The organism is Shewanella atlantica, from assembly GCF_003966265.1.
GTDB lineage: Bacteria > Pseudomonadota > Gammaproteobacteria > Enterobacterales > Shewanellaceae > Shewanella > Shewanella atlantica.
The window spans coordinates 749,729-807,399 of sequence record NZ_RXNV01000001.1; the positions used below are offsets into that span (position 1 = coordinate 749,729).

Genomic DNA, 57,671 nt, shown 5'->3' on the forward strand with positions numbered 1-57,671 from the left:
CCCGTAAGCCCAGGTCGCGAATATCGCCCGCACGCTCCTTTAGATAAAGATCCTGCATCTGGGTAAACTGTTCTATGTATCTTAGCGAGACACGACTCACCGCCGATACAGCACACCAGCCATCACGAACCTCTTTAACGTACTCACCACCAAGGCTGGCGTTATCGAGTAGCTGTTGCAGTGCTGAAAATATGGAGACGACTTCGTTATCCTGCTCCTGATCGAAGCGTTGTGACAATGAAGTCAGGGTATCTTTACAAGCTTCGATCGCAGAATTTAATCTTGACTCTTCATGGCTAACATCAGAAGTTCGATTTTGTGGTTGCTCCAGTGCAATCTGGCCACCGAGTACCAAGGCGTGGGCAATGGCAACACCATTAGCCGCTGATGTACCGGTAAAGTGAAGAAGATCGGGGGAGCACTCCACCTCGGCTTTTATCCTCAAATGCCTTATCGCCATAGCGAGCTGCGCCGCCAAAGTCATAAGGAATGCCTCTTCACCTTCATCAAATTGCCGAGTATCGGCTTGCTGAACGACTAAGACCCCCACAACATTTTTTTGGTATATTATCGGGACTGCCAGAAAAGCCCTGAAGCTCTCCTCTTCGGCTTCAGCAAATTTTTTAAACCTCGGATGTTGATTAGCGTCGGCCAGATTGATAGGTTCTTCACGCTCCGCCACGAGACCAACCAAACCTTCTGAAAGGGACATTTTTACCTGGCCAACGGCATCGGGGTCTAAACCGTCCGTTGCAGATAATACGAGTTGCTGCCCCTCTAACAGATAGATAGAACAGCATTGGGTTGCCATCGCTGATTTAGTTTGAGAAACGAGTAACTCGAGCGAAGAATGGAGATCTTGAGCCGCCGCAACGGCCTGGGTAATATCTCTTAGCGTTTTCAGCACCGACTTAAACCTCCTATCACTTCACTTAATAACTACCCAGTATAGACTTTGTGGTTCTATAGCCTCATATTCGACGACTAACGTCGCCTGCCTCTCCTGCTATGATGATGTTCCCTCGTTTGAAATGGGAGTGCCGTAGGAGCGAACTCCTTCATCACCTTTCTATAAACATCTCGTTTAAATGACACAACCTGTCTTACCGGATACCAATAACTCACCCAACGCCAATCGTCAAACTCAGGATGACCACAAGCATTGAGATCAATCGCACTCTCATTACTATTAAGCTGTAACAAAAACCATTTTTGCTTCTGCCCAATACACACGGGTTTACTATCTTGCCTTATTAAACGTTTGGGTAATCTGTAACGCAACCAAGAGCGGGTAGAAGTTAATATCTGAACATGTTCAGGCCTTAATCCAACCTCTTCATACAACTCTCTAAACATCGCCTCTTCAGGTGTTTCGCCTTCATCGACCCCACCCTGAGGAAATTGCCAGGAATGTTGACCAAACCTTCTAGCCCACATAACCTGCCCAAAGCGATTACAGATAATGATGCCCACATTCGCGCGAAAGCCGTCACTATCAATCACATGGACTCCGTCAATTAACAATTTTAATCCAACGATTGTTTCACAAAGCACGCCCTGCGGCAAATACCGAATAACACAAGTTCCTTGGATAAAAAACTAAAACATCAACTTTTATCAACAGAACTAAAAATCAAATATCGATTATATCCACAAATTCTGTGGATATCTCTGTTCGAAACTTATTTATAGTGGTTGATATGATATTATTTCAACAGTTCCAAGTGTGTCATACCTTCTAACCAAAAAACAAAATATACATAAACAACAACACATTAAGTGCGAGAATCAATTACCATGGTAAACAAAGTCAACCTGTTGGTCAGTTTTTAATCAGTAAGTATTATTTGGATAACTCAGAAAATTAATTATTCAGGTTATTCACAGGTAAAGTCGAAATTTAACTGAATCGAGAAATAAATTGCTTAATTCTCTGTTTGACATCTCAATATTTTCGAGTTAGCACATAGATAAGTGTAAGTTATCCAAGGAATCTGTGGATAACTATGTTGGAAAAGCAGGGGGTAAAAAAATACAGAGAAGAAAAAGCCCTGAAATATTTATAACTGAATTGCTGTTAGTGTTTTTTATCAGTAACTTAAGCGAGTTCATTTAAAGCTTGTTATCAACAACAGAGGGCGCGATTGTTTTTTAACCACCAATTGATATCTCAAAATTCTCAGGTAAAATTGGTTTGATGAAAACGACACCAAAACCTCCCCACAGTATCGAAGAGTTAATGCTGCGAGCCAATAACATGGCAGGTCTGACATTGGGCCAACTCGCAGACTCACACGGCCTATCGACACCAGCAAATCTGAAAAGAGATAAAGGTTGGGTCGGCCAACTCATCGAACATGAGCTCGGCGCCATTGCCGGTTCGAAGCCAGAGCAGGACTTCCTGCATCTGGGTATAGAACTTAAAACAATTCCTGTCGATAGTAAGGGGAAGCCGATGGAAACGACCTACGTGACTGTCGCTCCCTTAGTCGACATTCAAGGGTTAACCTGGGAAAACAGCGTGGTGTGTCATAAACTCCAAACTGTTCTTTGGGTGCCTGTACAAGGTGAAAGAGAGATCCCTGTGGCAGACAGGCAGATAGGAACACCAATACTCTGGACGCCAAACTCAGATGAACTCGCTCTTTTAAAGCAAGACTGGGAAGAGATAATGGAATTTATCTCTTTAGGGCAGGTTCAACAACTCACCGCAAGGCATGGAGAAGTCCTTCAACTTAGGCCTAAAGGGGCAAACAGCCGCTCCGTCACACAAAGCATTGCTCAGGATGGTTCTACGACCATGACCAACCCGAGGGGATTCTATCTGAAAACCCAGTTTACACAGGCTATTCTCTCGCGTTTTTTTGGTTAACTCATCGCAGTTAACCGCTGATGGCATCACCTAAAAAGTGGTAGATGATAACAATTCAACTCACTGAACAAGACTTTTTCGTCTGCTCAGGCCTTACCTCTAAGTAGATAGAAACTAAAAAACACTTCATCTAGCCATCTACATGGCTCACATTTTGTATTTTAAGCTTGTTTATGTACATAACTCACTCTCATTTGACAAAGATCACAAATACTAGTGGAAATCATAGGGGCATTTTCTATAAACTACCGCATCCTGAATAAAGAACGAAGCATTAGGATACCCCTGATACAGTGAAAGCACGTATACAAGCAAAAAAACTAATTTTTGCGATTTTCGCTTGGGGAATTGCCATGGCGGCGTTTGTGTTTTTTCGATATGCACAAGCACCCGAGCTTCCACAGTGGGCAACCGGCAGTGTAGATCTCGCCACGTTAGCGATCTACATGGGAATTATCTTCGGTAGTTTACATTGGATGTCTAACCTTATTGCCGATTTTAGCGCGATAAACCGACTTCCCTACATATTCTCAGTTATCTTTAAAGGCCTTTTCCTTCTGCTTGGGGCGACCACACTCGCCTACATAACCCAATTCCTGAATATGTGGGCCATAGAAAATCACATGGCCACCTTGAGACAGATGTTGACGGCTCATATACTTTACAGTCCGTCATTTCAGGCGCTAATCATTTACTTAGTTGTTGTCAGAGTAGGTTTAGCCTTCATCGAACAGATGGCACTGTTAGTAGGACCTCGTGTATTACTCAATATTGGCCTTGGGAAGTACCATAAACCAAGATATGAGCAGAGACTCTTCCTCTACCTGGATATGGTTGCCTCAACGACCCATGCAGAATCATTAGGCGACTATCGATTCAGCCGTTTAATACAAGACAGCTTTAGTCTCCTTGCCGATACAGTGACAAATAATGAAGCCGAAATTTATCGTTATATGGGCGATGCGGTCTTAATACATTGGCCGCTCGAAGACGGGATCCTTAAAGATAGAAGTTTCAATATCTACTATGAATTCAGTCAACAGCTCAATTGGCAACGTCAGTATTTCGAAGAGCAGTATGGTTTTGTCCCTAAATTCAAGGCCGCAGCACATTGTGGTCAAGTGGTCGCGGCCGTAGTCGGAGTTCAGAAACAGGAGATTAGTTTCTTCAGTGACGTTCTCAACACCCTGGCAAGATTACAGGATCAATGCAACCCTCTTGGCCAGAGAATGCTTATCTCCGGAGCGTTAGAGTCCAGAATTGAGAAAGATAACAGCCAGTATATTCTGAACAACTTAGGTCCGATTAAGTTGAAGGGAAAACAACATTCTACCGATGTCTTTGGTGTTGCCCCCAGACACGGATAAAGGGTCATATTAAAATTGAAATAGGGCTATCAGTAGCGTGTTATCACTGACGGCCTTATCTCGATTGGTAATCTAATACCAATTGGTATAACTAGTCTTCTCTTCCTTCCAACAGATTTTGTATCGCTAAGCCTAAGGTCCTGAAGGTTAAAATACGGCTGGAAGTCTGACGCCAAACAAGACCAATATCCCTATAAGGCGCATCCCCAGGAGGCTGCATGACACTTAACTCTGTGTCATTTAATATTCCTGCATCGATTGCCATCTGTGGCAGAAAGGTCGTACCCAGCTTACTGTTTACCATCTGAACCAGAGTGTGCAGGCTTGTCGCCGCAAATGGGTTAACCTTGGCACTATCACCCAACTGACAGGCTGTTATAGCATGGCCGGTGATGCAGTGTTCAGCTTGAAGTAAAAAGATGCTCTCGTCCGGGAAAGATTTGAAATCTAAAGGCTCATGTAGCTCATCCGCTAACTCTTCATGTACCACAAGTTTAAACGGATCGATACCGACCTTCATGCTGTGATAACCACTCGTGTCGACGGGTAGGGCCAGAAGCAAAAGATCCAACTCCCCTTTTCCCAGGGCATCGAGCAGGCGTTCGGTCGTGTCCTCCTTTAAGAAAAGCGTCAGTTCCGGATAGCTCTTTTGACAATGCTTGACGACTCGACTCAATAGAAATGGTGCAATAGTGGGAATACAACCCAGACGGATATCTCCCGTCATCGGCTCTCCCTGATGTTTGACCAACTCCACAAGATCATCGACATCTGTGAGTAACTTTCTGGATCTCTGGACAACTTCTTCACCAATTGCTGTGAATATGAAGGACTTATGATCTCTTTCAATTAACTGGTGCCCTAGCTGCTCTTCCAGATTCTGAATGCCACTAGAGAGTGTCGATTGACTCACATGACAGATTTTAGCTGCCCGATTAAAGTTTTGTTCGTGATGTAAGTTAACCAAATAAAAGAGGTTTTTTAAGCTAGGTAAATGTTTCATAAAATCGATTACCAACAGTAATTGTCATCAAAATATCCTATTTAACTCTACCACAAAACGAGAAGGTTAGGATTCGATTATGAGTTGATAATGTGATGCCCGCCTAAATTAAATCGATCACCCATTGATGATGAGAGAAATGGTTTTGTACTTACTTTCAGTGATGAAGGCTGGCAGTAAGCGGTACGACGATGCCCTCCAGTGGGGATAGAGAGGCAATAAAAAAGCGCTAATGAAACTCTGTTTCATTAGCGCTTTATCACTTCTCTTTCTCTAGTAAAAATCTGCTAAGAAATACAGAAGAGAATATAGAGTCAGGCTTTAAACTTTAGATTCAAGATACTGCTTAAGTTCGGCCAAATCTTGATTCGCATTATCAACAATGGCTTGTAACCAAGTATCATGCTCGGTTGCCCAGGCAGCATCTTCGCCGTGTTGAAGAAGTTGAGCAAATTGTTGAATTCGCTTCAGACCAACAGAACCTGCGGCACCTTTAAACTTATGAGCCTCGGAGCATAAAGTATCTTTGTCTTGAGCTTCCTTAGCATTAACTAAGTTTCCTACATATTCCGGCATTAGCTGCTCAAATAAGACGACACTCTTTAGCAAAGTGCCCGCACCAATTGCACTGCAGTACTGCTCTAGTGTATTAAGATCCAATATTGATTCAATCTCAGCTGTGGCCATATTAAGGCACCTCTCAAAAATTCTGACTGTTTAAAGACTAATTTACCACATAATACCCGCTATAATTGCTGGCGCAACTAATTGAGCAATATGTCGGTGAAAACCATCATTTTTTAACCATCTTTTAACTAATGTTTAATCAAATCTGCTATTTAACTAGCCTAATTGAATACCTTATTCAACTTTTAGCTTAGAAATCAAATAGCTTCCTTGTTCCCCCTTGGCTTTCAGATCATTCACTATGGCTACAAGGCCATTCCAGCGAAATGCGCACCAATCGGGAGCAAGTAACATAGGTTTCTTTGCATAGGCTGTTACCCTATGAAAAATAATATCTTTTGGTGTGTTGCGAATCATCTCACCAACACTGTAGGCATACTCTTCCACCGTTAACAGTTTCATTCTGTCGTTGCGCCATGCTTTTGCCATGGTGCTGCCTTCGACAATATGCAGCGGATGTAGCTTTAACCCATCTACGCCAGCCGCCAAAACGGCATTTAAACTATTCAGGTAATCTTGATGCTCTTCGCCTGGTAGGCCAAGAATAAGATGAGTACAGACCTTAATACCACGTGCGCGAGCTCGCGTGACAGTATCAATATAATCAGCCATAAGATGGCCTCTATTAATACGTTTAAGTGTTTTGTCTTTCGCAGATTGCAGACCTAGCTCCAACCACACCTCTATGCCTTTGTCTTGATATGAAGCCAGTAACTCAATCACATCGTCGGAAACACAGTCCGGTCTGGTGCCAACACAAAGCCCTACGATGTCAGGATCTTTAATCGCTTCATCGTATTTGGTTTTCAATACTCGGTATTCATCGTAGGTACTGGTATAGGCTTGAAAATAAGCGATATATTTAGAAGAGCGCCCAGCAACTCTCTCTCGACCTTGATTAAGCTGTTCTTGAATTGATAGCTCGGTGCCATGTTCGTGGTTAAAAGAGGCCACATTACAATAAGTACAACCTCCCTTTCCCAAGGTGCCATCTCTGTTTGGACAGGTAAACTTGGCATCTATGGTTAACTTTCTTAGTCTTTCACCAAATTGATTTTTACAAAAAACACCAAATGTATATACGTACTGATCCAGACCCACGAAGCACTCACTCACACCATTGAATTACACTATTCTAATCTATTTGCCATTTGGATACCTCACGCCATATCAAAAATTGTGGATTATCTCACCTATACGCTAACCACAGGAGATAACGTGACCTATGACTCAAACACAATAAAAATCAAACAAAAATCACTTGCAACGCATAACTACTCACACGCTAAATCACAAAAACATTCACTGTACGTGCAATAAAAATCACTTTCCTAAAAATAAATTCCGCATCAAACTCGTTACAATTAAGCAAACTCACGCAGAAACGATTCCTAAAATTCTTTTTATTCATAACGTTATACAGCCTAATTTGCAGCTTACGTAAACGTAAAGAGGCAATATTGGCGTATTAAACGGCATAAACCACTCAAGTTTTATGCAATCTTTTGGTTTGACCTTTTCCCATTCTGGCGGTAATTTGGATCGTTCGGGTGAATATCTATACTAATTAACCCCGAGTAGTATTTAGTTTAAGTTTTAGGGAGTTTTTGTATGAGCTTATATCACCCCAGTTTCGAGCGGGATAATTGTGGTTTTGGTCTGATAGCCCAAATGGACGGTGAGCCAAGCCATAGAATCGTAAGAACGGCAATACATGGCCTGGATCGTATGAAGCATCGTGGTGGCATCGCCGCCGATGGGCGTACGGGTGACGGATGCGGTCTGCTTATGCAACTTCCGATAAAATTCTTCGAAGCCATTGCAGCCGAAAATGATTGGCATTTAAGCCGTAAATTTGCCGTCGGTATGTTCTTCCTCAGCCAGGATGAGCTGCTCGCCGATGAAGCTAAGCTCTTATTAGAACGTGAATTAGAAAAAGAGACTCTAAGTGTTGCAGGATGGAGAAAGGTCCCCGTTAATTCCGATGTATTGGGACCAATAGGTAAAGAGAGTCAGCCGCAGATCTTTCAGGTACTCATTAATGCTCCCATTGGCTGGCGAGAAAAAGATCTTGAACGTCGTCTCTATATGGCAAGGCGTCGCTTAGAACAACAACTCCCCCATGATAAAGACTTCTATGTAGCCAGTTTATCTGGTCAGGTCATCGTCTATAAAGGCTTGATGATGCCTGTCGATCTCCCGGAATTTTATCTGGATCTTGCCGATATCAGACTGCAGAGCTCTATCTGTCTTTTCCATCAAAGGTTTTCTACCAATACATCACCTAAATGGCCACTGGCACAACCATTCAGATATCTAGCCCATAATGGTGAAATAAACACAATTACCGGCAACAGGCAGTGGGCACGTGCTCGTGCATACAAGTTTACAGCCCCTCTGCTGCCAGATCTCCAGCAAGCCGCGCCTTTTGTCAACGAAAACGGCTCGGATTCCTCATCGCTCGATAACATGCTTGAAATGCTTTTGGCGGGCGGCATGGATCTATACCGAGCCATGCGCTTGCTGATACCACCAGCTTGGCAGAGTAACCCTGAGATGGATGAAGAGCTCAAAGCCTTCTACGATTTCAACTCCATGCATATGGAGCCATGGGATGGACCAGCCGGCATAGTGATGACAAACGGACGGCACGCGGCCTGCGCCGTCGACCGAAATGGTTTACGACCATCGCGCTATGTGATCACCAAAGACAGAATACTCACCCTGGCCTCCGAAGTGGGGATCTGGGATTATGCCCCCGATGAAGTGGTTGAGAAGGGCCGTGTTGGTCCCGGAGAGCTTCTGGTGCTCGACACCTTAAACGGTCAACTCTACTCCTCATTTGAGATTGATAACGATCTCAAACGCCGCCACCCTTACAAAGAGTGGATGGCCAAAAACAGCCGGACGTTAACCCCGGCCGAAGAGATGCCTAATGAGGACCAGGGAGTATGTGAATTCACCGACTCCCAACTGCTGCAATATCAGAAACATTTCGGATACTCCCGTGAAGAGCTCGAACAGGTTATCTGGGTACTGGCTCAAAAAGGTGAAGAGGCGACAGGCTCCATGGGTGATGATACCCCTATGGCCGTGCTATCAAAGAAATCCCGTACCATCTATGACTATTTCAGACAGAAATTTGCTCAGGTCACTAACCCGCCAATCGATCCACTCAGAGAGAAACATGTGATGTCTCTCTCGACCTGTGTCGGGCGCGAGCAGAATCTATTCAATGAGACAACGGGTCATGCATACCGGGTTATGTTTAACTCGCCGGTATTGCTTTTTAGCGACTTCAACCAGTTAATGGCTCTGGACTCGACCTACTATCGGGCGAATACGGTAGATCTTAACTATGACTTAGAAGAAGGGCTTGAAAATGCCGTAAAACGCATCTGTGATGAAGCCGAGAGACTTGCTCGCACCGGCACAACCCTGCTAATTTTATCAGACAGAGCCACGGCAGGCTCCAAGCAGGTAGTCCCTGCGGCTATGGCTGTTGGCGCTGTTCAACATGTTCTGGTCAATAAGAGCCTTCGCTGCGACACCAACATCATAGTTGAAACGGCTTCGGCTCGAGACCCTCATCATTTTGCTGTTTTATTGGGCTTCGGCGCCACGGCGATCTACCCCTACTTGGCCTATGAGTCCATCTCGGCACTCGCTAAACAAAATAATGTCTCACAAACGAGTCAACTGTTACTCAACTTCCGCCACGGTATCGACAAGGGCCTGAGAAAGATCATGTCCAAGATGGGGATCAGCACTATCGCTTCCTATCGATGCTCTCAACAATTTGAGGCTATCGGTTTGGCGTCAAATGTGGTCGATTTGTGTTTCAATGGTGTAGTGAGCCGTATTGAAGGTGCGAGCTTTGAATTACTCGAACAGGATCAGGTTTTGCTTCATAAGCACGCATTCAGGGCACATCAACCACTAAGTCAGGGCGGTTTACTGAAATATGTTGAGGGTGGTGAATACCACTGCTTTAATCCTGATGTCGTCAATACCCTGCAGGCTTGCCTGAAAGACAGAGATTACCCGGCCTATAAGCGATTTACTGAGCTGGTTGACAACAGACCCATTGCGACACTTCGGGATCTCATCGAGATAAACGGCAAGTTGGACGCGGTAGAAATTGATACCGTAGAGTCAGCCGACACGCTCTACCCCAGATTCGATAGCGCAGCTATGAGTATTGGCGCTCTCAGCCCCGAAGCCCATGAGGCCTTGGCTGTAGCCATGAACCGCCTGGGAGGTCGCTCCAATTCAGGCGAAGGCGGAGAAGATCCGGCCCGTTTCAACTCAGAACGAAACTCGGCGATTAAACAGATCGCATCAGGCAGATTCGGCGTTACCGCTCACTATCTGATGAACGCCGAAGTTCTGCAGATTAAGGTTGCACAAGGCGCAAAACCCGGTGAGGGCGGACAACTTCCGGGACATAAGGTCAGCGTTGAAATTGCAGCGCTGCGTAATGCACGTCCCGGGGTCACGCTGATCTCGCCGCCTCCACATCATGATATCTACTCGATTGAAGATCTGGCGCAGCTTATCTTCGACCTTAAACAGATAAACCCCAAGGCACTCATCTCGGTCAAACTGGTATCTGAACCGGGTGTCGGCACCATCGCAACCGGTGTAGCCAAGGCTTACGCCGACATGATAACCATCTCAGGTTATGATGGCGGTACAGGAGCAAGCCCGATAACGTCGGTAAAATATGCAGGTAGCCCTTGGGAACTGGGCCTTGCAGAGGTTCACCAATCTCTGGTTCAAAATGGCCTGCGCCATAAGATCCGACTTCAGGTGGATGGTGGTTTAAAAACCGGTCGAGACGTCATTAAGGCCGCACTGTTAGGTGCCGAAAGCTTTGGTTTCGGCACAGTTCCAATGATAGCCCTGGGTTGTAAATACCTGCGGATCTGTCACCTGAACAACTGTGCAACCGGTGTAGCGACTCAGAATGAAAAGCTCAGAAATGAGCACTATCATGGTCTGCCTGAGCGAGTCATGACCTATTTCGAATTCGTTGCCGAAGAGATCAGAGAGTGGATGGCCGCACTGGGTGTGACACAATTTGAAGACCTCGTGGGTCGAAGCGAATGGTTAGAGGCGCTCGACGGCGACACCCTTAAACAGCAGGGGTTGGATCTCAGCCCAATATTATACACTCCGAAGATCCCAGAAGGTTCTGCCCGCACCTGGCAGGAGACAAATCCTCCATCAGATCCCGGCTTGTTAAACATCAAGCTGCTTGAAAAAACCAGAGAGGCGGTAGAACAGGGCCTTCCTATTGATGCAAGGTTCGATATCAACAACACAGATCGCTCGGTTGGCGCCGCACTTTCTGGCTTTATCGCGAAAACGGTGGGCAAGGCAGGTGCTAAGGCTCCCATCAAGCTGAAGTTTAATGGTACAGCCGGACAAAGCTTCGGTGTATGGAACAGCCCCGGTCTCGACCTCACCCTCTGTGGTGATGGCAACGACTATGTCGGTAAAGGCATGTCTGGCGGTAAGATCACCATCCATCCCCCATTAGGCAGCACATTCCAGAGCGAACGCTCCTCTATTATCGGTAATACCTGCCTCTATGGCGCATCGGGCGGTAAGCTGTTCGCAGCCGGCATAGCCGGTGAGCGCTTTGGGGTCAGAAACTCGGGAGCAACGGCAGTTGTCGAAGGGCTCGGTGACAACGGCTGTGAATATATGACCGGTGGTATTGTCGTCGTTCTGGGTAAAACAGGCGTTAACTTTGGCGCAGGTATGACGGGTGGTTTTGCTTACGTATTCGACCGTTTCGGACGATTTAACCGCCGGGTGAATACTGAACTGGTGGATACTCAGAAATTAGTCTCCCCAATACATCAGCAACACCTGAAAGGCTTGATTGAGGAGCATGTTGCCGAAACCGGCAGCGAACATGCCAAGATGCTGTTAACCGATTTTGAAAATTGGCTCGACTGCTTCTTGTTGGTCAAACCTAAAAGCGTTCCAGTCTCAGATCTACTAAGACTCGAGCAATCACAACCTGAACTCAAAGTGATAGCGGGGTAAGTACTGATGAGTAATGATTTTCAATTTATCGAAGTCGATCGTAAAGATCCTGTAAAACACCCTGTTAAGAAGCGTGCCACGCAGTTTATTGAAATATACCAACCCTTTGCTCAGACTCAGGTCAATGAACAAGCGGACCGGTGTTTAGATTGTGGTAACCCATACTGTGAGTGGAAGTGCCCGCTACATAACTACATCCCCAACTGGTTAAAGCTCGCCCAACAGGGACGCATCTTAGAGGCTGCGGATTTGGTACATGAGACCAATACTCTACCGGAGATCTGTGGCAGGGTGTGTCCTCAGGACCGCCTGTGTGAAGGCGCCTGCACCTTAAACGATGAATTTGGTGCCGTCACCATAGGTAACGTCGAGAAATACATTACCGATACCGCCATCGCCCAGGGTTGGAAACCGGACCTCAGCCAGGTCACACCGAGAAAAGAGCGCGTCGCCATCATAGGTGCGGGCCCTGCCGGACTTGGCTGTGCCGACATTTTAGCGCGCAACGGCGTCAGCGCGGTGGTGTTCGATAAAAACCCACAGATAGGCGGACTACTCACCTATGGTATTCCCTCCTTTAAACTCGACAAGTCGGTGATGGCGACACGCCGAAGCGTCCTCGAAGGGATGGGAATAGAGTTCAGGTTAGGCACAACGATAGGTAAAGATCGTCCGTTCGATGATCTGCTTAACGAATACGATGCCGTTTTCCTCGGGATGGGAACCTATACAGCAATGAAGGCCAGATTACCCGGCGAAGATGCTCAAGGTGTCTATCAGGCCCTCCCCTACCTTATCGGTAATACCCATCACATCATGGGGACTACAGATGAAGAGTCACCTTATCTCAGCCTTAAAGATCAGAAAGTCGTGGTCTTAGGGGGTGGTGATACCGCTATGGACTGTGTTCGCACCGCCATACGTCAAGGCGCTAAAGAGGTCACGTGTGCCTACCGCCGCGACGAAGAAAATATGCCTGGTTCACGCCGCGAAGTACAAAATGCGAAAGAGGAAGGAGTTCAGTTTCTCTTTAACAGACAGCCGGTCGCGATTAAGACTCAAGACGGTCAAGTGAGCGGCATTGAGTGCGTAGAGACAAAGATGGGCGCTGCCGACGGTAGCGGGCGCCGTCGTGCGGAGGTTATCGAAGGCAGTGAAACCCTACTCGATGCCGACGCTATCATCATCGCATTCGGTTTCCAACCCAGCCCTGCGGCTTGGCTTAAAGACCATAATGTCGACTTAGATGAATGGGGACGCGTTATTGCCCCTAAAGCGAGTGATAACCCATTTCAAACCAGCAATCCAAAGATCTTCGCCGGTGGCGACATGGTAAGAGGATCTGATCTCGTGGTTACCGCCATCGCCGAAGGTCGCGATGCAGCACTTGGCATACTCAACTATTTCGAAGATTAGTTTCGAAGATTAGTTTCGAAGATTAGTTTCGAAGCTAAATTTAGCAGCTTAGTTTCGAAGCTTGATTTATAAGCTCAGCTTCAAGAATAGTTCTTCAACCCTTTTACTTGTGATTTTAGCGCATCGAACGATGCGCCTTTTTTTTGCCGATTGATATTAATATTACCAATCGGTATACATCAAACCGGCGACCAAGCCATAGCAGAACAGAAGAATATAGCTTGTATGTAAAAACGAACCAAGTGGTGCGTTTTACGTGCTAAGCTTTCATCTTAATCACAGCCTCAGCGAAACTCTACGCGTATATTCGATCCTATGAACAAACTAAGCCGAAATGAAAGACTGACAGTCATCTTAAAACTGCTCAGCGAACATAAAACCTTATCAAATGCACAATTAGCCAAGCTGCTTCAGGTGACACCAAAGACCATTCGTTGTGATCTGGTACATCTGGAACAGGAAAAGCAAGTGATAAGGACTCATGGCGGTGTACAAGGTTCTGCTGAATTCGATGCAGATAAATATTGTTTGGATAGCTTAATGTCTCAGTTAACTGCCAGCAGCTCTTTATCAGGTCTTATGACCCAGAACCTCATAAACAATGGGGTCAACACGATGAAAAAAAAGATTTTTATACTCGGTTCCTTTAACGTCGACATCGTCGCCAAACTGGAGCGCTTCCCACAAGCCGGCGAAACGCTGCATTCACTGAGTAACAATATCGGCGCCGGTGGCAAGGGAGCAAACCAAGCCTATGCGGCGGCGAAAGCCGGAGCCAACGTCACCTTCATGACCAAGATAGGCAAAGATCAATTCAGCCACTTTGCCAAAGAACACCTCGCGGGCACGGGAATTGATAATACGATTATCGTGGAATCTGAGACCTCTCCAACGGGAAATGCGCTTATCTATGTCTGTGAGCAGACAGGCGAAAATATGATTGCAGTGCATTCGGGTGCCAACACCGAAATAAACCATGAGGAGATCCTGCAAGCCGAGCAACATATTGTCGGCGCAAATCTGTTTCTGACTCAACTCGAGAACAATATCGATGCCATCAGGCAATCCATGATGATAGCCCGTAACCATGGGGTTAAAGTCGTTCTTAATCCAGCGCCTTATCATGAGGAGACACCGGAGCTGTTAGAGTTCGTGGATGTTATCACGCCAAACGAGACCGAAGCCTCTTTAATGACAGGAATTGAGGTCACCGACCTCAACAGCGCCAAACTTGCGGCAGAGAAGATCAACCAGATGGGCGTCGAAACAGTCGTCATCACTCGAGGTTCTCAAGGCGTCCTTCTATATGAAAATGAACGCTTCATAGAGGTCGGGGCCATAAAATGTGCAGTCACCGATACCACTGGTGCAGGTGATGCCTTTAACGGCGCCCTGGTCGCCCGGCTCGTCAAGGGTGAAACCCTGCTCGATGCGGCACAATACGCCAACGCATACGCATCATTGGCCGTCGAACGCGAAGGTGCGGCCAATATGCCCGATGCAGCACTGGTTGCCTCACGGCTGTAAGCCAGCCAAAGTTGACAACAGGCAGTGTTATAGGTCTTAGCTATAACGCTGCCTTACTCTCACCAACGACTTGGCTACTTGTCCGATAACAAGTTTCAAATATCTTTTTAGTGGTTTCATTGGGCTGAATGCCTATTGGGTTAGCTTTCTGAAGCCTTTTACTTCAGATTTTTCTATAGCCTGCGGCTCGCTGAATGTGCAGATACTTCTTCGGCACGCTGCAAGTACTTCCTTGTAAGCTCGACGGTGGCATCCATGCCACCAACGTCCTCAGCCGTATCTACACTTGAGTATTTATCTCTTCGATTTTGGGTGGCGGGTGCTTTGTAACTCACTTGTGGACAGAAGTGAGTCAGCTCCAAAACTCTAACTCACGAGGTTTTGGTTAGGAAAAGTATGGTAATCAAATATGCGGTAACGCCTCAAACACCGGATTGGTGAAGCTGGCGGCTTTTTTGGAACAAAAAAGGTGACAGTTTTACCAAGTCCGCGTGCTTTGACTTGTTAAGCGCGCTCACTGAACAGCCACCTTGGATATTTTTGTTGGGCTCTTTCTAATGCCTCTTTTTCAGAAATGCCTATTTCATTGTCAGTGATTGGCACACCCAGTAACCAATTAATTACTTGCCCTGTAGATAGCTTAAGGCTAAATATCGAAGGAACATAAGCTATGTGACGGTATGTGCTCCTAGCATTATGTTTAACGACATCTTCGCATACTAGCGGCCACTCACTGCACTCACGGCCACCTAACCAATAAATAGAGCTTGCAACGGAGTTGGGTAACCATTGATTTGTGCCAACGGCCGCAAATTCAAAGTTACCAGATGGCAACCGAAGCCCCATATCGAATGCCCCTATGGTTGAAAAGAAGTCTTTTCCAAATTGACCTATAGGTATTGGCCTCGAATTATTGTTATCACGGTAGGCTGAAACAGAGGGGGCGCCCTCAGTATTCTCCCTCAAAAAGTTAGCTATTTCTTTATGGTGACTTGGTGGCACTCGAATTCCTTTTGCGCTTAACAGCGTATTAGCGTGAATTCCGATAAACCCTTTGTAACGAACGGTGTTGAACAACAAGGAGTACAATTAATTCACTATAATTTTAGTAAGTTACCATCAAGGCTATTGTCAAACAATGGGCTGAAGGAGGGGAAAACCGAGAATTTATATAATCGAGAAACACTTTGGGTCGTTATGTAAACCACAAAAAGAACAAATCAATTACTTTTCAACACTATAGGTTTGTTCGATTGGTAAAGCCGAGAATTTTTTATTTTACATAACGAGAAGCAAAATCTGTATATTGCTGGAATCAAATTATAACTGTACAACCATAGCTGTTCGTCGTTATTGGTGGAACCTCATTCGAAGAGATAAACAACCCAGTGTAGATACTGCAGCGAGCTTCGGTTTCAAGGATGAAACCGCAGAGCGGCCAGGGATGGCTTCACAGCGTCTCGCTGAAGTATCTGCACATGAGCGAGCCGCAGGCTATAAGTCCCTATTGAAGGTATGACCTTCAAATAAGTTACCAATACCATCTAAGCCAGAAGCTAAATCAGAAAATGTAATCAGCCTTCATTCGAAGGCTAGCAAACTTTGGGGCAAAACTGAGTTGCCCTAACCAACAGCTGGACAATACTTTCTTACCAACACAGTTGTGATACCACTTTGAGATACTCTGCGTAGGCCTACTCGGGGGATTTTTGCGCAAAGGTAACAAGAAATGTGCACTAGTGCTAAGTTACGAATGGGGTGATAAGTAGGTGATACCGCAAGTGATACAATGTTGTTTCAACAAACCTATACAATAAAGTTGAGAGACAACATGACCGAATTCGAAAAGATGCTTGCGGGCGAAGACTTTGACGGCGGCGCAGAAAGTATTAATCATATCCGTCAAAATGCTTCGAACTTATTGCTGGCCATTAACCAAAATACAGATAACTCTCAACGTAGTGAACTGTTTCAACAGCTAATGGGCAATATTTCAACTTCTAGTATCGTCCGCTCTCCATTTTATTGTGAGTTCGGCAAGACGATTTCGATCGGAGAAAAAACCTTCATCAACATGAATGTAACCATGTTAGATGGCGCTAAAATTACTATTGGCAATAACGTGTTGATTGGCCCGAACACGCAGCTTTACTGTGCTAGCCACGACTTGAACTATCTCAAACGTCGTAACTGGGCAACCATCTGCGATCCTATTACCATTGAGGATGATGTGTGGATTGGTGGCAATGTTGTGATCAACAAAGGTGTGACCATTGGTGCGCGCTCTGTGATTGCGGCTAACTCAGTAGTTAATACAGATGTGCCGCCTGATTCTCTGTTTGGTGGGACGCCTGCTAAGTTAATCAGGATGATTCATGAAAATGAGCAGGGTCATGAGAACGAATAGGCTATAAGGGAACGGAGTTTTCCAAAATCTTATGTAGCGCCTACAGCCACAACATTCAATGGGCAGAAGTGAGTTACTAAGCCTGCAATAAAAAAGGCGCAGTGTTTTCAACTGCGCCTCAGGTAAGCTTCGAGACTTATTACATCAACTTTTATTGCGTACCCTTAACTCATTTTGCGACCGTAATCTATGATGCTCTGACGATATATCTCAAGCAGCTCGGCATCTTTCACGGCAACCCCTACACGCTGTGGCGTATGCTTCTCCCATTCATCATGGAGATACGTACGGCCATCAAACTTCTGAATTGTCATGCCTTCTGCGGGTCCATCGGTCACCACGCGTACAGGCCCTTCCCTGAGGGTAAACAGCTCAGGATCAATCACATAGGCGATAGCCGAGGGATCGTGCACATGGCAGGCATCCAAGCCAACTTTCTCTTTATAAAATTTAAGATAAAAACGGCTGACATCCCAGATAAATTGTCCGACTTCACCGGCGTCATCACGAAGCTTGTCCAGGTAATCTCCGGTGAAGAAACTCTGTTCGGTGACATCCAATCCAATGATAACCACTGGCCAGGAAGCACTGAATACGATGTCGGCCGCATGGGGATCGTCATGAATATTAGCCTCAGCATAAGGAGTAACATTACCACGGTGATCGTTCACCCCGAATGCACCGCCCATGATGACCACTTCTTTGACCAGGTTAACAATCTCCGGCTCGGCCTGTAGAGCTAACGCCAAATTAGTCAAAGGACCGATGGCCACCAGCGTGATCTCTTTAGGCTCAGCTTTAACGGCATCGATAATATATTGATACGCAGGCCTGGCATCAGCCTCACCTTCGACCTCGGCGGGAACTTCAACATCACCGAAACCACTCTCTCCATGTACCACTACGGTTGGACCAACCGGCGGTCTGACTATAGGTTTACTCGCTCCCTGAGATACATCGGCCTCTAGCTGATATTTCTGCTTCAGATAAAGCGCATTATGGGTGGCTCCCTCTATGGTCACATTACCGTAAATAGTAGTGATCGCCTTTAATTCAATCTCAGGGTGTGCCTCTGCGAACAGGATCGCCATTACATCATCAATACCTGGATCTGTGTCTAATATGATTTTTTTTGCCATTGAATTTATCATCCTGTTATCTGGTATGCCGATATCTGCATGCTTCACTCTTGACTTCCCGGAGTAGGGATCAAGGAAGTTAAATAGTGCAATAATTTAAAGTTTAACAGCTTAACTAATATACGAGAAGACACGGGCGGTGAGTGTGATAGGTCATCAAACTTATAATACAAAGAGAACAAATCAGTTCGTTTAACTACAGCTTCCCTCATTGAAACGTCACAGATAAAAGACCGAAGCCCTTTGATCAAACCGTAAGTCCCTCCCTCTAACACTGAGGAGGTGAGCAAGACTTTAAGTCGCATATATGAACAAGATCTTTAGGTTCAGATCCGCCTCTGATTAAAAATTATGATTCAAACTAATTTTTGTTCAAAATTAATTTAGATCGAATTTATCAAGTTTGAACAATATTCAAGCATGCACTTTGTCCATTAAGAAACAAACACTTGCAATAGAAACCCTCCCACCACAAATCAACAAAATAAATCTGTGATGCAAGTCGCAATCTTGAATAAAGGTTGATAGTTACAACTCTAACCATTAGAGTTGTTATTAATTGAACGTTCAATTAACAAATAAACGAACAAAAATACTAATAATAGCACTCAGGATTTAGCCTTTTATGCCGCGCCCCCCAATGAAAGCCGTCAGACAACAGCAGCTAATCGATGCAACCTTGGTCTCTGTTGAACGTCATGGCCTGCATAATACAACGATCAATACCATTAGTGGCTTGGCAGGATTATCATCAGGGCTCATTAGTCATTATTTCGGTGGCAAACAAGGCTTAATTGAAGCGACACAGAAATACCTGCTAGACCAACTTAAACAAGCGTTATTAAGTCGTACAGCGGGAAAAAGCATGCTACCGCTTGAGAGATTACATGCCATTGTTGATGCCAATTTTACCGAGCTGCAACGTTCAACACCGGCAACAAAAACCTGGCTAAGCTTCTGGTCACAAGCCATGCATGAGCAGGGACTTGCCAGACTGCAACATATCAACAGTCAACGACTGTATAGCAACCTTTTGTTCTCATTTAAAAAGTTACTCCCCCAACCCCAAGCCATCACAGCTGCTAAACAGACAGCCGCAATGATCGATGGCTTTTGGCTGCGTAGTGCATTAAGTCCTGCACCAGAAAAAGAGTTCGAACAGGCCCAAATTTTATGTAAAGCCTTCATCGAGGCAGTGATCATGCAGTACGGAGAAAATCGATGTCGTTAGTTGTTTATCAAAATTATGTCCATGGACAGTATCTCTCCAATGACACAGGTGAAACCTTCGAAGTCATTAACCCGGCTACCGGAAAAGTCAGCTACTTAGTCGAGACCGCCGACGCGAGTATTCAGAAAGCGGCCATAGAAAGTGCCAAATCAGGTTTTGATATTTGGTCAAAAATGACCGCGACAGAACGTAGTCGTATCCTGTTAAAAGCCGTCGCACTCCTGCGAGAGCGCAACGACGAACTTGCGGCAATCGAAGTGCAAGACACAGGTAAGCCTTGGCAGGAAGCCTCCGTGGTAGATGTGGTTACCGGCGCTGATTCCATCGAATTTTTCGCAGGCCTTGCCCCGAGTATCGAAGGCAACCAGCAACAGGTTGGCGATGATTTCTATTATACCCGCCGTGAGCCATTAGGGATCTGTGCGGGAATTGGCGCATGGAACTACCCGCTGCAGATAGCCTGTTGGAAGTCGGCGCCTGCGCTGGCCTGCGGTAACGTGATGATCTTCAAACCATCAGAAGAGACGCCACTTGGTGCCATAAAACTGGCCGAGATTTTGACTCAGGCAGGCGTACCCGATGGCGTCTTTAATGTCGTCCAGGGAGATGGCCGTGTCGGTGCCTGGCTGACCACCCATGATGATATCGCTAAAGTCTCCTTCACCGGTGAAGTGGGTACAGGTAAGAAAGTGATGGCAGCAGCAGCTGGCTCACTGAAAGAGGTCACCATGGAGTTAGGCGGCAAGTCACCGCTGATTATCTTTAATGATGCCGATATAGACAATGCCGTATCTGCCGCCATGCTGGCTAACTTCTACACCCAGGGAGAAGTCTGCACCAATGGCACCCGCGTGTTCGTGCAACAAGATATCTATCCGCAGTTTATTGAAAAACTGCTAAAGCGCACCCGTGACAACATCGTCTGCGGCGATCCAATGGATGGCGAGACTAACTTCGGCGCGCTTATCTCAAAGACGCATCGAGACAAGGTGCTGAGTTACATTGAGATAGGTAAAAAAGAGGGCGCCGAGCTACTTGCCGGTGGAGATGCACTTAAGCCCGAAAACAGCCCCAATGGCTACTTTGTCGCTCCGACCATCTTTGGTAACTGCACGGATGAGATGACATTGAGCAAAGAGGAGATCTTTGGCCCCGTGATGTCACTGCTCCCCTTTAACGATGAAGAGGAAGTGATCCGTCGTGCTAACGATACCCGTTTAGGCTTGGCCGCAGGTGTATTTACCCAAGACATCACCCGAGCTCACCGCGTTATTCATCAGATGCAAGCTGGGATCTGCTGGATAAATGCCTATGGTGCCTCCCCAGCAGAGATGCCGGTTGGCGGCTACAAGATGTCAGGCATTGGCCGCGAGAACGGTAGCGAGACCCTAAAAGCATACACCCAAATCAAAGCCGTATACGTAGGTATGCAGCCTCTTGAAAGTCCGTTTTAAGGAGCTGACATGACCCAAACATCAAACACACAATACGACTATATTATCGTTGGCGCTGGCAGCGCAGGCTGCGTGTTAGCCAATCGTTTATCGGCTGACGCAAATAACAGCGTGTTACTGATTGAAACCGGCGGCAGTGACAGAAGCATCTTTATTCAGATGCCAACCGCGCTATCGATTCCCATGAATACCCCAAAGTATGCGTGGCAGTTTGAGACCGAAGCCGAGCCTCACCTGGACAATCGACGCATGCACTGCCCTCGCGGCAAGGTATTGGGCGGCTCCTCATCGATCAATGGCATGGTGTATGTACGTGGTCATGCCCGAGATTTCGATGAATGGCAGCAACATGGTGCCAAGAATTGGGATTACGCTCACTGTCTGCCCTATTTCAAGAAAGCGGAAAGCTGGGCGTTTGGTGAAGATGATTATCGCGGTGTTAATGGTCCACTGGCAGTCAACAACGGTAATGAGATGAAAAACCCACTGTACAAGGCGTTTGTCGCTGCTGGCGTAGATGCGGGTTACTTATCCACCGACGACTACAACGGCGCACAGCAAGAGGGCTTTGGTCCGATGCACATGACCATTAAAAATGGCGTGCGTTGGTCAACATCTAACGCCTACCTGAGGCCGGCAATGAAGCGTGAAAACCTCACTGTCATCACCCATGCCCAGGTACACAAGGTACTATTTGAAGATAAAAAAGCCGTTGGTGTTCGTTTCGAACGCAAGGGCAAGATGACAGATGTGCGTTGCAGTAATGAAGTGGTGTTATCTGCAGGCTCTATCGGTTCACCGCATATACTGCAGCTTTCAGGAATTGGCGCCGCAGAGACACTTTCCAAGGCTGGCATAGAGCAAGTACACGAACTACCGGGCGTGGGTGAAAACCTGCAGGATCATCTCGAGTTCTACTTTCAGTTCAAATGCCTTAAGCCTATCTCGCTGAACGGTAAATTGGATCCACTCAACAAGCTATTTATTGGTACCCGCTGGATCTTAGATAAGTCAGGGCTTGGCGCGACAAACCACTTCGAGTCTTGTGGCTTTATTCGCTCCAAAGCGGGTCTGGAGTGGCCGGATCTGCAATATCATTTCCTGCCTGCCGCCATGCGCTACGACGGAAAAGAGGCCTTCGCGGGTCACGGTTTCCAGGTTCATATCGGCCACAACAAGCCAAAGAGTCGTGGCAGTGTCAAAGTGGTTTCGAATGATCCTAAGGTGGCACCTAGCATCCAGTTTAACTATCTGTCTCACAAGGATGATATCGAAGGTTTCCGCGCCTGCGTTCGTTTAACTCGTGAGATCATCAATCAGCCAGCGCTTGATGAATACCGAGGTGAAGAGATACAGCCCGGGATTTCGGTTCAAACCGATGAAGAGATCGATGCCTTCGTCAGAAGTTCGGTCGAGAGCGCCTATCACCCCTCTTGTTCATGCAAGATGGGAGAAGATGAGATGGCAGTGGTGGACTCAGAAACCAGAGTGCATGGTATTGAAGGGCTTAGGGTGGTTGATTCCTCTATTTTCCCCACCATACCTAATGGCAACCTTAACTCGCCGACCATCATGCTGGCAGAGCGAGCGGCTGACATCATCTTAGGCAAGACGCCATTGCCAGCCAGTGGGGCGACGGTGACCTATGCCGAGCAATGGCAACAGAAACAGCGGTTACACGCCCCAAAAAGAGAACACGCTTGATCTGTTTTTAATAGATAGAACGGGTACCTAGGCTCAAGGCCAGCCTAAGTCAATAAGGCTAAATGGCCCTAATCGCCACGTTTAATTTATCAAACCTTAACTGTCGTTAAAGCGGCAATTAAGGCTTGAGGGATTTTTGCAGCCAATATTTGCTGCTCGCGGGCATAATAAGAACGAAAATAAGGAACTAAACCTATGTTTTACGGAGAGATTAAGTCAGGAGTTCAAATATGACCACTTGGCTTACAATAGGGATATTATTCACCTTCGCCGCCATCGCCTTTGTGCTCTATCGCTGGGGTAATGTGAAATGTATCGGTGTCACACCGGTTCGTACCTTTACCTTTATCGCAATACTATTTACCTCAGGTTTGGATGTGGGATTGATCATGTTCCCGCTAACTGAGTTCGGTGGCTACGCCGACTTAAGCACTAGCCCTGAGTATGGCTTTACCAATCCATTAGCAATTGAATTTGGTTTCTGGGCATTTCTGATCTGGGCATTTTACTTCTTAACCTGCTTCTACTTCTGTGTAGTCGAGCCAAGAGTAAAATTCTTCGAGATCCCATTGATTAAGTTCATTAATAACTTAGTGATTATCGGCACCTGTGCCTTTACCGCTTACCTCTTGCTAACCAACCTCCCCTGGTATCTGCCAGAGATGGGCGACGGCGAAACCATTGTCAGCAGTTTCTACCTGATAGTATTTGTCGCCATTGCAGCCGCCGTATACTCCAGTACCAGTATTCGTTACGTTCGCATCCTGAGCTTGGCAACTACCTGGTTGTTCATCGGCTTAATCGCATTAATGTGGGCAGGAGCATTTTTATCGGACGGTTCGGGAATAGGTGAGTTTGTGACTACCTTTGCCTTGATTGGCGATTACTTTGGCAACCTACACCACTTCGTACTGCCCATGAATGATTACCATGAATTCTACCTGTTCTGGTGGTTTGCATGGAGCATTATGATCGGACAGTTTACCGCACGTTTTGTCGGTGGCATGAGAACCTATCAGGTATTGATAGCCATGATGGTATTCCCATCTGTGCCAATCGCGGTCTGGTTTACCGTGCTCTATTACTACAGTGCCAACGAAATCGCCACCACTGGCTTCTATAATCTGGCCATGGTTCTGGTGGGTATCACCTTCGTAATTAACTCACTCGACTCCTTGATTCGTCTGTACACAGACAACCTCAACCTGACTGTTGAGCGTTTCGGCAAGACCAGGTACATCATTGGCAACATAGCCCTGATGAGCGGATTAACTTTGTTGTTTAAGCTGGATTTCTTACAAATTCAGTGGGTCGGCGCCTTGGCTATCAGCCTGATCTTAGCTTGCTTCGGTTATATCCTAGCGAAGAAATACCGCAAGGTGGCGGCCATCGAGCACTCACCGACAGAAAACAAAATTGATTTCAGTAAAATTGAATTAGCTAACTAAAAACAAAAGGGAAATGATGAATAACACAATGAAGCGACTGGCCATACTTGGATTGATAGCCTTGCCGACTACGACGATGGCCGGGGTTAGCTCAACCGTCACAGCTGTCTCCGATTATACCTTTAACGGTGTGAGCCAGACAGACAGCGGTCCGGCTCTGCAGGCCAGCCTGGATTACGCCGCTGATTCTGGTTGGTATGTCGGAACCTGGGCGTCAAACGTCGATTTTGGTTCGGGTGATGATACCTGGCTGGAGCTTGATTTTTACGGCGGTCACTTCCTCCAGCTTACGGAGCGTGTATCACTGGATGCAGGTATCGCCTATTACACCTACCATGGCGACTCGTTCTCGGATGAGTACCAATATCCGGAGCTGTATACCAAGTTTGGCTATTCATCGTCTGTCGGACAGAGTGAACTGAACTTCTGGTACACCTGGGATTACTTCGGTGTAGATGCGGGTCACTACATCATGATGGCTGCACACACCTTTAGCGTCGCCGAAGGTCATGATATTCGAGTGAGTTTCGATCGTTCGACATCGCTCGATGAGGATAAGTGGGCATGGGATGGCGATAAGGCCTATAACCATTTCCGTGCCGAGTATATGACAAGCTGGAAAGGCTTCGATTTTAATCTTGCCGTGGAAGATACCAGCATGGATACCGATGCCAGTGATACCCGAGCGGTATTATCTGTAGCGCGCACCTTTGCTTTTTAAGTCAGGCTTAATAAGCAGTTAAGTAAAACGGTATAACGCTCAGGCGTTATACCGTTTTTTATTTAATGGATAGGTAGCCGGAAAAATTGAAACTTGATTTGCTAAACCACTACAAGGGCACTTTATTCTCAATCGCTCCCGCGTCTTAACATGCCTTTATCGAACATTCTGTAACAGGCTGCGCTATCCTGTTTAGCCGCATACATGGCAACATCGGCAAATTTTATTAACTCTTTCCTGTCCACCGAATCCTCGGGAGATACCGCGACACCGACACTGACCGATATATCGATCTCCTTCCCCTCGAGAGTCGCCGGATGTTTAAACTCACGTACAATGTTATTAACCACATTATGTATATGAGTCATATTTTTGATATCTTTTATGACAACCAAAAACTCATCGCCTCCGACCCTAAATACTGTATCGCTGTCACGTACAGCATATTTAATACGATAAGCGGTCTCTTTAATCACTAAATCACCAACATGATGCCCATACTGATCATTTATCTCTTTGAAGCGGTCAAGATCAATAAACAACACAGCAATCATGCCGCCGCACTCCTGCACTTCACCAATCACAGTCTCTATCTCTTCGGGCATAGTGAGTCGATTCTTTAATCCGGTTAGCTCATCGTGATGAGCCTTAAAGCCGAGATCTTGCTCTCTTTGATAGACCTTTTCACTCATAACAAAGAAGGTTGAGAGTAAGTGCCCCATCTCATCGTTTTTAACCACGTCATTCACTTCCAGCTTATGCCCCTCCTCTAATTTCTTCACGCTGGAAAGCAGTAGCTCCAGGGGATGGAAGAAGCTCCGCCGTAAAAAGTTAATAGTCACGAAGAAAAGGCCAATAAACAGGACAATCTCAACGATGATAAGGGTGGTTATCTGCGCTCTGTTTTCTCTGAAATCTCCCTTTCTCTGCTCCAACAACAGTTTTTCTGCATTAATAAACGTAGCGAAGAGGCTGCGGATATTATCCATATATTGCTTGCCCCGGTTATCACCCACCACCTGAACGGCCATCTCGTTATTATCACCCTGAACCAGTTCAATCGTCTCCTCCAACTCCAGAAACTTAAGCTGCATCTGCTCTTCGATTGCGTTCAAAATATCTTGCTGTTCGGGGTTATCAGAGGTGAGTTTTTTTAATCTGATAAAGCTCTCTTTAGCGATAAGAGCACCATTATGGTAGGGCTCTAAATATGCCGAGTTAGTTGTCAGTAAATACCCTCGTTGCCCGGTTTCAGCATCTTTCATCGCACCAGACAATGCCTGTGTTTCATTCAACACCTCGTGCGTGTGGATCACCCACTTCAGCTTTTCCTCGCCGTAGCTCTCTAACTGGAAGGTAAAAATTGAGTTGAAAATTGCGGCTAAAAAAAGCAAGCCCAATAATAGTGATAGCTTTAAGCGAATACTCAATCTGGCTCTCCCTGTGTTTCCAAAGAACTAAAGCTAAAATTTAAACGTTTAGTGATATCTCTTATCAACGACAACTCAATACGGAAACAACTCCTGAGTTTAGTTGCCGTCTCTACAAGTAACTCTCATGGATATTATAACTCACCGACTCAAAACAGTTGAATTATCAGGCGATATATAGAGGCCACTTCGAAAACAGATTAAAAACGAAATCTGAAATAAAAGCCAATGAACTAAATACCGAACTAAGACTTCTATTTAAAGCCAAGCCACTCACTGCAGATTTTTCACTAAATGCGATACCCCATGTTATATTAGCGCCCATATTCAGTCAGGTAGTCAAAGAAGGTTATTAAATGAAAATCGGTATTATTGGCGCTATGGAGCCGGAAGTTGCGCATTTAATTGAGTCGATGGAAAACCCAAGCTCTACAACAATTGCGGGTATCGAGTTTGTTGCGGGCCAGCTTGCAGGCAAAGAAGTGGTCGTCACTCGCTCCGGTATTGGCAAGGTCACCGCCAGTATCGCAACCACATTACTTATCGAAAAATATGCGCCTGACGCTATTATTAATACCGGTTCGGCTGGCGGCTTTGCCGATGAACTTGCTATCGGTGATATAGTTATCTCATCTGAAGTGCGCCACCACGATGTCGATGTAACCGCATTCGGCTATGAGATTGGCCAGATGGCACAACAACCTGCAGCCTTTATTCCCGATGCAGCACTCGTTACCGCGGCGCAAAAAGCTGTCGCCAGCCTGGGCGAAGTGAAAGCCATCGAAGGATTGATCTGTACCGGTGACAGTTTTATCTGTGACCCTGTCCGTACTAAGACTATGTTAGAGCACTTCCCGACTATGGCTGCATGCGAGATGGAAGGCGCGGCTATCGCTCAGGTATGTCATCAGTTCGATGTGCCCTTTGTTGTGATCCGCTCATTATCTGATAATGCTAATAATGACTCTCCTGTCGATTTCGATGAGTACTTAGTTAAAGCGGGCCATCATTCTGCGTTAATGGTGATAGCACTACTAGAGCAGCTATAATTTATTAATGCATTTAGGTAAAGATCATGGTTCCAGAGTTTGCTGCACAACTACTTAATGACTCTCCTTTTTATCAAGGGGCCATGATCCTTATTATCAGTCTGCTGTTATCAAAAATTGCGCCGCTACCACGTAACTATCAGCCTATCGTCTGGTTTGGGCTACTGGCAAAAGAACTCGCCGCCAAGGTCAATCACACAAGTCGAGCCCCCTCTCAGCAACTCATCGCCGGTACTTTAGCCTGTATCCTATTGGTCTTACCCTTTTCGGCAATTATGACCTTTCTGATGCAACTCGCCGCTTTCCCCTGGTTCTTTGAATTTGTCACCCTATACATCTGTCTCAATGATGAGAACTTCAATCAAACGGCCATAGAGGTGAAGCAGGCGTTATACCAAGAAGACAAAAACAGAGCCAGATCGATTCTCTCTCCCTGGCTCTACCGGGATACAAAAGAGCTTAGCGAAGTTGGTATTGCCAAAGCGACCATAGAAAAACTCGTCACCACACCAGTATATGGCACGGTATCGACGATCATTTTCTTCGGTATAGGTGGCGCACCTCTGGTACTCATCACCCGAATGATTAAACAACTGGAGCTTTGCTGGCCTCCCATCAATCCTCAATTTTCCCACTTTGGTAAACCTGTTTATCTGTTAAGCACCCTGCTATTTATCGTGCCCAGCTGGTTATGGAATATCAGCATTGCCATTCAGGGGGGGCCTCAAACTATCCTAAGCCTGCTTAAACCTCTCCCCAACACTCAGCCCTTGCATAACTGCATTAATACCTGCTCCATTTCAGCAAGAGTGTTGAATGTAGAATTAGGAGGGCCTATGAAGTTCAACGGAATAAAGGTAGATACAACCAAACTGAACCACGGCCCCAAACCTAATGCAGACTCGATAACATCGGCTATCAGACTGGCCAATACCACTTATGGTATCTGGATCTTCTTCGTGATATCCATGCCACTCATCTGGGCTGGTTTACGCTATCTCCACAGCTAATCTGCCGATAAAATTAGCTATTACTTCTTATTTACAAATTAATCTGTTTGGTATTCACAAAATCCATTGGTATTATTCACCTAATTAACTCCCTATTTCCGCTATAGGCAACTGACTTTGTTTGAACATATTCATGTATCCTTAACCACTCCTGCGCTCCTGTTTCCGGCTATTTCACTGCTGTTACTGGCATATACCAACCGTTTTTTTTCACTTGCTGCACTGATCAGAAGTCTCAGCAATAACGGCAAGCCGGTTCATAGTGAACAGTTAAAAAACTTGAGGCAGAGGATCATCATAATCAAACGCATGCAGGAATCCGGCGTCATGAGCTTCGCGCTATGCGTTGTTTGCATGATCTTCATCTATATCGGACTCAATAAGATAGGTTCAGTTATTTTCGGCTGTAGCCTGTTGCTGCTGCTCTACTCTCTACTTTTATCGGTAAAAGAGATCCGCATCTCGGTCGACGCCCTGAACCATCATCTTAAAGAGATGGATCAATGACAGAGTGGATCTACTTTTTCGACCTGTGTGGTACCGCCGTATTTGCCCTCTCCGGAGCCCTCGCCGCAGGCCGCCATCGAATGGATCCCTTCGGCGTGATCGTATTAGCCTCAGTAACTGCAGTAGGCGGCGGCAGCATTCGCGATGCCCTGCTTGGAACCACACCGGTTTTTTGGATCCGCGACCCAAACTACATCATCGTCATATTAATAACAGTGCTTTTGACTATGCTATTTGTGCGAAAGCCTAAGAAAGTGCCGCAGCATACCCTTCCCATAGCAGATGCATTAGGGCTCGCTCTCTTTACTGTTATTGGTGCCGAGAAAGCTCTCAGCCTCGAGTTAGGTGGAATGATAGCCGTTGTAATGGGCTTGATAACGGGCGTAGGAGGAGGCATGATTCGAGATCTATTATGCCGACAAGTACCTATGATTTTACGGACCGAAATATATGCAACCGCATCTATCGTAGGCGGGATCGGCTACAGCCTGAGTATTCACTTAGGGGCTGTCGATAAACAAGCCTTGGTGCTTGCGATGATCGTAGCCTTGGCCATCAGGCTGGCCGCGATAAAATGGCATCTTTCTCTACCTGCATTTGATCTGAAGACGAATAAACAATGAACTTGCGATATCTCTGGTTAATTTTTACCTTTTTCAGCCTACCTTCGATGGCCAACACCACACAGATGCCCATCGAGCAGCAACTGGCCGTGAAGTATATTCAGGCATTGACCGATCACGACTACAAAACCTTATTCAATTTTTACAACCGGGACAGTGTTTTCAATGACAAGACCGCGAGTAAGAAATACACCGGCAGACGTCATATACTCAGCTTCCTGAAACGCGCCCATCAGGGGGTACTCGAGTATGGGTTTAATATTGAACATATGTTTAACTCTGGCTCACTGGTCGTAATGATTGGCAATTATCACTACAAGGGGCCGGGCGAGCAGTTTGGTAAACCCGGTAAAATTATCGACTTAGCCATTCCCGGAGTCACCACGGTGAAGTTAGACATGGATACCCATAGGATCAAAGAGCACGAAGATTTGATGGATTACCAAACCATGGCAGATCAGTTAGCGGGTCAGTAATCATGACAGGCTCCCGCCCGCAAACGGGGGGCCTATCACCTTCTTACCAGATAAGACTCCAGCCCCCCTTACCCCATAAGACCTTTTCCTGGCCGATACCGGCACTCCGGCTTAGCTAAACCGTACACGTCCATAACCATCGACTAGAATTAGTCTTGTACTCATGGTTCGAGGATCTGTTTATGGAGTCAGTTCCAGAGCTTCCTGAAAAAAATCCGGTAGCTGACGAAGAGTTATTTGGCCACCCCAAAGGCTTGTATATCTGCTTTGCCACTGAAATGTGGGAGCGGTTTTCTTTCTATGGGATGAAGTATCTGCTACTCCTCTATCTGACCAAGTATCATCTGTTTTCCGATGGCGCAGGTCTCGAGGTATTGGGAGCCTATGCCGGCCTGGTTTACTCATTACCGGTTGTGGGTGGCATGTTGGCCGATAGGTATTTAGGCATGCGTAAGGCTGTTATATTCGGCGGAATATTGCTGTGCATTGGGCACCTCTTGATGGCAGTTGAAGGTCATCAGGCAATACAGTACACCGCCGGCAGTGAGCTTATCTCGGATATCATCCTAAATGATGGCACGACACTGGTGGCTGGCACAGTGTTGAGCGAAACTGTACAAATTCGTGATTTAGCCGCCCTCAATATCTTTTACCTGGCCTTAGCCTTGATTGTTGTCGGTGTCGGCTTTTTAAAACCTAATATCTCCACCATAGTGGGCCAACTCTATAGCAAAGACGATGTCCGCCGGGATTCAGGCTTCACCATATTTTATATGGGGATCAATATCGGTGCCTTCGCCGCAACGATTATTTGTGTCTACCTGGGCGAAACGTTTGGCTGGGGCTATGGTTTCGGCAGCGCGGGGGGAGGTATGTTAATCGGCTTATTTACCTTCCTCAAGGGACAAAAGCATCTGAAGGGGTTGGCCGAACCAGGCGAGCCAGAACTTCTTACAGAGAAAGTTCTGGGGCCCATCAATCGGGAATTACTGATTTACCTCATAGCTTTGCTGAGTCTGGGGCTGATCTGGCTGGTGATCCAACATGAGACTCTGGTGTTTGCGGCTCAGCAGGTCGTATTAGTGGTATCCGGTGTGGGATTAATAGCCTATGCCGCATATAAAGGCACCCGGGAAGAGATGCACCAGATGAGCGTACTCATGGTACTCATCGCATCGACGATTGTCTTCTGGGCTCTGTTTGAGCAAGCCGCCGGCTCTATGACCCTGTTTGCCGATAGGGTCATCGACCGCAACATTTTGAGTATTGAGATAGCCGCGGGTCAATTTGGCTCCCTCAATGCCGGCTTCATTATGCTACTGGCCCTGCCCTTCGCGGCATTTTGGGTCTGGCTGGACAAGTTTAAATTAAACCCCAATATCCCGATAAAATTTGGCTTAGGGATCATTCAGGCGGGGTTAGGTTTCGGTGTTCTCGTCCTGGGTTCCCACTTTCCCGATGAAGCAGGAAAAATGAGTCTATGGTGGCTGGTGCTGGCTTACCTGCTCCATACAACGGGTGAGCTCTGCCTGTCGCCTGTAGGGCTTTCGGCGGTAACTAAGTTAGCAATCCATAAGGTAGTCGGCCTCTCCATGGGGATCTGGTTTCTGGCCACGGCACTTTCGGAAACTCTGGCGATGCGTTTAGGACAACTCGCGGCCATCGACAGAAGCAGCCCTGAAAGCATGGACATAGCTCAGACTAGTGTGACTTACATACAGCTGTTTGAATTCTTAATGTGGACCGGCATCATCAGTGGCGCTTTTCTCATTATTATCTCACCGATACTGACACGGGGCATGCACGGGGTTCGTTAATCAAACGCTGGATCAAAAATGGCCTGTAAAATACAGGCCATTTTATCGGCTTTTTAGCTAGAGGGGCTAACTGCTTAGCCCAGGCTCTAAATCGGAACTTTAAACCAAGGCTTTAAACCAGCTATTTAAACCAGAGTGATCTTAGCAAACTTACGCTTACCTACCTGGAACACACCGGTCGTTCCGGCGCTTAGCTGAAGACGGGTATCTTCAATCTTAGCCCCATCAATCTTGGCGGCACCTTGCTTGATCATGCGCATCGCATCTGAGGTCGAGTTAACAAGCCCAGCCTCTTTAAGTAGGTTAGCGATAGCGATCCCTTCACCGGCCGCGATCTCTAACTCTTGAATATCGGTAGGGATAGCGCCTTTTTGGAAACGGTTGATAAACTCCTGATGAGCAGCATCGGCAGCGGCTTCATCATGGAAGCGTGCAATGATCTCCTTGGCTAGCGCAATCTTAATGTCACGAGGGTTGGCACCGGCTTCTACATCCGCCTTGAACTGCTCAATTTCACCCAGTGGACGGAATGATAACAGTTCAAAATAGCGCCACATCAAATCATCTGAGATAGACATGATCTTACCAAACATCTCACCGGCAGGCTCACTCACACCAATATAGTTGTGTGCTGACTTAGACATCTTCTTCACGCCATCGAGGCCTTCAAGCAATGGCATCATGATAACCGTTTGTGGCTTTTGGCCTTCTGACTTTTGCAGCTCACGCCCCATCAGCAAGTTAAACTTCTGATCGGTACCGCCGAGCTCAACATCAGACTTAAGTGCCACCGAGTCATAACCCTGTAACAGTGGGTACATGAATTCATGAATCGCGATAGACTGACCAGAGCCATAACGCTTCTTAAAGTCGTCACGCTCCATCATGCGAGCAACCGTCTGCTTCGAAGCCAAACGGATCATACCGGCAGCGCCTAGTGGCTCAAGCCAGCTGGAGTTAAACTCGATACGCGTCTTAGCCGGGTCTAAGATTTTATAGACCTGCTGCTTATAGGTTTCGGCATTAGCCAATACTTGCTCACGGGTCAAAGGAGGACGAGTACTGTTCTTACCGCTTGGATCACCGACCATACCGGTAAAGTCGCCGATCAAGAAGATAACCTCATGACCCAGCTCCTGAAAGGTACGCATCTTATTCAGGATCACGGTATGACCTAAATGAATATCAGGCGCGGTAGGATCGGCTCCAAGCTTGATACGTAAGGGACGTCCCTCTTTTAATTTTTCCAGCAGATCCGCTTCGAGTAAAATCTCATCGGTACCACGTTTAATTTCTGCTAATGCTTGGTCTAAATCAGCCATCTCGCCAGCTACTCCAAAGAGCCCATGAATAAATAAAGAGAGTCATGTTACTTGTTAGCCAGCACAAATGAAAGTGTGTACACTAAGGGGATCGGTATAAGCGACAAAAATTGCTATTTAGTGTGACGGGAAAGGGGTCGATGGGAAAGGTTATTACGTTATTAAAGTTACTGCCTAGATTGCATCAGATGCTACTGACTCTTCTGGTATTGGTCACAGTAACCATTATTCTTATCCCCGCCGATGACGCTCAGGCATCCAAAAGCACCAATACTCAGCTTTCGGGCAGTATCGATCTCGGTAACAACGCCACCGACTCTGTGTCTGATATTGAAGCCCGTAATGCTCAACAGCTGAAACTCCCACTGGCATTTCGCAAACCCACACCGCCAACCGGGCACACTTCAAGTTCGAACAGTGCGGGTTCTGAATCGAGCGAGAATCAACCGCTATCCGACGATTCAATGACAAAGCAGAAAGCCAAGCAAGCAGAAAATCTGGATGTTGAACATTTTCAAGTAAAGAGCGGAGACACCTTAGCCGCTCTCTTTATTCGCGCAGGCCTCAGCTCCAGAGATGTCTATGAGATAACTTTACTACCTAAAGCAAAAAAGAATCTGCTCAAAATCATGCCCGGTGAAGAGCTCATTATCGCGAAAAATTCATCGGGTGAACTCGCCGAACTAAAATACCAACTCAACCCTATCTCGACTCTCATCATCACTAAAAATGAAACCGGCTATAAAGAGCAGATCTCTGACAAGCAGGTAGAGAGCCGGACTAAGTTCGCCAGTGCCACCATAAGCAGTAACTTTTGGAATGCCGGAGTCGGCGCGGGATTAACCCCAAATCAGATCATGCAACTGGCCACCATTTTCGGCTGGGACATAGATTTCGCACTGGATCTCAGGAAAGACGATCATTTTGCTCTCATCTTCGAAGAGGAGTATGCCGACGGTGAGTTCTTAAGAAACGGGAATATTCTGGCGGCCGAGTTCAGCAACCAGGGGGACCGATACACTGCGGTGCGTTATACCGATGGTAACTACTACTCCGAAGAGGGACGCAGTATGCGTAAAGCTTTCCTGCGCTCTCCTGTCGACTTTAAATACGTAAGTTCAAGCTTTAACCCCAAACGACTTCACCCGGTCACAGGACAGGTGAGAGCGCATAGAGGGGTAGATTACGTGGCTAAGGTGGGAACACCGATCAAAGCCGCGGGTAAAGGGCGCGTCATCAAATCAGCCTATAACCAATACAATGGAAACTATGTGTTCATTAAACACAATGACACCTATACCACTAAATACTTGCACCTGAAGAAACGCAAAGTTAAGCAGGGCGCAACCGTAAAGCAGGGACAGGTCATCGGAACCTTAGGCTCTACCGGGCGAGTCACGGGAGCACACCTGCATTATGAGTTTATCGTCAACGGTGTTCACCGTAATCCGAGAACAATAAAACTTCCCAAATCATTACCTATCGCCAGTAAAGATAAACCTAAGTTTATGGCGCTTAGCAAACAGATAATGACTAAACTTCAACATAACAAACAAGTTTATCTGGCATCTCAATAACCACACATTACAAGCAAAATTGACGACCACACCCGCCAATCCACAGGATCACAAGATCCGGTGGAGATGCCAGATACCAGTTTCTAAAATTCAGCCAAGGTTCAAACTCGACAGAAAAATATGCAGATGAACCTGGCGACAACGGATATTAAAGATGAATACAAACTATTTTATAGGGTTAATGTCAGGCACCAGCATGGATGGCGTAGATGCCGTTCTTGTCGATTTTGGCTCGCCAAGCCCAAAGCTGGTCGCTAAACACAGCCAGGTAATTCCTAAACACACCTTAAGAAACCTTCAGCGCCTCTGTTTGCCCGGCAGCGATGAGATCAACCTCCTGGGTCAATTGGACCGTAGTGTAGGCCTGTTATTTGGCGCCGCCGTCAATGAACTCCTGGCTAAAGCCGGAGTATCCAAAGAACAGGTCGTAGCCATAGGCAGCCACGGTCAGACTGTCAGACATATGCCGAATCTCGATATGGGATTTACACTTCAGATTGGCGATCCTAACACCATAGCCGTCGAAACCGGCATCGATGTTATCGCCGACTTCAGACGTAAAGATATCGCGCTTGGTGGACAAGGTGCTCCTCTGGTTCCGGCATTCCACCAGCAGATGTTTGCAAGCCCGGACACACCGCGCATTATTCTCAATATCGGTGGAATAGCTAACCTCACCTACCTGCCCGGTAATACTGACGATGTGATTGGATTCGACACCGGGCCGGGTAACACCCTGATCGATGCCTGGATACAGCAGATAAAAGATGAAGCCTATGATGAAGATGGTGCCTGGGCCGCAAGCGGAACGACCGATGAGAAACTACTGAAACACCTGCTCTCTCATACCTACTTCTCTCAACCCTTTCCTAAGAGCACAGGTAGAGAGTTATTCAATCAAGCCTGGCTTGAGCAACAGGCCGCCGAATTCGGCTACCTGAATGAAGCCGACATTCAATCCACCCTACTCGATGTCACTTGCCACAGTATCGCGAAAGACACCCTTGCCCTGTCACCCAGGGGAGAGCTGTTTGTTTGCGGAGGGGGGGCGTTTAACACCGAACTGATGTCACGTCTGGACAAATTACTTCCCGGATATAGGCTCAGCACAACCTCGGATATAGGTATTGCCCCTCAGTGGGTCGAAGGGATCGCATTTGCCTGGCTTGCCATGCGTCATCATCAAGGCCTCTCGGGTAACCTACCCGCAGTAACCGGCGCCTCCAGAGAAGCCGTGCTGGGTTCCCTGTTCCCGGCAACATAGAGCTATCGCTGGAGGAACAAGCCTCCAGCCTTCAAACATTAATCAATGTAATAGTTTATGTTTAAGTTTAATCACATCACGTTTTGAATACTCAGACAGGGTCATCAGCAGGCGTCTCTCGCCGGGAATATAGCTCATGGCCCCATACGAGCTCAAACTGCTCGCGGGCAATTTTAAAATAGGCGTGGTGAGATCGGTATTAAAACTCCAGAAATTAATCAGCTGATACCCTGAGTTAACCTCACGAAAATAGACCCCTTTGTCAGTCACGACCCAGTTGTAACTCTCGTTAAAGTCCTCTATGGCAATCAAGAGCTCCACTTGCTGAGGATTCGATATATCCATAGACCAGAGGCCATATTCATCATAGCGGGTAAATACTAAGGTATTTTCATCGGTCATCTTGCCTAAACGTACATCGATAGTGCTCAGATGCTTGGGTGAATGGTTGTGCAATGAGAAGGCGGTTAAGCCATCATTGGTCGAGGATAGCACCCATTCATCTCCCCATGCCCAGCTCGGTCTTCTATGATCTGAAGACCTTGAAGGTAATATGCTGATACCGCCGCTGGAGAGATCTACAATATGGATCTTATTACCTTCATTTTTATCATCCGGGGCCAGAAACGCAATTTTGCTACCATCATGGGACCAAGCCGGATAGGCGACCCTGCGCTTAAGATCGGTGAGCTGCACCCTGTTTAATCCATTATGATCTGACGTCCATACCTCATTGAACCCGGTCTCGTTAGACACATAGGCGATACGTTTGACTTTCGATGAATAATCGGGGTTACGGTAACTGTATTCCGCTTGGGATATGGGAAATATAGTCGAGGGAATATCCTGGTCCAAAGCCAGATAGGCAACACTAAAATCTTTGATGTAGTTGGAATAGACCAGCTCATCTCTATGGGGAATAAATTTTGGATAACTGAACCCGGAAACCGACAGCGGTAATAACTCTTTCGACTCAATATCGACAATAAAACCATCCCTGACCCCTGAGTTTTCGGTGCTGAAAACCAGCTTCTGACTGTCCTGATCCCAACTCAGACCACGAATATCCTCTAGACCTTGAGTCAGACGTACCTCTTCGCCGGTTACAATGTTCCGTATAAAAATATCCTCAGAAATCGTGCCATATCGCCTCGCTATCGCAATCCACTTCCCATCGGGACTGAAGGCAACATCTCTATCCCGGTAACCACAGTCACGCTCACATGAGAGTCTGACAGGAGTCGACTCTGCTCCGCTCAGTGCAAGCAAGTACAATCCGGCATCGGACTCCTTTTTTTCCTGCCAGATATAGATAAGGGATTGACCATCGGCAGAGATATCTAACGCAGAGGTATAACTGTAACACTCAGATAGATGGCTCACTTCATTCGTCTCTAACATGAGGCGATTCATATGGCATTCGCGGGTAACTCTGTCTTCACTGGGGTATATCAGTGATTTACCATCAGGCGACCATATAGCCCTGAGTTCACGAGTCCGTTTCGATGTCAGTCGCTTGGGTGTCAGGGTCGGGGATTCCAAATCCTTAAGATACAAATTAGACCGCTTACCATAAACCAACCAACGTCCATCCGGCGAAACGGCCGGATATAACTCAGCGCCCGCAGCCCGCGTCAATTGCACCATTTCAGTTTGACGCAATTGCTTACTGTCCTGATACAGATGCAAGCCGGCAAACACAGCCACAACGAGCAGGAGTACAAGCATGGCATACGATCCCAAGCGTAACTGCTTACTTAAGCGCTCAACCTTAGCCTGCTCGACTTGTAATATTTCGGGTTCATCCACCAGGTCCGAGGCATCAAACAGGGGCTCAATCAATAATCGGTAACCGGTTTTTCTGACGGTTTCTATCGCTTGCTCGCCGCTAAGCAGAGGGTTGAGATGTTTTCTCAGATGCCAGATAGCATTCGTTAACGCCTTAGCACCGACATAGGAATTCCCTTCCCAGATGTTTTCGATAAGCTCATCGCGGGTCACGACGTTTGGATATTTTCTTGCCAGATAACTTAGCAACTCGATAAATTTAGGCTGAATAGAGACCTTGCCCGCCATTACGCCATCCGGGACAGGCTCAAAAAAGTTAAGACTATTCTCAGCGGGCATGACTTCGCAGCTTGCCAACTTAAATACCGCCTCTTTTCTTATCTTTATCATCCCACTCTCCGGAAGCCGTTGATTCTAACTTTTATTGCAGCTCAACTTTACCCCTAAGATTTTACATCCAACCAACATCAAACCACAAGTAAACACGCAGGCGTAAAACATAATGTAACCAGTTAATTTAAAAAAGAATAGATATTAAATAGATATATAAACAACAAAGAAACGACACACCAGCCATTGCTGCCAAATAACAAATTAATTACAACTTGTTTCAGTTGACAGCTTGCGACTTCTTGTAGTGCTAATCGACATCGTTCTCCCCAGAAATACCTGTTTCTCTGTGACGTTTACAACGAACCGAAGAGTGAAACCAATAGGTAAATTATAAAAATAAGGACAGCAATCAGATGAAACCACAGATGAAATTATCGGCATTAACATTAGCCATAACCATGGCGGCATTAGCCCCGTCATCGCTACTCGCAGCGGAAGATTCTGCCGCGACGGACGGCGCAAATAGTAAAATTGAAAAAATTGAGGTAACGGGCTCCCGTATTAAGCGTGCCGACTTTGAAGGGGTAGCTCCAGTCACGGTGATCACAGCAGATGATATTGCCAATAGCGGCCTATCCTCTATCTCTGAAGTCCTTCAATCTTCAGTGGCAAATAATGGTGGCTCACTCAACGGTGACAGCGATGGGTTCACCGATAGCGCAAGCTCTGTTAACCTTCGCGGTATGGGTGCCAACAGAACTCTGGTACTCATTAATGGCCGCCGCCAAGCCTCATTCCCTTCTGCTGCTGGTGGTACATCAAACTTCGTCGATACCTCTGATATCCCAACGGCTGCAGTTGAACGTATCGAAATTCTTACCGGTGGAGCATCGGCGATTTATGGTTCAGATGCCGTCGGTGGCGTAGTAAACATCATCCTTAAGAAGCAATATGATGGTGCTAAGGTTGAAGCTAAATACTCAGATACTACCCAAGGTGGTGGTGAGCAGTTTGACCTATCTTACCTTCAGGGTATCAACACTGAAAACAGTCAAACTTTGATCATGCTCGAATACAAGCAGGTTGGCGCAATCCAGACCTACCAGCGTGATGACCTATATAGCCCTGCCTATTATGAAGATGAAGATGGCGACATTCGTTGGGGTTCTGGACCATACGGTGACTCATTTCCATCAAGCTGGGCATCCTGGATCAGAGATTACTCAAAAGTTTATACCGATGATAAGTACAGCCCTGTCGATGAAGCTCAGTGTACTAATCTGTTCGGTGACAAAGGGGTCTATGTAGAAGCTGGTACTTATGATTGTTACTACGATAAGTATGCCGACCGCGGTCTACAGTCAGAATATGACAGAATCAACCTGGTTGTTAACAGCACTTACGATCTTAACGATGATTGGCAGATTTATGGAATGCTTAATGCCTCCTATAAAGAGAGCACTAAGTATAAAGATGAGAAAGGTTTCGGGGATTACTTCTATCAAGATGAAGCCACAGGTGCAATGAGCTACGACAAGTACGAATTTGAAGATTACAACAAATTCCAGATGCGCCGTCGTATGGAGGAGTACCCTGGACCACGTACCTATGATACTCAAAACACTAAAGCCTCTCTCGCCTTCGGTGCTAACGGTACTATTGGTGATTACGAACTGGATATCTCCTGGTCTAGCGGCTACGCACTGTATGAGAAGCAGAACCACCATATGGTCAGAGCAGATGCCCTACTCGGTATGGTGACTTTCGATCCTAATGACACTGATCTTTCTAAGTGGTATCCAAATAACCAGTTAACCACAGAGCAAGCTGAAGCACTTATTGGTGACTCAACTAAGAAATCAGACTCTAGTATGCACCAGCTGCAGGCCGTATTTACCGGTGACCTAATGGAGCTGGAAGCGGGCACTGTTGGCTTTGCAACTACAGCAGAGTGGGCACGTGAAAGCTATGAAGATACTTTAGATGAAACCACCATGAGCGGTGGTTTTATCGGTATGGGTGGTACTGGTGGTAAGGGTGACCGTGACCGTGTCGCTGTTGCAGGTGAATTGCAGATCCCACTCCTTGCCGATATGACAGGTGTTAAGTCATTAGACCTATCTGCTGCACTTCGTTATGACCAATATCTGGATGATTCAGATGTGGGCGGAGCAACGACTCCTCAGGTTGGCCTAAGTTACCGACCAATTGATGAGGTAATGGTACGTGCTAACTGGGGTAAGAGTTTCCGCGCCCCAGATATGCACCGCCTGTACGCAGGATTAACAAGAGGTTTTGGTGGCACTGAGTATCCACACCCAACAATACCTGATGAGATCTATGAAGATGATTACGAGAGCTTTAACTCAGGGAACCTTAACCTTACCGAAGAGAAGGGTGAATTCTGGAACTTAGGCTTTGTGGCCAATGTGACAGACAGTGCAGATCTGACATTAGACTGGTGGAATATCGAACTTGAGGGTGCGGTTAAGACAATCTCAACCGATGAGATGCTGGAAGACCAAAGCTATAACAAGAATGGTCAATATACAGATTGCTCAACAATGCCAGAAGTGGGTTACCTGACTGAGTTTGATGATGATGGCATCGAAAATATCGCCTGTATGCGTAAAGGCCCTATCAACAGTGCCTATGAAGCATCGGAAGGTATTGATGCCAGCTTCAACTACCTGTTCCCGGAAACTGCTGCCGGTGAGTTTAAGTTCAAGCTTGCAGCCTCTTACCTACTCAAGAAAGAGTATCAAGAGAGAGTAGGTGATGAGATAGAGGAGCAGACTGAAACTGATTACTTCCCTAAGTGGAAGGGTAATGCCAGCCTAAGCTGGAGCTATGAAGACTTCACAGCAACCATCGCTTACTACTACACAGGTGAGGCCGTAGGAACCGATCTGTTTGAGTACGTTGACGCAGATGGTGAAGATGTAGAGTCGATTGAGACTGATACCTTAGATCCATATCAGATCATCAACATCACCCTGTCTTACTACGCACCATGGGAAGGTAAGTTCACCGCTGGTGTTAAAAACCTGACCGATGAGATGCCACCACTTTACGATATACGTAACGACGAACACAACGACTGGCCATACTATCAGGATGATAACAGCAGTTACTCTGCTAAAGGTCGTAGCCTGTTCTTAGGCTACTCACAGAAGTTCTAAACCCGGCTAAGACACCCGGTGGTGAAACTACCGGGTTGATTAAAGCCTCAACACCAGCGCCTTTCGGGGCGCTATTTTCCCTGACAACTTGCTATCCCTTTTATCAGGAGATGAAAATGCCGGTAAAGCCCATCTTTATGTTTGCCCTGATAGTTTTTTTTAGTCACTCGGCAATGAGTGCACAATACCAACGCCCCTCTCAACCATTGCAGGATATCGTAGAACAAAACAAAAAAGTGAGCACCCGCTTATCGGATAACAAGCAATGGCTGGCCATACTCACGCCAGAATCGCATATCGATATCGAAACCTTAGCCCAAAAAGAGCTCAAACTAGCGGGTCTGAGGTTATCACCTAAGCAACTGACCCCAAGTCGTATCAAGGCCAGATACTCCAACATCGAATTAATCAATCTAAGCGATAACTCGGTAAAGCCGGACACCATTATCACGCCAGCGACAATGACCGTCACTAAGGTGAAATTTTCTCCCGATAGTCGTTTTCTCAGCTATATCGGAATATCTGGCCATGGTGCCGACCTCTACCTATACGAGATAGCGACCGGCCAAAGCTTCAAGCTAAACAAGACACGTATCAATGCCAGCCTGGGGCTGAAATACCAATGGCTGCATAACAGCCAGGGCTTAGCGACCAGTATTGCCATTGATAGTGAACGCTTACCACAGGCACATCAACTTCTTGGGCCAAACATCAGTGTTGCCAGTGGCAAAAAAGCGCCCAGACGAACCTATCAGGATCTATTGAAGAATGCACAGGATGAAGCACAATTCACTCAACTGACCACCAGTCAACTGAGCATCATAATGCTTGATGGTCAGGTGACAAAAATCGGTCAGCCTGCAATTAACATCGGCTTTAGCCTTTCCCCCGATGATGACTACATGTTGGTGAAGCGTATCAAGCCCCCCTTCTCACATATGGTAAAATACCGGGATTTTGCTCAATCGGTGGAGATGTACCATAGCTCGGGAGAAAAACTCGCGACTCTTGCCGAACTTGAGAGTGGCGAATTTCGCCCATCGGGCAGCGACTCCGTCACAAAGGGCCCCAGATTAATTCACTGGCGCAGCGATAAACCCAATACTCTGGCTTATGTCGAGGCGCTCGACGGAGGCGACAGCAACAAGAAAGCACAATACCGGGATCAACTTAGGGAGATAACCCCTCCATTTAACCTTGCGCCTAAGGCCTTAGTTAAAACCCCCTGGCGAATTGCGAACGTTCAATGGGGCGAAGACAATCTCGCACTCATCACTGAGCGGCACTCAAGCGAGAAGCAGATGAGAGTCAGCTTCCTGGACACCACATCTGTATCTGACAACTCCGTATCGGGTAATGCCACTGAGATGCAGCTCTGGTACCAAAAGGCACTCAGAGATACCTATAATGATCCCGGTAGCCTCTACCGGCATAGGTGGAACTCAGGTCTCGAGCGCTACGGGCACGTTTTTTCCGTCGATAATCAAAGCCTGGTCCATTATGGATTAGGTGCATCTCCTAAAGGCTATCAGCCTTTCCTGAAAATGACGAAGATTCCGTTAAAAGATGAAGGGGAAGATACTTATCTTGATAAGAGGATAGGCAAAGAGGCTGTTAGCCAAGTCTCATCAACACGCTCTACGACCAACTCTACGACACTGTGGCGCTCGGCGAGTGACAAGCTGGAAAGCGTTCGCTATCTGCTTAGCCTTGATCCGCTCAGGCTCATCATCAACAGGCAATCGAGCGATACACCATCGCACCTAGTTCTGCTCGATGTTCAAAGCAATACAGAGCGGGTATTACAACAAAAAGAAACCTCGATAGCTGCGTTTAAAGGAGTCAGCCGACAACTCGTGACCTACACGAGAGGTGATGGTTTACCTTTGTCGGGGAACCTTTACCTGCCTGCCGGCTACACAGAAAAAGATGGTCCGCTTCCGGTACTGATGTGGGCCTACCCCCGAGAATACAAGAATGCCGAGGTAGCCAGTCAGGTCAATTACTCTCCCAATCAATACAGCTATATCAGCGCCAAGGGACCGGTGCCGTTTGTTGCCAATGGTTTTGCCGTGTTCGACCGGGTCGCCATGCCCATAGTCGGAGAAGGAAAAGAGAAACCTAACGATAACTTTCGCAGTCAACTCATCGCTAATGCCACGGCGGCAATAGACACCTTAGTCGAAATGGGCGTCGCAGACAGAGACCAAATTGCAATCGGTGGTCACTCCTACGGGGCCTTTATGGTCGCCAACCTGCTTGCTCATTCGGATCTGTTTGCTGCCGGCATCGCCAGAAGCGGCGCCTATAACCGCACCTTGACGCCATTTGGCTTTCAAAATGAGAAACGTAACTTCTGGGAGGCACCGAGTCTGTATCAGCAGATATCCCCTTTCACTCATGCCGATAAAATTGATGAGCCACTGCTGCTGATGCACGGCGAGATGGATGCCAACTCGGGCACTTATCCCATGCAATCGGCCAGACTGTTTAAGGCTATCAGAGGTCTGGGCGGCAACGCCAGACTGGTCACCTTTCCCTTCGAGAGTCACAGCTATCAGGCTAAAGAATCTCTGATGCATATGCTGTGGGAACAGGAAAACTGGTTAGAGCAGCACCTGCGGATTAAAACTAAAACTAAAAATAAGGATGAGACAGCTTTGGAAACCAGCGTCTCATTTCATTGAATAAGAGTAATAGGACATACATATGCGTGCTTTGACAGCCTGTTTAACGCTCTCAATATTGATTAGCTGCATCAATACGGCTCAAGCAACGGCAACAAAGAAAGTCATAGAAGATGAGCACCTCCCCAGAAATATCATCTACCTGATCGGCGATGGTATGGGACCTGCGTATACTTCGGCTTACCGATATTACTCAGACAAGCCCGATACAAAAGCTGTCGAGAGGACTATATTCGATGAATTACTCGTGGGCATGGCAAGTACCTATCCGGACGATGATACCTATGTCACCGACTCGGCCGCGGCGGCAACCGCGCTAGCCACCAGCACCAAGAGCTATAACGGTGCCATTGCGGTCGACCATCAGCACCATGCACTGCCGACTCTCCTCGAGATAGCTAAGCAGAAGGGGAAAACAACGGCTGTTGTGGTGACATCACAGATAAATCATGCCACCCCAGCCAGCTTTCTGGCTCACAACGAGAGCCGAGGAAATTACGATGCTATCGCCGATAGTTACCTTACAAATCTAATCAAGGGTAAACCCGTCGCGGATCTGATGTTGGGTGGTGGTACTAAATACTTCATTCGGGAACAGAGAAACCTGACATCTGAGTTCGAAGCACTCGGCTATCACTATATCGATAGACTCGTTCAACTGGACGACGTTGAGACGCTGCCGGCATTAGGCCTGTTTTCGCCATCGGGACTACCAGCGGCATTGGGCAGCGACGACCCTCTCAGGCTCACCACTATGACAGATAGCGCATTGAGGCTGCTGTCATCACAATCGGATCCATTTGTGATAATGATTGAAGGCAGCCAGATAGACTGGTGCGGTCATAGCAATGATATCGTCTGCGCCATGACCGAGATGCACGATTTCGCCAATACCTTAGAGAGGGTAAAACGCTATATCGATAACCATCCCGACACCTTACTGATTGCCACCGCAGATCACTCCACCGGCGGGCTGACACTCGGTAAAAAAGGGGTATACCAGTGGAAAGGCAAGCAATTACAATTGATCACTATGCTGCCCGAAGAGATTGCAGACAAGTTGATTGCAACGCCAAAAATTCTGGATAAACCAAACAGCTTCAATCGTTTTTGGACTGATCATATCGGCATAACCCAACCAGTTGAGGCACAAGATGAGTTAAGGCAACAGCTCCTGGCCAACCTTCAGCAAGAGAAGGCCAAGGACAAAGTTGAGACTCTGATTAAGTCAGCAATAGACACGCTGACTCATACAGGCTGGACGACCTCGGGTCACGATGGCATCGACGTACAAATTTTTGCCTATGGCAGAGGTAGCCACTACTTCGCAGGGCATATGGATAATACTGAGATAGCGGCAAACTTAATCGAGATGATCAATCGCAAGAAAAGCAGTCATAGCGCGCTGTTACTGGAGCCCAGAATTTAGAAACTCCCCCCTAAAGCTCGTCATCAAAAGCCCGCCACTAAAACCCAAGGGCTTCATTACCTTTGAGCTAAAAGTGCTCCTCTTCGTCGCTGCAGAGGAGCACTTTTAGCTATCCCCTGCTATCAGGAACTTCATTCGGACGCAGTCAATTTCAAATAACAAAGCCCCGATAGAACCAGGCAATATAAAATCTTTTAAATTACCCTGCCTGAAATGCTATTATCTGCAGCAATCGGCCAAGCGCCAAACAAACCAAAGAGACGACACCATGAGCAAAAGCCCAAAAGATGCAAGCCAGATGACTCCGGAAGCTCGCTACGACTATTTTATCGAGCAGGCTAAGGAGCATAAGACCCTTTGGACACTACAAGACAATGATGGTTGTGTCATGTTAACCACCGAAGAGGAAGATTGCATTCCAATGTGGCCGAGTGAAGAAGCCGCAAAGCAGTGGGCTGTTGATGATTGGAAAGATTGCACTACCTTGTCTATCCCTCTTGCCGAATGGCTTGAGCGTTGGGTTCCAGGCATGCAAGACGATGATCTTTTCGTTGCAGTATTCCCAATCCAGGAAGATTTAGGTGTGGTTATCGAACCCTATGAAGTTGAGCAGCGACTGACCCCTAAACAACGCCACTAAGGAGATCCAGGTTGGATAACCAAGCCGTTAAGTCTACGAATTCTGACAAGCCAACAACCGAAGAGGCTACAGAAGCAAAAAAGCAGAGTACTGCAGCTCCGGAAAGTAAGGTAACCGCTAAACCGGTGAAGTCTAAGCTACCCAAACGACTCGCTGCCTTATGTGCCTTGCTCGCCATCGCCTCGATCAGCGGCATCATAGCCAAGCAGGGGGTGCTTTTTTGTATTATTACCCTGTTGATAGTCGTGGCTATTCTTGGACGCCAAAGAACGGCTATGTATATGCTTCAGGGCTATACTCTAATCCAACTTGCCTTAGTAAGCATGCTGCCGGTGATCTTATACGATCCCGGTAACTTGGTTGTAGGAAATCCTTCGAGCTTTCAAATCGGAGAGCTGCAAGGGAAGATCCCAGACTATGTTATCTTCGCTCTATTAATTCTGTTCTCTATGTTACAAGTATGGATAGCCTTCACCCCTAAGGTAAAAGCTTACTTTAACACTAAGATAAATATGAATATTATGAGCTAATGCAGTAGCTTACAGCAGGTATTAAAAAAGCCAGTTGTGTTAACAACTGGCTTTTTTTGAATCAATTTTTAGTCGAAACCGCTTATACCGAGAAGCTGGCACCACAACCACAGGTAGTGGTTGCGTTAGGATTTTTCACGAAGAAACGAGAACCTTCCAGTCCAGAGGTGTAATCCACTTCGCCGCCTACAAGATATTGTAAGCTCATTGGGTCTACCACTAACTGAACGCCTTGTTTTTCAACGGTGAAATCGCCTTCATTAACTTTTTCATCGAAGGTAAAGCCATACTGAAAACCAGAACAACCACCACCGGTTACGTATACGCGTAGTTTTAACGCATCATTTTCCTCTTCTTCAAGCAAGGTTTTTACTTTTGAAGCGGCGGCATCCGTGAATTGGATAGGCAGTGCATCTTCAGCTTGTTCAGTAGTTTGTTCAGTCATGAGTACCTCTTACATCTGTTGGCTGAGCGGGATTATCCGATACCTGACCATTTTGTTCAAGTAATATGCGCACCCGATCTGATTTCTGTGATAAAACCGCCCTGTGCAGGCTAAATCACTTACTTTATCTATGGTTTCTTCTGTACCGTTTTCACCGTTTCACTGGTCGATAGCGGCTCGCTTACCACAGGTTTAACCTCAAGTGAGCGTTCAGTATTAAGTTCATCTTCAGTAACCGGCTCTGACTGCAACTCTATAAGATCATCCTCAAGTGCAGAAGATGGCTGAACTTCGGTTGCTTTTTGCGGTAAAACATCCACAGCGGCAAACTCGATTTCGGCCTGTGATCCCTTAGTCCAACGGCTCGAAGGCACAATGACCTTAGTTTTCAGATGGGACAGTTCAAACCCTTCTGGCAGGGTAAATTCTGCATCTAAGATTTGAAAATAGCGGAATCTGAAGTTGAGCTGCAGATCGGCAAGTTTAGCCAGATCTAACTCTACCGCTTCGCCGTCCTGTACACCCACAAGTTTTATCTCAGCCCTGCCTTTCAGTGACTGTTTACGCTTTTGCAATTGCGTTAAGATAAGCTTCACCCGATATTGCCTTGGCAATAGGCCCGGCGTTAACTCCAGCCCATTGATTGACACGCCATCGGCGTTGTTTTCAGGCGCCATGATGCTGCGATAGAAAGAGAGCTCTCTTTCGAGTTCACGTTGTTTTTGATGCTGCTCGGAAAACAGCAGCTGCATCTTGTCATTCGCTTCTTTCTCAACCCTAAGCTCGAGATTTTTAGATGCCATGACTTGAGCCTGATTTTTCAACTGTTTAACCAATGTATCGGTTTGTTCTGTGTTACTCTCTACTACAGGCAGATTATGTTCAGACCACAGATTGTAGCTCAGCCCGCCTAAGGTGAAAGCGACTAACACCAACAGGCACAGATACACACTGGATGGCCGGAACTTCCGCTCAATCACTTGCATGCGATCGATCCAACGATGATAATTTGGCATTAACTAACAACCTCTTCTCTTATTGTTTGAATAGTTTCTTATATTTAAACCCTGACTCATTTCGGCAATGAGCAACCCAATTTATAGAAGGCTCAGGTGCGACACAGATTAAAGAAGACACATACCCGATGGTTGAGATACCAGAGAACAGAACTGAAAGACACTCTCTCTCAAGCTAAGATCAGTCTGCAACTCTCTATGCTCGCTCTGTTATTTGCCCTGATGGCCTCGGGTGTGATCTTACTGTTCAGGCTATTACTTATCTGGATAAACACCTACACAGAAACCAGTGAACTGGATTTTACTGAGATCATTGACGACTGGCGAGTGTTATTACCACTGATTGGCTCAGTTTTAATCTGGTTAGTGGCACGAATGGGATCTAAACGCTATAAGCGTATGGGGATCGCCTATGTTTTGCACAGAATTAAACTTCACCACGGTAAGTTACCGCTGCAGTCGGCGCCAAGTCAGTTTTTTCAAGCCCTGTTTGCCCTGGTCACCAACTTTTCCGTCGGTCGTGAAGGCCCGGTGATCCATTTGGGCGCCGTTACCGCCAGTGTGTTGGCTGAGAAATTTAAACTGCCGGATAACAGTGTTCGCATCATGTGTGCCAGTGGTATCGCCGCAGGTATCGCCGCCACCTTCAACACGCCACTTGCGGCAGTCATCTTCGTTTTCGAGGTGATCCTGCGCGAATATAAGGTTCACTACTTCTTTCCCATCATACTCGCCGCTATCTGCGGGGCGGTATCATCTCAACTGGTATTCGGCAATATTCACGAATACGAGCAGATCGGCATTATCCATATACCGCTCTCCCAATATCCGGTTCTGGCGATAAGTGGCGTGCTCTTGGGTTGTGTTGCCGCCCTGTTTAACTTCTCTCTACTCAAGGTTACGGCTACGGGTCAACACTGGCCGCTCTTGTATCGGGTCTTGTTGGCCGGGGTGATCACCACTATCGTCGGTATCTTCCTGCCCGAGTCTCTTGGCAGTGGTGAACTCGCCATCGAACAAGCGATAAGTGAACATCCCAGCATCCTGTTCCTGCTCGCCTTGCTGATAGGTAAGATTATCGCCACCATCGCGGCCATAGGTCTTGGGATCCCCGGTGGGATCATCGGCCCTATCTTTGGCATAGGTGCATTACTCGGTGCCATATTGGCTCTGACAAGCGCCATCATCTTCCCATCGATCGCCGCCTACATAGGTCTCTATACCACCATTGGCATGACCGCAATCATGGGGGTCTGTCTCAGTGCACCGCTTGCCGCTTTAGTCGCGCTGCTCGAGATGACAAATAACCCCTCGATCATTTTGCCGGCCATGTTCGTCAGCATCCCGGCTTTCCTCGTAGCCCATCAAGGCTTCAAGTCCAAATCACTCTTCCTGCAACAGTTAGAGATCATGGGCTTAGGCTATAAGGTCTCCCCCTTAGAACTGGGATTACAAAAACGTGGTGTAAGAGCCTTAATGGATAAGAGGCTCGTTATCGTAAAGGATGACGATGCACTGCTACTCGAGGTACTCAAGCGCGCCGCAGGCCGCTCGGTGTTGGTTCGCAATACACAAGGTCAAATGGAGATGCTGCAACTTGAGATGCAACTCCATGATCATGAGAGCTCCCTAACCCGACACCCTATCGAGGGGCTCCCCGATACTGCGACCCTGAATGAAGTCTACGGTATTCTAAGCCGGGAGCGGCGAGGTGAGGTATACATCTATCAAGATAAGATAGAGAACATAGTCGGAGTGATAAGCTGGGCGTCCTTGCAACAGGAGATACGGGAAGGACAGGTTTAACAATAACGACAGAGGTTCCGCCTCTACATTTTATGGCCTTTGGTGGACCTATTTCAAAGAGTGTGAGCGATCGCAACTTACCAGGCTCTTAAATCTGACATTTTCGGTTATCATTCCAGCTAAGCCAGCAAGAGTTCAAAGCAGAGGAAGTGCATGAGTAAAGTAGTCGTAATTTCAGGTCATCCCAATCTTAATGAGTCGATGGCAAATTCAAAAATAATCCAGATACTCAGCTCATTGAATAACACTCATGTACGTTGTCTCGATGACTTATACCCGGATTACAAGATTGATATTCAAGCGGAGCAGGCTGCGCTGATTGATGCCGATCTGATTATTTTTCAATTCCCGCTCTACTGGTCGACTTATCCGGCCATAATGAAAAAATGGTTCGATGATGTATTCACCTATAACTTCGCCTTCGGTCCCGAAGGAGATAAGTTAAAGAACAAGAAGGTGATACTGTCAATCACGGCAGGCGCAACGGCAGAGTCTTATAGCGAAGGGGATTTTAACTTTATGCCTTTGGATGACTATCTTGAATCAGCACTTCACCCACTCAAGGCTGCTCAGGTAGATCTGGTCGACAGTATCGTTACTTTTAATATGAACTCAGATGTCAACGAAGGTGGCAATGTCGATACCGTCAATCGCCTTGTCGTCGAACACGCGGACAGGGTTAAGGCTGCCATAACGCACACGGTTAATCGCTGATCTTTACTTGGCAATTGAAGCTGAAAAAAACAAGCTGGCAAGCTGGACTAACCGTCGCGGGACATTACCCGCGACGTGAACGATTTTCTAACTTCGAAGCGATAAACCTGTGTTAACCAGATGTGACCTGAGCGAAACGTTGCGCCTTGTACTTAGGGTTCATCAGATTTTCTATAGAGAAGATCTCATCGAGTTGCTCTGGCGATAATAAGCCGCGCTCTAATACGACCTCACGTACACTCTTGCCGGTTTCGGCGCAGATTTTACCTATGATATCTCCCTCATGATGACCAATAAATGGATTCAGATAGGTGATGATCCCGATGGAGTTAAGCACAAAATCCTGACACACCTGACGGTTCGCGGTGATCCCTTCGATACACTTACCTTTAAGCGTCACACAAGCATTTTCCAGCAATGACAAGGACTCAAACAGAGATTGACCGATAACGGGCTCCATCACATTCAACTGCAGTTGTCCCGCCTCCGCCGCCATGGTGACGGTGAGATCGTTACCGCATACCTTAAAGGCCACCTGATTCACCACCTCAGGGATAACCGGGTTCACTTTGGCAGGCATGATAGATGAGCCGGCCTGCATCTCTGGCAAGTTAATCTCATTTAAGCCGGTACGGGGTCCGGAGGATAACAGGCGAAGGTCATTACAGATCTTAGATAACTTAACCGCGAATCGCTTCAGCGAACTGGACAACATCACATAGGCGCCACAATCTGAGGTCGCTTCGACTAAGTCTTCGGCAGGAACGAAGGGGTGACTGGTGATCTCGGCCAGCTTTTCGATGGCCAACTCTGAATACCCGGCAGGCGTATTCAAGCCGGTGCCAATCGCCGTGGCGCCTAAGTTGATCTCCAGCAGCAACTCCTGACAGCGCTTAATGCTCTTAATCTCTTCTCGCAACGTGATACCAAAGGCACGAAATTCCTGGCCTAAAGTCATAGGCACAGCGTCCTGCAACTGAGTACGGCCCATCTTAAGCACATCACTAAACTCTTCAGACTTGGCCAGAAAAGCCTCAATGAGCAGAGTGAGCGCAGATAACACGGTATTAGTACGTTCAAACAGGGCAACACGAAAGCCTGTGGGGTAGGCATCGTTAGTACTCTGACTCTTATTCACATGATCGTTAGGGTTAATATGTTGGTAATCTCCCTTCACATGCCCCATCTGCTCCAATGCAATGTTAGCGATCACTTCGTTGGTGTTCATATTCACCGATGTCCCGGCGCCGCCCTGAAAAGCGTCGATAGGAAACTGGTCGTAGAAGCGATCGCTGGCCAACAAGGTGTCACAGGCTCTGACAATAGCAGCGGCAATATCCTGAGAGATAGTACCTAACTGTCCATTGGCCATCGCGGCCGCCTTTTTAGTCTTTACCATGCCACGAACAAACTCGACACAATCACCAATCTTTTCATTGCTGATCTCGAAATTCTCCATCGCCCTTAAGGTATGGATCCCATAATAAGCGTCACTGGGGATAGATTTACTTCCCAATAAGTCGGTTTCTGAGCGTGTGTTTTCGGTGAGTTCTGGATACATTACCGTCATTGATTAGTTCTACTTTTTAATTGCGATAAGAAAATCTGAGGTACTGTTTATACATGAGTCATGGCGGGCACTTCAAGGGGAAAACAGCTAAAGATTGGGCTTTTTCAGAATAATACTAATCCAGTTAAATTTCTGCCCCTTCGGCGGAAATTTAACGCTCTGAAGGCTATGGGAAATTGGAAAATAGCGAGCCCCCTAATAGACTCGATAGAGAAAAATATAGATAAGCAAGATATCAAGCAGATTAGACGCCCGGATCATTTCAGTATGATGACGTCTAGGTTAAATTTAGTGTTCCAGGAATCGAGCCGATATTCCCACCGCCTAATTCATCTTGTACCGATTCAGCAGTGTCTTCAATTTAGCTAGTTGCTCGCCCTCCATCATACCTATCGGGATCTTAACCGGCTTGCCCGCAGTGAAGGTAAGAATATAGGTCTCGGAGCTTGAATCTGAATATGACTTTAGCTCGACCTGTTTCAGATCGGCGAGTGTCGATACCATAGGCGCCCCTATGATACGGGTTCGTACTATTTGGGTCTCGTCAAAGTAGAGTCGGTGAGTTCGGTTTTGTACCGCAATGACAACACATAGGACAAAGAAAGCCGCAAACCCCAGGTGTCCAATGACACTATTGGGAGGATCGACAAAAGTTTGTGCCAGCAATATCAAGGCGACTATAGATGCGAACCAGGTGATCCCGGAAACAAAGTGAGACATAGTCACAAGGTCTAAGCCGGAGTATTTCTCATCGTGCTCTTTAATGTATTTCCGCTCCAGATAGATAACCAGCACCAGAGCCAGAGGTATTAAAATATAGAAAAATTGCACAAGACACTCCTTCCTCGTTCTCAACAATAAGTGCCACCCTGACCTGTCGCACTGCATTTAGCACCAGAGTAAACAGTCTAAACCAAAGACCTCAGCTACAGTTTAACTTAAGAGGCGCACATGAGGATGACTTTCACTGGCATGCTCGTGAAAGATATCATCTAAATAGATAGCTAACTCATCTTGTTTCAAATGAGGCGGGATCACAACATCAAACACTCGGGTTCGCATTCCCATCCCCGAATCGACAAACAGCAACCACTGCTCATCTTCTCGTCGCACGGACATATTCTTACCAAAAACATCAAATTTAATAAACATCGCGGCGTTCCTTACCTTTAGGCTATAAACCATCACTCATTGACAGTAATCTCGCTTATACCTTGCTCATGCAAGAAAACCATCAAGATAGGGTAAAAATCATACAGAGTCACGGAGTTCGAGGGAGACTTAATAAAAATACTCAACGAAGATTAACATTCACGGTCTGTCATACTGCATTTGCAAACTCTACTTAAAGCAACATTTCACTCATGCCAGCTTAAAGTGATTTAGTATTAAACACATCCAATCGAATGCCCTATATCAGAGCTGCCTCACAGCCATTTATTCATCCAAATGAGTCATGGTATGAGGCTAGAAGTTAGGCCCTACGGTCATTCACTCTCTCGTTTGCTATATATGTATAAAGATTTGAGTTTTACTCCTGTTTCGCCTAAACAGTTGTCAATGCCTGACTATGTGATCGGTGACATTGAAAATGCTGGGCAAAAGATCACAATAACAAACCAACTTGAAGACAATTTAGATCAGACTGATATACTCTACCTGACTCGCATTCAGGAAGAGCGATTTCCTTCATAAGAAAAGCGAACAAGTATCGCGGTAAATATCGTCTCAATCGCAATATTTACCACAGCATTGCAAGTCAAACACTGTGATCATGCATCTGCTACCTAGAGACTCGCGCAAGCAAGCCAATGAACTGGACAATGACCTTAATAGTCATCCTAATTTGGCCATCTTTAGATTGGCAGATAACAGACTTTTGATCTGCATGGCGCTGTTTGCACTGACACTCGGAGTTGACGCGCAACTCAAACTGTAAGAGTGTCCGGTTAATTGATATTCACGAAAAGCCGATTTTAATTTGGCGACTGACTTTAAGGATTAATAATGACCCGTTCCGACACCCTATTTGAACAGGCTAAAAAAACCATCCCAGGTGGTGTTAACTCACCAGTACGTGCATTCAACGGTGTAGGTGGTTCACCACGCTTCATCGAAAAAGCTGATGGCGCATATATCTATGACGCCGACGGTAAAGCCTACATCGACTACGTTGGCTCTTGGGGCCCTATGATCTTAGGTCATAATCACCCTAAAATTCGTGAAGCGGTTTTAAAAGCTGTTGAAAATGGCCTTTCATTTGGCGCCCCGACTGAACTTGAAGTCACCATGGCTGAAAAAGTCATCGAGATGGTACCTTCGATGGAGCAGGTCCGTATGGTAAGCTCAGGTACTGAAGCGACCATGAGTGCGATTCGTCTGGCACGTGGTTTCACCAGCCGTGACAAAATCCTTAAGTTTGAAGGCTGTTACCACGGCCACGCTGACTGTCTATTGGTTAAAGCCGGTTCTGGCGCACTAACCTTAGGTCAGCCAAGCTCTCCCGGTATTCCGGAAGATTTTGCTAAGCACACGCTAACCGCTACTTATAACAACCTCGAGTCAGTTAAGGAGCTGTTTGAACAGTACCCTGAAGAGATCTCTTGTATCATTCTTGAGCCCGTTGCCGGCAACATGAACTGCATTCCACCGGTAGAAGGTTTCCTCGAAGGCCTTCGTGCTATCTGTGATCAGTACGGCGCATTGATGATTATCGATGAAGTGATGACTGGATTCCGCGTATCTAAGAGCGGTGCTCAGGGTCACTATGGCGTAACTCCTGACTTGACTACCCTTGGTAAGGTGATCGGTGGCGGCATGCCAGTAGGCGCTTTCGGTGGCCGTAAAGATGTAATGCAGTTTATCGCACCAACAGGTCCTGTATACCAGGCTGGTACGCTATCGGGTAACCCAATCGCCATGTCGGCGGGTCTTGCTCAGATGGATGCACTTTGTGAAGAAGGCGTTTACGAAGAGTTAGCGGCTAAGACTAAGCGTATCGCAGAAGGCTTCAAGGCTGCGGCGAATAAGCACGGCATCCCAATGTCAATTAACTACGTTGGCGGTATGTTCGGATTCTTCTTCACCGAACAGGAAAAAGTAACCTCGTTTGAGCAAGTCACTAAGTGCGATGCAGACAAGTTCCCAATCTTCTATCACGGCATGTTAGATGAAGGTGTATACCTTGCTCCTAGTGCCTATGAAGCAGGTTTCCTCTCTATGGCCCATGGTGAGAAAGAGCTTGAAGAGACACTAGCGGCAGCCGAACGCGTATTTGCTAAAATGGCTAAGTAACTGAAAAGTAATTAATGATTGTCAGTATCCTGACAAAAGTTGATTAATTAAAGGGATGCCTTTGGTGTCCTTTTTTATTGCCTGTTCCTTGTTGCCTGAGCCTTGCAGGCAGAAGCAGGCTTCCCCTATCTTTAAGCCCATGGTGAGAAAGAGCTGGAAGAAACATTAGCGGCAGCCGAGCGTGTGTTTGCAAAAATGGCTAAGCAACTGAAAAGTAATTAATGATTGTCAGCATCCTGACAAAAGTTGATTAATTAAAGGGACGCCTCTGGTGTCCTTTTTTATTGCCAGTTCCTTGTTGCCTGAGCCTTGCTGGCAGAAGCAGGCTTCCCCTATCTATAAGCCCATGGTGAGAAAGAGCTGGAAGAAACATTAGCGGCAGCCGAGCCGTGTATTCGCTAAGATGGCTAAATAACTGAACAATAGTTATTGTCAGTTGACTGACAATATGTGACTAAAAAGGATGCCTTTGGTATCCTTTTTTATTACCTTCATTTTCTGACATTCGATCACCCACCCCCAGCGCCCGCGCAAGCCGAGGTCACACTTTTATTTAAAACAAGACGTAGTTAACACTTGTTTTATCAATTACTCTATGGCCTAATCCGCTGCGTTATCACACCAAGCTTAATCAAGTCTTAATTTTAGTCACTGTTTGCCTTGCGGGGTAAACGATTAATCTGCTGTAGGAACTGATCTATGCTCTACCTATTCCTGATCTCGCTCGCCGTTTTAGCCCTGTTAAGTATCATATTTGAAGAAGTTACCCATCTGAATAAAGCCAAGACCACGCTTTTTTTTGGTTGTATCTCTTGGGTGGTCTTGTTTATGAGTGCCGGAGACCCCGCTCATGAAAAAATCGTCGAAGCTGAACTCAACGAAAACTTATTGGAGATAGCTACCCTTTGGTTGTTTCTGATGTCGACAATGACGTTCGTTGCCTACCTCAATGCCAAAGGCATGATTCAGATCTTAGTGCAGAAGCTATTCCCTCAGAAAGTATCGGTGAGAGTATTGATGCTGCAGGTGGCCCTGTTCGCGCTGGTCCTATCAGCCATTTGCGACAACGTCACTGCAACCCTGGTATCACTGGGCTTGTTAACCACATTCAAACTCGATAGTCAGATCCGCCGTCGTATGGCAGTACTTATCATCTTTGCCGTTAACTCCGGCGGAGTGGCATTAATTACCGGTGATGTCACCACCTTGATGATCTTCCTCGGCGGACATGTTCAGATGTCTGAGCTGCTGTTGCTATTCATCCCGGCAGCCGTCAGTGTCATGTTATTAGCCGTGCTATTTTCAATGAAGGCCGAAGGCCATGTCAGCACGACACCTATAAAGAGAGAATATCAGAGAGTCGATGTGGTGATTGCGGCGATTTTTTTCTCAACCATTATTGCAACCATGGCATTAAACGTACTCTTTAGCGTTCCACCTGTGCTGACATTTTTGACCGGGCTCTCTGTGATGTTCCTCGTCGGACATAACTCCCGAAGCAATAAAGAGGAGTTACAGATCCTTGAATACATACGTCAGGTCGAGTACGACACCCTGCTCTTCTTCCTCGGAATACTCCTGTTGGTAGGCATGCTAAAAGAGATTGGAACCTTAGACCTACTTACTCAGGTCTATGCTCAGTTCGATCCTAACATTTCAAACTTTGTTACCGGTATTGGCTCGGCGCTACTGGATAACGTGCCACTGACCGCGGCGCTGCTGAAGGCTGAGCCAATACTCAATACCCCGGAGTGGCTGGGGCTGACTTATTCAGTTGGCGTCGGAGGCTCTCTGTTGGTGATAGGTTCGGCGGCGGGGATCATCGCTATGAGTAAGGTAAAAGAACTGACGTTTGTCAGCTACCTTAAGTATGTCCCTGCACTTTTGCTGTGTTATAGCTTAGGCTACGGCTTAACCCTGCTACTGGCATATCACTTCTATGGATAGAGGTGTGAACTATAAGCTATAAGCTATAAGCTATGAGGTTTGAGGTTTGAGGTTTGGTAACTGAAACTAAGATATCAAACCTCGTAATCGCTTCTAGATAGCTGGTACCTTAAACCGGGTACCTTCAATCGCCAGCACCACATCTCTGGGACGTATCTCAATAACCTCTAACTTACCAC

45 protein-coding genes and 1 pseudogene (2 of these 46 running past the window's edge) are annotated in these 57,671 nt (G+C 46.7%); 30 read left to right on the plus strand and 16 right to left on the minus strand.

Features of this window, described 5'->3' with window-relative positions; genetic code table 11:
- Positions 1–907, minus strand: partial view of a phosphoenolpyruvate--protein phosphotransferase gene (ptsP, locus tag EKG39_RS03250; protein WP_126504153.1) — the beginning only. The gene continues 1,328 nt to the left of window position 1, outside the view; the window shows 907 of its 2,235 coding nt (coding positions 1–907); the start codon lies at positions 905–907; the stop codon falls past the left edge of the window.
- A 77-nt stretch (positions 908–984) separates the two neighbouring features.
- Positions 985–1,503 carry an RNA pyrophosphohydrolase gene (gene rppH, locus EKG39_RS03255; RefSeq protein ID WP_126504155.1) on the minus strand — a complete coding sequence of 173 codons (519 nt, stop codon included), beginning with the start codon at positions 1,501–1,503 and terminating at the stop codon, positions 985–987.
- A 694-nt stretch (positions 1,504–2,197) separates the two neighbouring features.
- On the opposite strand from rppH, the gene mutH reads away from it, so the two are divergent.
- Together mutH and EKG39_RS03265 are read left to right on the plus strand one after the other, a co-directional pair.
- Positions 2,198–2,872 carry a DNA mismatch repair endonuclease MutH gene (gene mutH, locus EKG39_RS03260; RefSeq protein ID WP_126504157.1) on the plus strand — a complete coding sequence of 225 codons (675 nt, stop codon included), beginning with the start codon at positions 2,198–2,200 and terminating at the stop codon, positions 2,870–2,872.
- Positions 2,873–3,165: 293 nt separating this feature from the next.
- Positions 3,166–4,239, plus strand: a complete 1,074-nt coding sequence (locus EKG39_RS03265) for an adenylate/guanylate cyclase domain-containing protein (RefSeq protein WP_126504159.1) — start codon at positions 3,166–3,168, stop codon at positions 4,237–4,239.
- Positions 4,240–4,330: 91 nt separating this feature from the next.
- Here EKG39_RS03265 and oxyR read toward each other — a convergent pair whose 3' ends face one another.
- From oxyR to mnmL, 3 genes are all read right to left on the minus strand, one after another.
- A complete protein-coding gene (oxyR, locus tag EKG39_RS03270) occupies positions 4,331–5,242 on the minus strand; it encodes a hydrogen peroxide-inducible genes transcriptional activator OxyR (protein WP_126504161.1) in 912 nt (303 codons plus the stop codon).
- Positions 5,243–5,563: 321 nt separating this feature from the next.
- Positions 5,564–5,929 carry an Hpt domain-containing protein gene (locus tag EKG39_RS03275; RefSeq protein ID WP_126504163.1) on the minus strand — a complete coding sequence of 122 codons (366 nt, stop codon included), beginning with the start codon at positions 5,927–5,929 and terminating at the stop codon, positions 5,564–5,566.
- A 174-nt stretch (positions 5,930–6,103) separates the two neighbouring features.
- A complete protein-coding gene (gene mnmL, locus EKG39_RS03280; protein ID WP_126504165.1) occupies positions 6,104–7,030 on the minus strand; it encodes a tRNA modification radical SAM protein MnmL/YtqA in 927 nt (308 codons plus the stop codon).
- 510 nt (positions 7,031–7,540) lie between these two features.
- Between mnmL and gltB the strand changes: the two genes are divergently transcribed.
- From gltB to EKG39_RS03295, 3 genes are all read left to right on the plus strand, one after another.
- Complete coding sequence (gene gltB / locus EKG39_RS03285; protein WP_126504167.1) at positions 7,541–11,989, plus strand: glutamate synthase large subunit; 4,449 nt, start codon at positions 7,541–7,543, stop codon at positions 11,987–11,989.
- A gap of 6 nt (positions 11,990–11,995) precedes the next feature.
- Positions 11,996–13,405 carry an FAD-dependent oxidoreductase gene (locus EKG39_RS03290; protein ID WP_126504169.1) on the plus strand — a complete coding sequence of 470 codons (1,410 nt, stop codon included), beginning with the start codon at positions 11,996–11,998 and terminating at the stop codon, positions 13,403–13,405.
- Positions 13,406–13,720: 315 nt separating this feature from the next.
- The gene (locus EKG39_RS03295; protein ID WP_126504171.1) at positions 13,721–14,932 is read left to right on the plus strand and encodes a PfkB family carbohydrate kinase; all 1,212 of its coding nucleotides are present in this window, start codon (positions 13,721–13,723) and stop codon (positions 14,930–14,932) included.
- A gap of 504 nt (positions 14,933–15,436) precedes the next feature.
- Here the strand turns inward: EKG39_RS03295 and EKG39_RS03300 are convergent.
- On the minus strand, positions 15,437–15,934 hold the full coding sequence (locus EKG39_RS03300) for a hypothetical protein (protein ID WP_126504173.1): 498 nt from the start codon (positions 15,932–15,934) through the stop codon (positions 15,437–15,439).
- Between the two features lie 304 nt (positions 15,935–16,238).
- Between EKG39_RS03300 and EKG39_RS03305 the strand changes: the two genes are divergently transcribed.
- Both EKG39_RS03305 and EKG39_RS03310 read left to right on the plus strand, forming a co-directional pair.
- Entirely contained in the window at positions 16,239–16,451 is a 213-nt protein-coding gene (locus tag EKG39_RS03305; RefSeq protein WP_126504175.1) for a hypothetical protein, read from the plus strand.
- A 312-nt stretch (positions 16,452–16,763) separates the two neighbouring features.
- The gene (locus EKG39_RS03310; RefSeq protein ID WP_126504177.1) at positions 16,764–17,339 is read left to right on the plus strand and encodes a sugar O-acetyltransferase; all 576 of its coding nucleotides are present in this window, start codon (positions 16,764–16,766) and stop codon (positions 17,337–17,339) included.
- A 164-nt stretch (positions 17,340–17,503) separates the two neighbouring features.
- Here the strand turns inward: EKG39_RS03310 and EKG39_RS03315 are convergent, their stop codons facing one another.
- Positions 17,504–18,478: a nucleoside hydrolase gene (locus tag EKG39_RS03315; protein ID WP_126504179.1), complete on the minus strand. Its 975-nt coding sequence runs from the start codon at positions 18,476–18,478 to the stop codon at positions 17,504–17,506.
- A 625-nt stretch (positions 18,479–19,103) separates the two neighbouring features.
- Between EKG39_RS03315 and betI the strand changes: the two genes are divergently transcribed.
- From betI to EKG39_RS03340, 5 genes are all read left to right on the plus strand, one after another.
- Positions 19,104–19,709, plus strand: a complete 606-nt coding sequence (gene betI, locus EKG39_RS03320) for a transcriptional regulator BetI (protein ID WP_126504181.1) — start codon at positions 19,104–19,106, stop codon at positions 19,707–19,709.
- Positions 19,700–21,163: a betaine-aldehyde dehydrogenase gene (gene betB, locus EKG39_RS03325; protein ID WP_126504183.1), complete on the plus strand. Its 1,464-nt coding sequence runs from the start codon at positions 19,700–19,702 to the stop codon at positions 21,161–21,163. The genes betI and betB overlap by 10 nt, the downstream gene beginning before the upstream one ends.
- A gap of 9 nt (positions 21,164–21,172) precedes the next feature.
- On the plus strand, positions 21,173–22,867 hold the full coding sequence (gene betA / locus EKG39_RS03330; RefSeq protein WP_126504185.1) for a choline dehydrogenase: 1,695 nt from the start codon (positions 21,173–21,175) through the stop codon (positions 22,865–22,867).
- Between the two features lie 230 nt (positions 22,868–23,097).
- Complete coding sequence (locus EKG39_RS03335) at positions 23,098–24,315, plus strand: BCCT family transporter (protein ID WP_126504187.1); 1,218 nt, start codon at positions 23,098–23,100, stop codon at positions 24,313–24,315.
- 16 nt (positions 24,316–24,331) lie between these two features.
- The gene (locus tag EKG39_RS03340) at positions 24,332–25,036 is read left to right on the plus strand and encodes a TorF family putative porin (RefSeq protein WP_126504189.1); all 705 of its coding nucleotides are present in this window, start codon (positions 24,332–24,334) and stop codon (positions 25,034–25,036) included.
- 128 nt (positions 25,037–25,164) lie between these two features.
- Here the strand turns inward: EKG39_RS03340 and EKG39_RS03345 are convergent, their stop codons facing one another.
- Positions 25,165–26,466 carry a diguanylate cyclase domain-containing protein gene (locus EKG39_RS03345; protein WP_126504191.1) on the minus strand — a complete coding sequence of 434 codons (1,302 nt, stop codon included), beginning with the start codon at positions 26,464–26,466 and terminating at the stop codon, positions 25,165–25,167.
- Between the two features lie 356 nt (positions 26,467–26,822).
- On the opposite strand from EKG39_RS03345, the gene EKG39_RS03350 reads away from it, so the two are divergent.
- The 6 genes from EKG39_RS03350 to EKG39_RS03375 all read left to right on the plus strand — a co-directional run bounded on the left by EKG39_RS03350 (position 26,823) and on the right by EKG39_RS03375 (position 31,948).
- Positions 26,823–27,515 carry a 5'-methylthioadenosine/adenosylhomocysteine nucleosidase gene (locus EKG39_RS03350; protein ID WP_126504193.1) on the plus strand — a complete coding sequence of 231 codons (693 nt, stop codon included), beginning with the start codon at positions 26,823–26,825 and terminating at the stop codon, positions 27,513–27,515.
- A 26-nt stretch (positions 27,516–27,541) separates the two neighbouring features.
- Positions 27,542–28,525, plus strand: a complete 984-nt coding sequence (locus EKG39_RS03355; RefSeq protein WP_126504195.1) for a cobalamin biosynthesis protein CobD/CbiB — start codon at positions 27,542–27,544, stop codon at positions 28,523–28,525.
- Between the two features lie 129 nt (positions 28,526–28,654).
- A complete protein-coding gene (locus EKG39_RS03360; protein ID WP_126504708.1) occupies positions 28,655–29,032 on the plus strand; it encodes a DUF2721 domain-containing protein in 378 nt (125 codons plus the stop codon).
- On the plus strand, positions 29,029–29,655 hold the full coding sequence (locus EKG39_RS03365; RefSeq protein ID WP_126504197.1) for a trimeric intracellular cation channel family protein: 627 nt from the start codon (positions 29,029–29,031) through the stop codon (positions 29,653–29,655). The genes EKG39_RS03360 and EKG39_RS03365 overlap by 4 nt, the downstream gene beginning before the upstream one ends.
- Positions 29,656–29,657: 2 nt before the next feature.
- Positions 29,658–30,131 carry a nuclear transport factor 2 family protein gene (locus tag EKG39_RS03370; RefSeq protein ID WP_425470131.1) on the plus strand — a complete coding sequence of 158 codons (474 nt, stop codon included), beginning with the start codon at positions 29,658–29,660 and terminating at the stop codon, positions 30,129–30,131.
- 182 nt (positions 30,132–30,313) lie between these two features.
- Positions 30,314–31,948 carry a peptide MFS transporter gene (locus tag EKG39_RS03375; protein WP_126504201.1) on the plus strand — a complete coding sequence of 545 codons (1,635 nt, stop codon included), beginning with the start codon at positions 30,314–30,316 and terminating at the stop codon, positions 31,946–31,948.
- A gap of 125 nt (positions 31,949–32,073) precedes the next feature.
- On the opposite strand, the gene tyrS is transcribed toward EKG39_RS03375, so the two are convergent.
- Positions 32,074–33,270, minus strand: coding sequence for a tyrosine--tRNA ligase (tyrS, locus tag EKG39_RS03380; protein ID WP_126504203.1), 1,197 nt, complete (start codon positions 33,268–33,270; stop codon positions 32,074–32,076).
- Between the two features lie 140 nt (positions 33,271–33,410).
- On the opposite strand from tyrS, the gene EKG39_RS03385 reads away from it, so the two are divergent.
- Entirely contained in the window at positions 33,411–34,847 is a 1,437-nt protein-coding gene (locus tag EKG39_RS03385; RefSeq protein WP_126504205.1) for a peptidoglycan DD-metalloendopeptidase family protein, read from the plus strand.
- Between the two features lie 154 nt (positions 34,848–35,001).
- A complete protein-coding gene (locus EKG39_RS03390) occupies positions 35,002–36,111 on the plus strand; it encodes an anhydro-N-acetylmuramic acid kinase (protein ID WP_126504207.1) in 1,110 nt (369 codons plus the stop codon).
- A gap of 42 nt (positions 36,112–36,153) precedes the next feature.
- On the opposite strand, the gene EKG39_RS03395 is transcribed toward EKG39_RS03390, so the two are convergent.
- A complete protein-coding gene (locus EKG39_RS03395) occupies positions 36,154–38,289 on the minus strand; it encodes a winged helix-turn-helix domain-containing protein (protein WP_126504209.1) in 2,136 nt (711 codons plus the stop codon).
- A 356-nt stretch (positions 38,290–38,645) separates the two neighbouring features.
- Here EKG39_RS03395 and EKG39_RS03400 point away from each other — a divergent pair, with 356 nt between their 5' ends.
- The 5 genes from EKG39_RS03400 to EKG39_RS03420 all read left to right on the plus strand — a co-directional run bounded on the left by EKG39_RS03400 (position 38,646) and on the right by EKG39_RS03420 (position 46,700).
- Positions 38,646–41,414 (plus strand): TonB-dependent receptor plug domain-containing protein, encoded by a 2,769-nt coding sequence (locus EKG39_RS03400; protein ID WP_126504211.1) that lies wholly within the window; start codon positions 38,646–38,648, stop codon positions 41,412–41,414.
- A gap of 116 nt (positions 41,415–41,530) precedes the next feature.
- On the plus strand, positions 41,531–44,101 hold the full coding sequence (locus tag EKG39_RS03405; protein WP_126504213.1) for an alpha/beta hydrolase family protein: 2,571 nt from the start codon (positions 41,531–41,533) through the stop codon (positions 44,099–44,101).
- Positions 44,102–44,123: 22 nt separating this feature from the next.
- Positions 44,124–45,530 (plus strand): alkaline phosphatase, encoded by a 1,407-nt coding sequence (locus tag EKG39_RS03410; RefSeq protein ID WP_126504215.1) that lies wholly within the window; start codon positions 44,124–44,126, stop codon positions 45,528–45,530.
- Positions 45,531–45,798: 268 nt separating this feature from the next.
- Positions 45,799–46,170, plus strand: a complete 372-nt coding sequence (locus tag EKG39_RS03415) for a DUF2750 domain-containing protein (RefSeq protein WP_126504216.1) — start codon at positions 45,799–45,801, stop codon at positions 46,168–46,170.
- Between the two features lie 125 nt (positions 46,171–46,295).
- Positions 46,296–46,700: a hypothetical protein gene (locus EKG39_RS03420; protein ID WP_185817524.1), complete on the plus strand. Its 405-nt coding sequence runs from the start codon at positions 46,296–46,298 to the stop codon at positions 46,698–46,700.
- A gap of 82 nt (positions 46,701–46,782) precedes the next feature.
- Here the strand turns inward: EKG39_RS03420 and erpA are convergent, their stop codons facing one another.
- Both erpA and EKG39_RS03430 read right to left on the minus strand, forming a co-directional pair.
- The gene (erpA, locus tag EKG39_RS03425) at positions 46,783–47,145 is read right to left on the minus strand and encodes an iron-sulfur cluster insertion protein ErpA (protein ID WP_126504220.1); all 363 of its coding nucleotides are present in this window, start codon (positions 47,143–47,145) and stop codon (positions 46,783–46,785) included.
- 128 nt (positions 47,146–47,273) lie between these two features.
- A complete protein-coding gene (locus tag EKG39_RS03430) occupies positions 47,274–48,161 on the minus strand; it encodes a DUF6776 family protein (protein ID WP_126504222.1) in 888 nt (295 codons plus the stop codon).
- A gap of 96 nt (positions 48,162–48,257) precedes the next feature.
- On the opposite strand from EKG39_RS03430, the gene EKG39_RS03435 reads away from it, so the two are divergent.
- Positions 48,258–49,967: a chloride channel protein gene (locus tag EKG39_RS03435; RefSeq protein ID WP_126504224.1), complete on the plus strand. Its 1,710-nt coding sequence runs from the start codon at positions 48,258–48,260 to the stop codon at positions 49,965–49,967.
- Positions 49,968–50,120: 153 nt separating this feature from the next.
- Positions 50,121–50,681: an NAD(P)H-dependent oxidoreductase gene (locus tag EKG39_RS03440; protein WP_126504226.1), complete on the plus strand. Its 561-nt coding sequence runs from the start codon at positions 50,121–50,123 to the stop codon at positions 50,679–50,681.
- A 112-nt stretch (positions 50,682–50,793) separates the two neighbouring features.
- On the opposite strand, the gene aspA is transcribed toward EKG39_RS03440, so the two are convergent.
- From aspA to EKG39_RS03455, 3 genes are all read right to left on the minus strand, one after another.
- Positions 50,794–52,251: an aspartate ammonia-lyase gene (gene aspA, locus EKG39_RS03445; protein ID WP_126504228.1), complete on the minus strand. Its 1,458-nt coding sequence runs from the start codon at positions 52,249–52,251 to the stop codon at positions 50,794–50,796.
- Positions 52,252–52,575: 324 nt separating this feature from the next.
- Positions 52,576–53,082 carry a hypothetical protein gene (locus EKG39_RS03450; protein ID WP_126504230.1) on the minus strand — a complete coding sequence of 169 codons (507 nt, stop codon included), beginning with the start codon at positions 53,080–53,082 and terminating at the stop codon, positions 52,576–52,578.
- Positions 53,083–53,184: 102 nt separating this feature from the next.
- Complete coding sequence (locus EKG39_RS03455) at positions 53,185–53,403, minus strand: DUF7661 family protein (protein WP_126504232.1); 219 nt, start codon at positions 53,401–53,403, stop codon at positions 53,185–53,187.
- 336 nt (positions 53,404–53,739) lie between these two features.
- On the opposite strand from EKG39_RS03455, the pseudogene EKG39_RS03460 reads away from it, so the two are divergent.
- From EKG39_RS03460 to nhaD, 3 genes and pseudogenes are all read left to right on the plus strand, one after another.
- Positions 53,740–54,190, plus strand: a pseudogene (locus tag EKG39_RS03460) (aspartate carbamoyltransferase); the annotation flags it as partial.
- A gap of 68 nt (positions 54,191–54,258) precedes the next feature.
- Positions 54,259–55,545, plus strand: a complete 1,287-nt coding sequence (gene hemL / locus EKG39_RS03465) for a glutamate-1-semialdehyde 2,1-aminomutase (protein WP_126504234.1) — start codon at positions 54,259–54,261, stop codon at positions 55,543–55,545.
- Between the two features lie 699 nt (positions 55,546–56,244).
- On the plus strand, positions 56,245–57,492 hold the full coding sequence (nhaD, locus tag EKG39_RS03470) for a sodium:proton antiporter NhaD (RefSeq protein WP_126504236.1): 1,248 nt from the start codon (positions 56,245–56,247) through the stop codon (positions 57,490–57,492).
- 93 nt (positions 57,493–57,585) lie between these two features.
- On the opposite strand, the gene EKG39_RS03475 is transcribed toward nhaD, so the two are convergent.
- Positions 57,586–57,671: the final stretch of a general secretion pathway protein GspB gene (locus EKG39_RS03475; RefSeq protein ID WP_126504238.1), read on the minus strand. 949 nt of this gene lie beyond the right edge of the window; only the last 86 of its 1,035 coding nucleotides appear in the window; its start codon lies off the right edge, out of view — the gene reads right to left on this strand; its stop codon occupies positions 57,586–57,588.

Excerpts from the sequence above, each read along its gene's own strand:
- mutH (WP_126504157.1), top strand. The coding sequence starts at position 2,198 with ATGAAAACGACACCAAAACCTCCCCACAGTATCGAAGAGTTAATGCTG.
- oxyR (WP_126504161.1), bottom strand. The coding sequence starts at position 5,242 with ATGAAACATTTACCTAGCTTAAAAAACCTCTTTTATTTGGTTAACTTA.
- EKG39_RS03275 (WP_126504163.1), bottom strand. The coding sequence starts at position 5,929 with ATGGCCACAGCTGAGATTGAATCAATATTGGATCTTAATACACTAGAG.
- gltB (WP_126504167.1), top strand. The coding sequence starts at position 7,541 with ATGAGCTTATATCACCCCAGTTTCGAGCGGGATAATTGTGGTTTTGGT.
- EKG39_RS03290 (WP_126504169.1), top strand. The coding sequence starts at position 11,996 with ATGAGTAATGATTTTCAATTTATCGAAGTCGATCGTAAAGATCCTGTA.
- EKG39_RS03295 (WP_126504171.1), top strand. The coding sequence starts at position 13,721 with ATGAACAAACTAAGCCGAAATGAAAGACTGACAGTCATCTTAAAACTG.
- EKG39_RS03310 (WP_126504177.1), top strand. The coding sequence starts at position 16,764 with ATGACCGAATTCGAAAAGATGCTTGCGGGCGAAGACTTTGACGGCGGC.
- EKG39_RS03315 (WP_126504179.1), bottom strand. The coding sequence starts at position 18,478 with ATGGCAAAAAAAATCATATTAGACACAGATCCAGGTATTGATGATGTA.
- betI (WP_126504181.1), top strand. The coding sequence starts at position 19,104 with ATGCCGCGCCCCCCAATGAAAGCCGTCAGACAACAGCAGCTAATCGAT.
- betB (WP_126504183.1), top strand. The coding sequence starts at position 19,700 with ATGTCGTTAGTTGTTTATCAAAATTATGTCCATGGACAGTATCTCTCC.
- betA (WP_126504185.1), top strand. The coding sequence starts at position 21,173 with ATGACCCAAACATCAAACACACAATACGACTATATTATCGTTGGCGCT.
- EKG39_RS03335 (WP_126504187.1), top strand. The coding sequence starts at position 23,098 with ATGACCACTTGGCTTACAATAGGGATATTATTCACCTTCGCCGCCATC.
- EKG39_RS03340 (WP_126504189.1), top strand. The coding sequence starts at position 24,332 with ATGAATAACACAATGAAGCGACTGGCCATACTTGGATTGATAGCCTTG.
- EKG39_RS03350 (WP_126504193.1), top strand. The coding sequence starts at position 26,823 with ATGAAAATCGGTATTATTGGCGCTATGGAGCCGGAAGTTGCGCATTTA.
- EKG39_RS03355 (WP_126504195.1), top strand. The coding sequence starts at position 27,542 with ATGGTTCCAGAGTTTGCTGCACAACTACTTAATGACTCTCCTTTTTAT.
- EKG39_RS03365 (WP_126504197.1), top strand. The coding sequence starts at position 29,029 with ATGACAGAGTGGATCTACTTTTTCGACCTGTGTGGTACCGCCGTATTT.
- EKG39_RS03375 (WP_126504201.1), top strand. The coding sequence starts at position 30,314 with ATGGAGTCAGTTCCAGAGCTTCCTGAAAAAAATCCGGTAGCTGACGAA.
- tyrS (WP_126504203.1), bottom strand. The coding sequence starts at position 33,270 with ATGGCTGATTTAGACCAAGCATTAGCAGAAATTAAACGTGGTACCGAT.
- EKG39_RS03385 (WP_126504205.1), top strand. The coding sequence starts at position 33,411 with ATGGGAAAGGTTATTACGTTATTAAAGTTACTGCCTAGATTGCATCAG.
- EKG39_RS03390 (WP_126504207.1), top strand. The coding sequence starts at position 35,002 with ATGAATACAAACTATTTTATAGGGTTAATGTCAGGCACCAGCATGGAT.
- EKG39_RS03395 (WP_126504209.1), bottom strand. The coding sequence starts at position 38,289 with ATGATAAAGATAAGAAAAGAGGCGGTATTTAAGTTGGCAAGCTGCGAA.
- EKG39_RS03400 (WP_126504211.1), top strand. The coding sequence starts at position 38,646 with ATGAAACCACAGATGAAATTATCGGCATTAACATTAGCCATAACCATG.
- EKG39_RS03405 (WP_126504213.1), top strand. The coding sequence starts at position 41,531 with ATGCCGGTAAAGCCCATCTTTATGTTTGCCCTGATAGTTTTTTTTAGT.
- EKG39_RS03410 (WP_126504215.1), top strand. The coding sequence starts at position 44,124 with ATGCGTGCTTTGACAGCCTGTTTAACGCTCTCAATATTGATTAGCTGC.
- EKG39_RS03415 (WP_126504216.1), top strand. The coding sequence starts at position 45,799 with ATGAGCAAAAGCCCAAAAGATGCAAGCCAGATGACTCCGGAAGCTCGC.
- erpA (WP_126504220.1), bottom strand. The coding sequence starts at position 47,145 with ATGACTGAACAAACTACTGAACAAGCTGAAGATGCACTGCCTATCCAA.
- EKG39_RS03430 (WP_126504222.1), bottom strand. The coding sequence starts at position 48,161 with ATGCCAAATTATCATCGTTGGATCGATCGCATGCAAGTGATTGAGCGG.
- EKG39_RS03440 (WP_126504226.1), top strand. The coding sequence starts at position 50,121 with ATGAGTAAAGTAGTCGTAATTTCAGGTCATCCCAATCTTAATGAGTCG.
- aspA (WP_126504228.1), bottom strand. The coding sequence starts at position 52,251 with ATGACGGTAATGTATCCAGAACTCACCGAAAACACACGCTCAGAAACC.
- EKG39_RS03455 (WP_126504232.1), bottom strand. The coding sequence starts at position 53,403 with ATGTTTATTAAATTTGATGTTTTTGGTAAGAATATGTCCGTGCGACGA.
- hemL (WP_126504234.1), top strand. The coding sequence starts at position 54,259 with ATGACCCGTTCCGACACCCTATTTGAACAGGCTAAAAAAACCATCCCA.
- nhaD (WP_126504236.1), top strand. The coding sequence starts at position 56,245 with ATGCTCTACCTATTCCTGATCTCGCTCGCCGTTTTAGCCCTGTTAAGT.